Annotated in this window: 55 protein-coding genes (2 of these 55 running past the window's edge); 36 read left to right on the plus strand and 19 right to left on the minus strand. The window is 51.8% G+C overall.

From position 1 onward, the window contains the following. The 10 genes from J3P34_RS03680 to J3P34_RS03725 form a co-directional block, all read left to right on the plus strand. Positions 1-1,721 carry the 3' portion of a M1 family metallopeptidase gene (locus J3P34_RS03680; protein ID WP_210486471.1) on the plus strand. It extends 1,219 nt beyond the left edge of the window, so 1,721 of the gene's 2,940 nt are visible here — the last part of the coding sequence; its start codon lies beyond the left edge, outside the window; the stop codon is at positions 1,719-1,721. Between the two features lie 161 nt (positions 1,722-1,882). After that, entirely contained in the window at positions 1,883-2,488 is a 606-nt protein-coding gene (locus tag J3P34_RS03685; RefSeq protein ID WP_210486472.1) for an inorganic diphosphatase, read from the plus strand. Positions 2,489-2,640: 152 nt separating this feature from the next. After that, a complete protein-coding gene (gene pgi / locus J3P34_RS03690) occupies positions 2,641-4,293 on the plus strand; it encodes a glucose-6-phosphate isomerase (RefSeq protein WP_210486473.1) in 1,653 nt (550 codons plus the stop codon). A gap of 118 nt (positions 4,294-4,411) precedes the next feature. Continuing rightward, complete coding sequence (locus J3P34_RS03695; protein ID WP_210486474.1) at positions 4,412-5,056, plus strand: hypothetical protein; 645 nt, start codon at positions 4,412-4,414, stop codon at positions 5,054-5,056. Between the two features lie 163 nt (positions 5,057-5,219). Beyond that, positions 5,220-5,783, plus strand: a complete 564-nt coding sequence (locus J3P34_RS03700; RefSeq protein WP_210486475.1) for a Crp/Fnr family transcriptional regulator — start codon at positions 5,220-5,222, stop codon at positions 5,781-5,783. Between the two features lie 80 nt (positions 5,784-5,863). Next, positions 5,864-6,286: an inner membrane protein YiaA gene (gene yiaA / locus J3P34_RS03705; protein ID WP_210486476.1), complete on the plus strand. Its 423-nt coding sequence runs from the start codon at positions 5,864-5,866 to the stop codon at positions 6,284-6,286. Between the two features lie 32 nt (positions 6,287-6,318). Further along, positions 6,319-6,825: a hypothetical protein gene (locus J3P34_RS03710; RefSeq protein WP_210486478.1), complete on the plus strand. Its 507-nt coding sequence runs from the start codon at positions 6,319-6,321 to the stop codon at positions 6,823-6,825. Positions 6,826-6,912: 87 nt separating this feature from the next. Beyond that, positions 6,913-7,428 (plus strand): YdeI/OmpD-associated family protein, encoded by a 516-nt coding sequence (locus tag J3P34_RS03715; protein WP_210486479.1) that lies wholly within the window; start codon positions 6,913-6,915, stop codon positions 7,426-7,428. A gap of 331 nt (positions 7,429-7,759) precedes the next feature. Next, positions 7,760-8,590 carry a Cof-type HAD-IIB family hydrolase gene (locus tag J3P34_RS03720; protein WP_210486480.1) on the plus strand — a complete coding sequence of 277 codons (831 nt, stop codon included), beginning with the start codon at positions 7,760-7,762 and terminating at the stop codon, positions 8,588-8,590. Between the two features lie 81 nt (positions 8,591-8,671). Next, entirely contained in the window at positions 8,672-9,526 is an 855-nt protein-coding gene (locus J3P34_RS03725; protein ID WP_210486481.1) for a pirin family protein, read from the plus strand. A gap of 92 nt (positions 9,527-9,618) precedes the next feature. Here the strand turns inward: J3P34_RS03725 and J3P34_RS03730 are convergent, their stop codons facing one another. Together J3P34_RS03730 and J3P34_RS03735 are read right to left on the minus strand one after the other, a co-directional pair. After that, complete coding sequence (locus J3P34_RS03730; protein ID WP_282597066.1) at positions 9,619-10,539, minus strand: bestrophin family protein; 921 nt, start codon at positions 10,537-10,539, stop codon at positions 9,619-9,621. 272 nt (positions 10,540-10,811) lie between these two features. After that, the gene (locus J3P34_RS03735) at positions 10,812-11,570 is read right to left on the minus strand and encodes a DNA repair ATPase (RefSeq protein WP_210486483.1); all 759 of its coding nucleotides are present in this window, start codon (positions 11,568-11,570) and stop codon (positions 10,812-10,814) included. A 143-nt stretch (positions 11,571-11,713) separates the two neighbouring features. On the opposite strand from J3P34_RS03735, the gene J3P34_RS03740 reads away from it, so the two are divergent. From J3P34_RS03740 to J3P34_RS03750, 3 genes are all read left to right on the plus strand, one after another. Further along, positions 11,714-12,121, plus strand: coding sequence for a 6-pyruvoyl trahydropterin synthase family protein (locus J3P34_RS03740; RefSeq protein WP_210466455.1), 408 nt, complete (start codon positions 11,714-11,716; stop codon positions 12,119-12,121). After that, positions 12,114-12,779 carry a GTP cyclohydrolase I FolE gene (gene folE / locus J3P34_RS03745; RefSeq protein WP_210466456.1) on the plus strand — a complete coding sequence of 222 codons (666 nt, stop codon included), beginning with the start codon at positions 12,114-12,116 and terminating at the stop codon, positions 12,777-12,779. Before J3P34_RS03740 ends, folE begins: the two co-directional genes overlap by 8 nt. A 142-nt stretch (positions 12,780-12,921) precedes the next feature. Beyond that, a complete protein-coding gene (locus tag J3P34_RS03750) occupies positions 12,922-13,836 on the plus strand; it encodes a TIGR01777 family oxidoreductase (protein ID WP_210466457.1) in 915 nt (304 codons plus the stop codon). 219 nt (positions 13,837-14,055) lie between these two features. Here J3P34_RS03750 and J3P34_RS03755 read toward each other — a convergent pair whose 3' ends face one another. The 3 genes from J3P34_RS03755 to J3P34_RS03765 form a co-directional block, all read right to left on the minus strand. Beyond that, a complete protein-coding gene (locus tag J3P34_RS03755; protein WP_210486484.1) occupies positions 14,056-17,454 on the minus strand; it encodes a T9SS type A sorting domain-containing protein in 3,399 nt (1,132 codons plus the stop codon). A gap of 1,292 nt (positions 17,455-18,746) precedes the next feature. Then, complete coding sequence (locus J3P34_RS03760) at positions 18,747-21,074, minus strand: penicillin-binding protein 1A (RefSeq protein ID WP_210486485.1); 2,328 nt, start codon at positions 21,072-21,074, stop codon at positions 18,747-18,749. A 420-nt stretch (positions 21,075-21,494) separates the two neighbouring features. Further along, positions 21,495-22,460, minus strand: coding sequence for an N-acetylmuramoyl-L-alanine amidase (locus J3P34_RS03765; protein ID WP_246853520.1), 966 nt, complete (start codon positions 22,458-22,460; stop codon positions 21,495-21,497). Between the two features lie 256 nt (positions 22,461-22,716). Here J3P34_RS03765 and J3P34_RS03770 point away from each other — a divergent pair, with 256 nt between their 5' ends. From J3P34_RS03770 to J3P34_RS03785, 4 genes are all read left to right on the plus strand, one after another. Then, the gene (locus J3P34_RS03770) at positions 22,717-23,343 is read left to right on the plus strand and encodes a DJ-1/PfpI family protein (RefSeq protein ID WP_210486486.1); all 627 of its coding nucleotides are present in this window, start codon (positions 22,717-22,719) and stop codon (positions 23,341-23,343) included. 546 nt (positions 23,344-23,889) lie between these two features. Beyond that, a complete protein-coding gene (locus J3P34_RS03775; RefSeq protein ID WP_210486487.1) occupies positions 23,890-24,489 on the plus strand; it encodes a hypothetical protein in 600 nt (199 codons plus the stop codon). A 79-nt stretch (positions 24,490-24,568) separates the two neighbouring features. Continuing rightward, complete coding sequence (locus tag J3P34_RS03780) at positions 24,569-25,084, plus strand: nuclear transport factor 2 family protein (RefSeq protein ID WP_210486488.1); 516 nt, start codon at positions 24,569-24,571, stop codon at positions 25,082-25,084. 180 nt (positions 25,085-25,264) lie between these two features. Continuing rightward, the gene (locus tag J3P34_RS03785) at positions 25,265-26,353 is read left to right on the plus strand and encodes a mechanosensitive ion channel family protein (protein WP_210466463.1); all 1,089 of its coding nucleotides are present in this window, start codon (positions 25,265-25,267) and stop codon (positions 26,351-26,353) included. A gap of 63 nt (positions 26,354-26,416) precedes the next feature. Here J3P34_RS03785 and J3P34_RS03790 read toward each other — a convergent pair whose 3' ends face one another. Beyond that, positions 26,417-26,842: a hypothetical protein gene (locus J3P34_RS03790; protein ID WP_210486489.1), complete on the minus strand. Its 426-nt coding sequence runs from the start codon at positions 26,840-26,842 to the stop codon at positions 26,417-26,419. A gap of 199 nt (positions 26,843-27,041) precedes the next feature. Between J3P34_RS03790 and J3P34_RS03795 the strand changes: the two genes are divergently transcribed. The 3 genes from J3P34_RS03795 (at position 27,042) to J3P34_RS03805 (ending at position 28,478) form a co-directional block, all read left to right on the plus strand. After that, positions 27,042-27,269, plus strand: coding sequence for a hypothetical protein (locus J3P34_RS03795; RefSeq protein WP_210486926.1), 228 nt, complete (start codon positions 27,042-27,044; stop codon positions 27,267-27,269). After that, positions 27,187-27,981 carry a class D beta-lactamase gene (gene blaOXA / locus J3P34_RS03800; protein WP_210486490.1) on the plus strand — a complete coding sequence of 265 codons (795 nt, stop codon included), beginning with the start codon at positions 27,187-27,189 and terminating at the stop codon, positions 27,979-27,981. Before J3P34_RS03795 ends, blaOXA begins: the two co-directional genes overlap by 83 nt. Before the next feature lie 71 nt (positions 27,982-28,052). Further along, positions 28,053-28,478, plus strand: a complete 426-nt coding sequence (locus J3P34_RS03805) for a VOC family protein (protein WP_246853522.1) — start codon at positions 28,053-28,055, stop codon at positions 28,476-28,478. Between the two features lie 46 nt (positions 28,479-28,524). On the opposite strand, the gene J3P34_RS22330 is transcribed toward J3P34_RS03805, so the two are convergent. From J3P34_RS22330 to cmoA, 8 genes are all read right to left on the minus strand, one after another. Then, the gene (locus J3P34_RS22330; RefSeq protein ID WP_345890331.1) at positions 28,525-28,623 is read right to left on the minus strand and encodes a PhnA domain-containing protein; all 99 of its coding nucleotides are present in this window, start codon (positions 28,621-28,623) and stop codon (positions 28,525-28,527) included. Next, positions 28,623-28,736, minus strand: coding sequence for a PhnA domain-containing protein (locus J3P34_RS22335; RefSeq protein WP_345890332.1), 114 nt, complete (start codon positions 28,734-28,736; stop codon positions 28,623-28,625). The genes J3P34_RS22330 and J3P34_RS22335 overlap by 1 nt, the downstream gene beginning before the upstream one ends. Positions 28,737-28,893: 157 nt before the next feature. Further along, entirely contained in the window at positions 28,894-29,775 is an 882-nt protein-coding gene (locus J3P34_RS03815; protein ID WP_210486491.1) for an aldose 1-epimerase family protein, read from the minus strand. Positions 29,776-29,789: 14 nt separating this feature from the next. After that, positions 29,790-30,305 carry an AAA family ATPase gene (locus J3P34_RS03820; RefSeq protein ID WP_210486492.1) on the minus strand — a complete coding sequence of 172 codons (516 nt, stop codon included), beginning with the start codon at positions 30,303-30,305 and terminating at the stop codon, positions 29,790-29,792. 183 nt (positions 30,306-30,488) lie between these two features. Then, positions 30,489-31,241, minus strand: coding sequence for a DUF2490 domain-containing protein (locus tag J3P34_RS03825; protein WP_210486493.1), 753 nt, complete (start codon positions 31,239-31,241; stop codon positions 30,489-30,491). A 232-nt stretch (positions 31,242-31,473) separates the two neighbouring features. After that, a complete protein-coding gene (locus J3P34_RS03830; RefSeq protein WP_210466469.1) occupies positions 31,474-32,340 on the minus strand; it encodes a phosphatase PAP2 family protein in 867 nt (288 codons plus the stop codon). 200 nt (positions 32,341-32,540) lie between these two features. Continuing rightward, positions 32,541-33,200 (minus strand): methyltransferase family protein, encoded by a 660-nt coding sequence (locus tag J3P34_RS03835; RefSeq protein WP_246853524.1) that lies wholly within the window; start codon positions 33,198-33,200, stop codon positions 32,541-32,543. A 66-nt stretch (positions 33,201-33,266) separates the two neighbouring features. Then, a complete protein-coding gene (gene cmoA / locus J3P34_RS03840) occupies positions 33,267-34,025 on the minus strand; it encodes a carboxy-S-adenosyl-L-methionine synthase CmoA (RefSeq protein WP_210466471.1) in 759 nt (252 codons plus the stop codon). Between the two features lie 418 nt (positions 34,026-34,443). On the opposite strand from cmoA, the gene J3P34_RS03845 reads away from it, so the two are divergent. Then, on the plus strand, positions 34,444-35,121 hold the full coding sequence (locus J3P34_RS03845) for a response regulator transcription factor (RefSeq protein ID WP_210466472.1): 678 nt from the start codon (positions 34,444-34,446) through the stop codon (positions 35,119-35,121). Continuing rightward, positions 35,118-36,380, plus strand: a complete 1,263-nt coding sequence (locus J3P34_RS03850; RefSeq protein WP_210486495.1) for a sensor histidine kinase — start codon at positions 35,118-35,120, stop codon at positions 36,378-36,380. Before J3P34_RS03845 ends, J3P34_RS03850 begins: the two co-directional genes overlap by 4 nt. A gap of 867 nt (positions 36,381-37,247) precedes the next feature. Here J3P34_RS03850 and J3P34_RS03855 read toward each other — a convergent pair. After that, positions 37,248-37,628, minus strand: coding sequence for a hypothetical protein (locus J3P34_RS03855; RefSeq protein WP_210486496.1), 381 nt, complete (start codon positions 37,626-37,628; stop codon positions 37,248-37,250). 109 nt (positions 37,629-37,737) lie between these two features. Beyond that, positions 37,738-38,364: a nicotinamide riboside transporter PnuC gene (gene pnuC, locus J3P34_RS03860; RefSeq protein ID WP_210486497.1), complete on the minus strand. Its 627-nt coding sequence runs from the start codon at positions 38,362-38,364 to the stop codon at positions 37,738-37,740. Between the two features lie 162 nt (positions 38,365-38,526). Between pnuC and J3P34_RS03865 the strand changes: the two genes are divergently transcribed. From J3P34_RS03865 to J3P34_RS03905, 9 genes are all read left to right on the plus strand, one after another. After that, entirely contained in the window at positions 38,527-38,847 is a 321-nt protein-coding gene (locus J3P34_RS03865) for a rhodanese-like domain-containing protein (protein WP_210486498.1), read from the plus strand. Positions 38,848-38,984: 137 nt separating this feature from the next. Beyond that, positions 38,985-40,454, plus strand: coding sequence for an IMP dehydrogenase (guaB, locus tag J3P34_RS03870; RefSeq protein ID WP_210466477.1), 1,470 nt, complete (start codon positions 38,985-38,987; stop codon positions 40,452-40,454). 755 nt (positions 40,455-41,209) lie between these two features. After that, complete coding sequence (locus tag J3P34_RS03875; protein WP_210486499.1) at positions 41,210-43,288, plus strand: PP2C family protein-serine/threonine phosphatase; 2,079 nt, start codon at positions 41,210-41,212, stop codon at positions 43,286-43,288. Between the two features lie 20 nt (positions 43,289-43,308). Next, positions 43,309-43,647 carry an STAS domain-containing protein gene (locus tag J3P34_RS03880; protein ID WP_062544051.1) on the plus strand — a complete coding sequence of 113 codons (339 nt, stop codon included), beginning with the start codon at positions 43,309-43,311 and terminating at the stop codon, positions 43,645-43,647. After that, a complete protein-coding gene (locus tag J3P34_RS03885) occupies positions 43,640-44,050 on the plus strand; it encodes an ATP-binding protein (RefSeq protein ID WP_210466479.1) in 411 nt (136 codons plus the stop codon). The genes J3P34_RS03880 and J3P34_RS03885 overlap by 8 nt, the downstream gene beginning before the upstream one ends. Positions 44,051-44,262: 212 nt before the next feature. Then, positions 44,263-46,548: a peptidylprolyl isomerase gene (locus J3P34_RS03890; RefSeq protein WP_210486500.1), complete on the plus strand. Its 2,286-nt coding sequence runs from the start codon at positions 44,263-44,265 to the stop codon at positions 46,546-46,548. Between the two features lie 112 nt (positions 46,549-46,660). Further along, positions 46,661-48,013 (plus strand): peptidylprolyl isomerase, encoded by a 1,353-nt coding sequence (locus tag J3P34_RS03895; RefSeq protein WP_210486501.1) that lies wholly within the window; start codon positions 46,661-46,663, stop codon positions 48,011-48,013. A 10-nt stretch (positions 48,014-48,023) separates the two neighbouring features. Continuing rightward, positions 48,024-48,989: an AAA family ATPase gene (locus J3P34_RS03900; protein WP_210486502.1), complete on the plus strand. Its 966-nt coding sequence runs from the start codon at positions 48,024-48,026 to the stop codon at positions 48,987-48,989. A 261-nt stretch (positions 48,990-49,250) separates the two neighbouring features. Continuing rightward, entirely contained in the window at positions 49,251-49,679 is a 429-nt protein-coding gene (locus J3P34_RS03905; RefSeq protein ID WP_210486503.1) for a hypothetical protein, read from the plus strand. Between the two features lie 87 nt (positions 49,680-49,766). Here the strand turns inward: J3P34_RS03905 and J3P34_RS03910 are convergent, their stop codons facing one another. Together J3P34_RS03910 and J3P34_RS03915 are read right to left on the minus strand one after the other, a co-directional pair. After that, on the minus strand, positions 49,767-50,144 hold the full coding sequence (locus J3P34_RS03910) for a hypothetical protein (RefSeq protein ID WP_210486504.1): 378 nt from the start codon (positions 50,142-50,144) through the stop codon (positions 49,767-49,769). A 12-nt stretch (positions 50,145-50,156) separates the two neighbouring features. After that, positions 50,157-51,041 (minus strand): DUF2391 family protein, encoded by an 885-nt coding sequence (locus J3P34_RS03915; protein WP_210486505.1) that lies wholly within the window; start codon positions 51,039-51,041, stop codon positions 50,157-50,159. Positions 51,042-51,377: 336 nt separating this feature from the next. On the opposite strand from J3P34_RS03915, the gene J3P34_RS03920 reads away from it, so the two are divergent. Continuing rightward, positions 51,378-51,983: a GNAT family N-acetyltransferase gene (locus J3P34_RS03920; RefSeq protein ID WP_210486506.1), complete on the plus strand. Its 606-nt coding sequence runs from the start codon at positions 51,378-51,380 to the stop codon at positions 51,981-51,983. Between the two features lie 34 nt (positions 51,984-52,017). Here J3P34_RS03920 and J3P34_RS03925 read toward each other — a convergent pair whose 3' ends face one another. Further along, complete coding sequence (locus J3P34_RS03925) at positions 52,018-53,187, minus strand: hypothetical protein (RefSeq protein ID WP_246853525.1); 1,170 nt, start codon at positions 53,185-53,187, stop codon at positions 52,018-52,020. 549 nt (positions 53,188-53,736) lie between these two features. Here J3P34_RS03925 and recA point away from each other — a divergent pair. The 4 genes from recA to J3P34_RS03945 all read left to right on the plus strand — a co-directional run. After that, positions 53,737-54,771 carry a recombinase RecA gene (gene recA / locus J3P34_RS03930; protein WP_210466487.1) on the plus strand — a complete coding sequence of 345 codons (1,035 nt, stop codon included), beginning with the start codon at positions 53,737-53,739 and terminating at the stop codon, positions 54,769-54,771. Positions 54,772-54,925: 154 nt separating this feature from the next. Continuing rightward, positions 54,926-55,735 (plus strand): DUF3108 domain-containing protein, encoded by an 810-nt coding sequence (locus tag J3P34_RS03935; RefSeq protein ID WP_210466488.1) that lies wholly within the window; start codon positions 54,926-54,928, stop codon positions 55,733-55,735. A 361-nt stretch (positions 55,736-56,096) separates the two neighbouring features. Further along, positions 56,097-56,789: a response regulator transcription factor gene (locus tag J3P34_RS03940; RefSeq protein WP_210486507.1), complete on the plus strand. Its 693-nt coding sequence runs from the start codon at positions 56,097-56,099 to the stop codon at positions 56,787-56,789. After that, positions 56,764-57,275, plus strand: the 5' end (the start) of a protein-coding gene (locus J3P34_RS03945) for a sensor histidine kinase (RefSeq protein WP_246853526.1). Its footprint extends 595 nt past the window's final position; 512 of the gene's 1,107 nt are visible here — the first part of the coding sequence; its start codon is at positions 56,764-56,766; its stop codon lies off the right edge, out of view. The genes J3P34_RS03940 and J3P34_RS03945 overlap by 26 nt, the downstream gene beginning before the upstream one ends.

Raw genomic sequence — 57,275 nt, forward strand, 5'->3', positions numbered from 1 at the left:
AGAATGCCTTCGGGAAGTTTTTCGGGGTGGATGATCTGCCGCCGGCCGCCATTGACAACCCAGCCTATTTATCATCGGCCAGCCGCGGCTTGGACCAACCGGTAACCGCCCCTGCCATTCAATTCAGGACCCTAAATTACGGCACCGGCGTGTACCTCAAAACGGCCCAGTTGTTCCTGTACCTGGAAAAGTACCTGGGCACCGCTCGCCTGGATAGCGCTATGCACACCTATTACCGCCAGTGGCAATTCAAGCACCCCTACCCCGAGGACCTGCAAGCCGTGCTGGAGAAATCCACGGGCGAAAAGCTGGATTGGTTTTTCAGGGACCTGCTGCCTTCCACCACCCTACCAGATGCGCATCTGGAGACCGTTTTTACCTCGGGCGGCGCCACGCAGGCGGTAGTGCGGCAGACGGGGAAACTGACCTTGCCGGTACAAGTGGCCGCATTAAGCGCCGAGGGGAAAGTACTGGAATCTCACTGGACCAAACCAGGTGAAAAAGAACAGACTGTTACCTTCACCGCAACTGGCATTGACCGTATCGTGTTGGACCCTGAGTATGTGTTCCCGGAGCTAGACCGAAGAGACAACCAATACCGTTTAGGGGCCCTTTTTCCTAAAACCGAGCCATTGAGCCTGCACCCGCTGGTGGGCGTAGACCGAGTAGATAGGAAGCAGCTTTTCGTAGCGCCGGCTTTGGGGTACAACACGCTTGACAAGTTTCAAGCAGGAGTGTTGTTCTATAACTCGTTTCTTACGGAGCATAAACTCAATTACGTGGTCATCCCGATGTACGGGTTTGGGAGCAGCAGCCTGACGGGCCTGGCCGATGTCAAGTTCAGGATTCCGGCGCAAGGCTTTCTGCGGAAGGTGGAACTGGGTGTGCTGGGCCAGCGGTTTGCTAACTTCCACAGCATCGCGCCTAGTTTAACGTTTTACAACCGGTTGCACGGCCCCAGCACATTCCGCCAGCAGCTTTCCCTGAGCTGGCATTTTGTGCAGGATGACTTGTTTCCCGATTTCCAGGCACCGCGAGTAGCCTATCAACTCTCTACCAAAAATGCGGTGAGCGGTACCCGGGTAAACCTGGATGCCACCCTATTCCAATACCAAGCTGTTTCCACCTCGCCTATTTCCTTAACAGACGAGGGGCGCACGACTTTCCGGCCGCTTAGGCTCAGGCTTTCTCTGGAGAACTGGCACAAGTACCGGCCCGATAAAGAAATCAGGCTACGGGCTTTTGCGGGGTTCATAACCAACAACGACCAATTGAACAGCCCGTTCTACTTGGGTCTGGCCGGCAGCCCTGATTTCCTGAAGCAGACGCCGTTCTTTAACCGCAGCGAGATGTTCACCACCTTACCGGGCGGCCCCGCGGCCATCCGGCAGACCAATCGGCAGGACGGTGGTTTCCGCAACGGGGTGCCCGTAGTGAGCCAGGAATGGCTGACCGCCCTCAACCTCACCGCCGATTTACCGGTGTCGCCCTTCGCCGTGTACCTGGACCTGGGCCGCGTGCAAGAGCAGGACAAACTGTTCTACGGCACGGGTCTGCAGCTTTCCTTTTTCCGGAACGCCCTCCAGATTTACTTCCCGGTGGCGGGTAGCAACTACGCAGATGACCTCCCCAAAAACCTCAAGGATTTCCGAAACAACATGCGATACTCGCTGAATCTACAAGCCTTGAACCCCTTCCGATTGCTGGAAGAGCTGCAGTAATAAATGAGTGAATGAGTGGGTGAAAGATTGAGTGAATGAGTGGTTGGGAGAATGGGCAGGAGAGTCTGGAAAGGGAGATTTCTGGTTCTGCTGGAAAGAATCTGTTTTTTAGCTATCTTACAGAAAACAGGCTTATAACGCCGCCACTTCCTGCTACCACCATGCCCTTTACCATAACTACTTATTGGCCGCTCCCGCTGCTTCTCCTGGCAATTCTCTGCCTCAGTTGTAAACCCAATTACCGTGAACTCCCGGCCATCACCGAGACCAAGCACTGGCAGGCGGTGGTGGAAACGCCCTCAGGCTCCACCATGCCGCAGGTGTATGATGCGCAGGAGAAAAAGTTTGTGCCGCAACTGGAGGCCGGCCAGCCCCGCAAGCTGGAGTTTCTGCCCTACCCCGGCAACGAGGGTTTTATTCCGTCCACACTGATTGATTCCGTGGATGGCAAGCAGGCTGGTCCGCTGCCGGTGGTGATTCTATGCAACCAGAAAGAACCAGGTACGGTGCTGGAGATTCTGCCGGTGGGCGTGATGATCCTGGAAAGCGAAGGCGAACTGAGGAGCCTGGTGGTGGCGGTGCCGGCGCGGCCCAGTGAGCAGACCATCTCGCCCAACTCCTTCAGTGATTTCTCGGCCCGTTACCCAGCGGTCAAGAAGATTCTAGAGCAATGGTACCTCAACGTGAATCCGCGGCAACCTACCCGCTTATCGGCTTGGAAAGACGAGGCCTTCGCCGATAGGCTCATCCAACAGGGGGTGCAGTAACGCTCTCTGTTTTGGGCCTTGTTTTGGAAAATCGGGCTTAAAACAACTTTGGGCCGCTTTGGTCTGCCGGGGTGCTTTTGCAAAACGCATTTTCCTAAAGTCGTCACAATTCCTAACTTCGCTCTCTATAGAGTTGTACTAAAGACACACGCATGTTTCCATCCATAGATCCTACTACCACCCAGGCTTGGGCAAAACTGACGCAGCATTACGCGCAAACCAAAGACAACCACCTGAAAGATGCCTTTGCGCAGGACCCGCAGCGGTTTGAGAAGTTCAGCGTCACTTTTGAGGACATTCTGCTAGACTACTCCAAAAACAGAATCACGGAGGAAACCCGGGCACTGCTGGTAGAACTGGCACAGGAGTGCGGCCTTCCCAATGCCATTGAGGCCATGTTCACGGGCGAGAAAATCAACTTCACCGAGAACCGCTCAGTGCTGCACGTGGCCCTGCGCAACCTGTCTAACACACCTATTCTGGAGGATGGCAAAGATGTGATGCCTGAGGTGAACCGCGTGCTGGCGCAGGTAGAGAAATTCTCCAACGAGGTCATCAGCGGCGCCTGGAAAGGCTATACCGGCCAGCCGATTGACACCATCGTGAACATAGGCATTGGCGGCTCTGACCTGGGCCCGGTGATGGTGACCGAGGCACTGAAAGCCTACCAGAAACCCAATATTACTACGTATTTTGTTTCTAACGTAGACGGCACGCATATCGCCGAGACGCTGAAAAAAATAAACCCGGAGACCACGCTCTTCATGATCGCGTCCAAGACGTTCACCACCCAGGAGACCATGACCAACGCCCACAGCGCGCGCAACTGGTTCCTGGAGAACGCCAAAGACGAGGAGCACATCAAGAAGCATTTCGTGGCGCTGTCTACCAATGCCAAAGCTGTTTCTGAGTTCGGGATTGACACGCAGAACATGTTTGGGTTCTGGGATTGGGTAGGCGGCCGTTACTCTTTGTGGTCGGCCATTGGTCTGTCCATTGCCTGCACCGTAGGGTACGAGAACTTCCTGGAGTTGCTGGCCGGCGCGCATGCCATGGACAACCACTTCCGCAAAGCGCCACTAGACCAGAACCTACCCGTGATCCTGGCTTTGCTGGGCATCTGGTACAACAACTTCTTTGACGCCCAGTCGCACGCGCTGCTGCCGTATGACCAGTACATGCACCGTTTCGCGGCGTATTTCCAGCAGGGCGATATGGAGAGTAACGGTAAGTATGTAGACCGCAACGGCCAGCCAGTAAGTTACCAGACGGGTCCTATCATCTGGGGCGAGCCCGGCACCAACGGCCAGCACGCGTTCTACCAACTCATTCACCAGGGCACCAAGTTGATTCCTTGTGATTTCCTGGCCCCGGCCATCAGCCACAACCCCATCGGCGACCACCATCCTAAACTCATGGCCAACTTCTTCGCGCAGACCGAGGCCCTGATGAACGGCAAGGACGAGGCGCAGGTCATTGACGAGATGCACCGCCTGAGCTGCTCTGAAGAAGAGATCCAAACCCTGAAGGCGTTCAAGGTTTTTGAAGGCAACCGGCCTACCAACTCCATCCTGTTCAAGCAACTGGACCCCAGAACCCTGGGCAGCCTCCTGGCCATGTACGAGCACAAGATCTTCGTGCAGGGCGTGATTTGGAACGTCTACAGCTTCGACCAATGGGGCGTGGAACTAGGCAAGCAATTGGCCAAGCAGATTCTGCCGGAACTAACCTCTGCTGAGGAAGTAACCTCACATGACAGCTCCACCAACGGCCTGATCAAGCAGTTCAAAGCGTTTAGGAAGTAGGCGTTAAAATTTGTGAAGCTTTCTTGAATTCATTCTGGTTATTTATTCTTTTGAACGGGTAATCGGAATGAATTTCTTTTTATATTCTTGTTATAGATAATCATAGGCTACAAATCAAATGATAAAATATTTTATCATAATAATCATCTTTATTTCGACACTTCCTTCATTAGGACAATCTAAAAAAGACAACTCGGCTAGCAGACTTACTATTAATCCATCAATAAAGGCGGAAGTTGAAAAGAATATAAGTCCTTCTCAATTCGGAGCCGGGCAAGACAAATTTTTGATTTATAACAACCGTATGTTGCTTGACTTCTATGAGAATGACACATTAAATATATCTCTTAAAGAACAAGACAATAAAAGCACAGTTTTTAAATCATTTTACTATTGGAAGGGCGACACCTTGGGCATAGATGGTGCTTATGGTCTTTTCGGTGGGGCAGGTTTCTCAATAAAATTTATCAAAGGCCAAGCATCCCTTTATCATATGCTTGCTTCGGACGAATTTACCACATACGCCTATAAAGAGAACGACAGTTTAATATTTAGACTTGAAGTGCCATGTACAGACACTAAAATTGTGTTGTCAGAAGTTCCTGACCCTACTACAAAGCAAGTCATCTATGGATTTGTTGAATTTAAAAGCGCAGACTATTATACAATGAGCGGTTCAGCCGATGGGCAGGAACTTCTGCCTAGGAAAAAGCAGAGAGCTAACATGAGAATCTATTTTAAAAGCGCTAAACTTGATTTGTAACAAGTGACAAGAAAGGACTACTATAATACTGCATAAACTTCATGCTTCGGCTGACGGTCTTGCACGCCTTATGCACTAGACGTTGGATACATTGAAAGATTAATTTATCCTTTTTCTAAATAATCAATTCTAACTCCTTGGTTATAGTAAGAATGCTTAAAATATGAATGCGTTATTTAACTGCATCTCAAAATATCACCCCATTTCTTTAGATGCGTGGGAGGCTCTTTCCCAATCATTGACGCAGGTAGAGATACCAAGGAATTCTTTTCTTGTACAAGAAGGCATGGTGTGCAATAATTTATACTTTCTTGAAAAAGGTTGTTTGCGCGGATTTTACAACCTTGATGGGAAGGAAATTACCTATTGGTTCGGCTTTGAAAATAATTTCATTACTTCCTTTTATAGCTTTATCTCCCGAAAGCCGGGCGTAGAAAACATACAAAGCTTAGAAGACTCCACCTTGTGGGGTATTAGCTTTGATGCTTTAAACCGGTTGTTTGATTTACATAAAGATCTTGAGCGCCTTGTACGGATTATCAATGAGCAATATTATATAAGACTGGAAGAGCGGTTAATGGCCATGCAATTCAAAACGGCGCGGGAGCGGTATGAACAGCTGATGGAAACCTCACCACATATTCTCCAAAGAGTCTCGCTCGGACAAATTGCGTCTTACCTTGGGATTAGTCAGGAAACGCTGAGCAGAATACGGAGCCACGCTTGATATTCTTCTTTTTGATAATTGTCAAAAGAAAGATTGCGGTCATAGTATACTTTTGATTCATCACCTAACAAAAGACAGAAATGAATCAGAAACCATCAAATGCGTTTGTTGCGGCCTCTTGGGCTACTTTACTTACTGGCGTTACAGCTTACATCATTGGGTTGTGGAATGCCGAAATGCTGCTGAACGAAAAGGGTTATTATTTCACCATCTTAATGTATGGTTTGTTCTCAGCTATTTCTCTCCAGAAAAGTGTGCGCGATCAACTGGATGGTATACCCGTTACCAACATCTATTATGGACTTAGCTGGTTTTCTACCATTCTGGCGGTGGTGTTGCTGACAGTGGGACTTTGGAACGCCAATTTGCTCCTTAGTGAAAAAGGGTTTTATGCTATGTCATTCTTACTTAGTCTTTTTGCTGCTATTGCAGTCCAGAAAAACACCAGAGACAGTTTTGGGAATGAAGTGCCTGCTAGGAATAATGCTGAGACATTACTCTAATTGGTAGTCAGTCATCATGTAAAATGAATTAAATGGAAATACTGTTAAGAGCTAAGAATTGGCAAATATTTATCCTTCTCATGATAGGAATAGCTCTATCAAACACTACCATTCAAGGCAACCCTATGACTACACTTATTTTGAATCTGGTAGGTTTATTGGCGTACTACATTTACCCACTCATTATCGGATACTCCTTGCAGGACTTTCTCCCGAAAAAAGTAGAGCTTAACAACACCTTCTTCCTAATAAATACATTTGCGTGGATTGGCGGTTATTTGGCAATTTCAATAATCTCTGATGAACACGGCATGTCATTCAGCGGACTTGCCGCTCTTCCTTTCTTCTATCTGATGTTCGCCTTTCTCTATTCTCAAGCGTTCCCAGCTAAAACCCTGAAGTCATTGGAAATGAAAACGGAAGCGAGCCTGGGGGACTACTTCGGTGACTTCATGCTAATTCTGTTCTTGCCAATAGGTATCTGGTTTCTACAACCTAGAATTAATAGAGTAATAGAAAAGGAGAAAGTCGCAGCATAAAAAGACTAACAGAAGACCCTGGTATTACCAACGCAAAGCCATTATAATTTCATTTTTTTCAATTCCCCAAATCCAACTTCTCCAACCATGCCTCCCATCCACTTCAACACCCACATCGGCAAACTAGAGTACCTCATGGGCACGCATTACCTGGAGATTCCGGCGGAGGTGGTGCAGGAACTGGGCGGCAAGTTCAACGTGCGTCTGCTGGTAACGGTAAACAACGGGCTTACCTACCAGGGCGGCCTAGTGGCGCTGGGTCAGGGCCGAGGCTACATTACATTGACCAAACAGCGTTTGATACAACTGGGCCTGAAGGAAGGCAGTCAGGTCACCGTAACTTTGGAGAAGGACGAAAGCCAGTACGGCACGCCCGTGCCAGAGGAACTCACCGAACTGTTCCACCAGGATGACGAAGGAAAAGCCCAGTTTGATCAACTAAAACCCGGCATGCAGCGCTACATCATCCAGCACGTTGCGGCGGTGAAAAGCTCTCAGCTCCGCATTGACCGGTCCATCACCCTTATTGAAAACCTGAAGCGCTTAAAACCCGGTAAAGAAACATTTAGAGAGATTCTGGGGCTGGAGAAACGGGAGGCATAAAAGGGAGTCCTGAGTTCTGAGTCTTGAGTCCAGAGTTGAGGTGGCATTAGGAAGGTGTTTAGGGGCTATTTTCCTGAAAACAGGTCTGAAACGTAGACCCACCCCTACCCCCCTTAAGAGGGGATTTTCTTCTAATGTGCTAAAGAACAATGTTGGTTAATTTTGTAGAGACAAGGCATGCCTTGTCTTTTGCACGCATTTCCTCTTTTCCACCATCTCCTTTTTTCTGCCCAATTTTCTGAAAACAGACCCAAAACGATTCAGAAAACTTTCCTCCTTTCCCCGTTGACTGCCGTACCTTTGGAGGAACAAACAACCGCATTCCTTACGCATGAACATCCGCGCCATTTGCTCCGATATTGACGGCACGCTGCTTAACAGTGACCGTGAGCTTTCCCAAAGAACCATTGACACCATTCAACGCTTAGATAAAAACCTGCCCTTTATCATGGCCTCGGCTAGAATGCCCAGCGCTGTGCGCCATCTGCAGGAACAACTGGGCATTCTGCACCACCCCATGATCTGCTTCAACGGCGGTTACGTGCTGCTCTACGATGACTCCACCCAGGAGCCCCGCGTGCTGGACACCGTGCAGATTCCGGCCTCGGTGTGCCTGGAGATTGCCCAGTTGGCCCAGGGCACCAGCATCAACGTGAGTCTGTACCAGAACGATGACTGGCACGCGCCGCAGGATGACCATTGGACCCAGCGCGAGATCAAGCACACCAAAGTGACGCCAACCATCTCCTCCACCCAGGAAGTTCTGCAGGCCTGGCAAGCCGAGTCAACCGGGGCGCATAAGGTCATGTGCATGGGCGCCGCCGAGGAAATCCAAACGCTTTGGGAAGCCTTAAACCCAAGATTCGGGGAGCAGCTGCACATCTACCGCTCCAATGACCGCTACCTGGAAATCGCCCCGAAGACCATTTCCAAGGCCACCGCTTTGGAGCTGCTTTTGAAAAAACACTATGATTTCGGGCTGGAGTCAGTCATGGCGTTCGGGGACAATTACAACGATGTGGAGATGCTGGGCGCCGTGGGCCTGGGCATTGCCGTAGGAAACGCCCGCCCAGAAGCCAAAGCCGCCGCCAAAGAGGTGACCGCCCCCAGCATTGAAGACGGCGTGGCCCTGGCCATTGAAAAACATCTGTTGCAGGCCTAGGCTGCTTTCCCGCAGGTAAGCGGCAATCCGGGCCTTATCCCAAGCGGTTTGCGTATATAGCAGGAAATTGAAGGAACCCACATGAGAAGCATCAAGAGAATCCATAAAGCCGAGTACTCGCCCATCGCGGATCTGGTCACGTACTCGCCCCTGCCCTCCCGCAGCGTGCAGCAGATAGATCCGTTCCTGTTTCTGAACCACCACGGGCACCAGGTGTACAAGCCCAATAACCGCGGATTGCCGTTCGGGCCGCACCCGCACCGGGGTATGGAAACCGTCACGTTCATCCTGGAGGGCGACATCATGCACAAAGACTCGGGCGGGCACGAGAGCGTGATCACCGCGGGCGGCGTGCAGTGGATGACCGCCGGCAAGGGCCTCATCCACGCCGAGGTCTCTTCCTCAGATTTCAAGAAAACGGGCGGCCCGCTGGAGATCCTGCAGCTGTGGGTGAACCTGCCGGCAAAACACAAAATGACCGAGCCCCGCTACGAAGGCCTGCAGCAGGAGAGCATCCCCTCCTTCACCCTGGACGAAGGCAAAGTAACCGTAAACCTGGTCTCGGGTAGCTGGGACGGGCATAAAGGCGCTTTTGAAACCTTATCAGACATCGTGCTGAGCACCGTGTACTTCCAGCCGGGCGGCAAACTGAGCCTGCAGGTACCCGCCGAGCGGAACATCTTCTTCTACATCATCAAAGGAACCCTCACCGTGAATGGCCAAGAAGTACCGTTCAGAAACCTGGTAGAATTCAATAACGATGACCCGGAACTGACCATAGAAGCCTCTGCGGACAGCATCCTGCTCTTCGGGCATGCCGTGCCGTTCAATGAACCGGTAGTGGCGCAGGGTCCGTTTGTGATGAATACCCAGGCCGAAATCCACCAGGCGTACGCCGATTACCAGGCCGGCAAATTCGGTTCCTGGAACCATTAAGAGATTCCTAAAGCAAAGCTCTCGTTTTAAGCCCGTTTTCTTAAAAACGGGCTTAAAACGAGAGCTTTGCTTTAGCCGAAAACTTCTGAAATTCAATCCAGGATAAACTTCTTTTTCGGTTTCAATCCTTTGGGCACCTCCTGACCGGCCATTTCCAGGAGCGAAGCCTCAATGGTCTGGCTGATGGTGTTCAGGGCAAGATCGTTGGGCTCGGTGCCGAAGGGTTCCTCAATCTCGGTGACAATGGATTCCAGGGCCATGAAGGTGTAGCCCACAAACACCACCATGAGCGGCGTCATCCACCCGATGCTGTCTACCAGCCCAAACGGCAGCAGGAAACAGTACAGGTAAACGGTGCGGTGCAGCAGCACGCTGTAGGTGTACGGAATGGGCGTACTGGCAATGCGCTCGCAGCCACCCACAATGTTGGAGAGCTGGTTCAGGTTATGGTCAATGGCGGCCTGCGTGATGGAGTCTATGCGCCCGGCCTCTTTTCCTGCCTGCACCCACTGGCCCATTTCCCTCAGGAGTAAAATAGGTTTGAAACGGGCTTTCGCCAGCTTCTGCACCAACTCTTGCGGGAGTAGCCGCTCAAAATCTTCAGTAGGATCTGTCTTGCGCAGCTGGTGTTTGAGCGCGTAGGTGAAGGCGATGAGCAGGCGCACAAAGGAAAGCACCTCGGGCGAATCTGCCGGGAGGCCGGTCATGGTGAGGGCCTGGCGGGTGAGTGAGCGGGTGTCAATGAGCAGGGCACCCCAGAGCTTGCGGCCTTCCCAGAAACGCTCGTAGCTGGCGTTGTTCCGGAAACCCAGGAAAATGGCCAGCGCCACCCCCAGCAAAGTAAACGCCGCCGGGTTCAGCGGGATCTTGTACTCAAACAGCCGTCCCTGCACAAACACCACCGCCACCGAGATAAGCAGCAACAGTCCCAAACGGGGCAGAATGGCCGGTAAAACGGAGCCCTTCCAGACGAAGAGCATCTTAAACCAATTTTCTCTTTCTCTTACAATCATAACGCAATGCCCGGCCGGTCTCCTCCTGTTCGCTTGTGTATGGCACGCAAAGGTACAGACCCAGGTTACAAATCTCTTCTTCGGCTTAGGTCCGCACCGGATTCAGAGGCCTTTTTAATGTGACCATTACCGCCAGTTTCAAGGCCGGACAAGAAGTATCGTGCTGAGAAGGGCAGTCGTTTTGAGGCCGTTTTCGCAAAAACGGACCTAAAACGGCCGGGCCCGAGGCAGTGTTTACCTCGGGCCCGGCTGTTTATTTCAACATGCTCTGGTTAGTCAATCTTGTCCATTTTGGCTTTGACAATCTCCACGGCGTGGCGCATGTTCTCCAGTTCTTTCTTGTTCGTTTCCTGCTGTTTCAGGTTGTTCTGCACGTCTTTCTGCAGTTGCTCCAGTTCTTTGGCAGTGGCGGACAGGGCGGCTTCCAGTTCCAGTTTCCGCTGCTGGTTTTTGGTGATCCGGGTCTGGATCTCGTTCGCTTCGCGAACCACCAGATCGGCCTTGGCCTGGGTGTTGACCACTACTTTCTCGGCATCGTGGATCTGCGTCTGGATGTCCTGCTTGTAGAGGTTCCGGGCAAATTGCTGCAGAATGGCAGCACCGTTCGTCCACTCTCTGGGGGTTTCCTTCTTGCCCAGGTACGCGTTACCCATGTCCAGCGACCACCACAGCAGGGTACCTTTTTCACCTGCTTCCACTTTGGAGACAATGCGCAGCGGGTTGCGGCTGATGGAGTCTAGCTGGGCTTTTTCCACGGCATAGATTCCTTTGCCGGCCTGCGCTTTGGCCGTGGGCAGAATGGAAGGCCCTTTCACCACCCCTCCGGATTTTTCCTTTAAAAAAGTAGCCCAGGCTTTCTCCACCACTTTGCTGTCCAGTTGGATCATGATACGCTGCCCTTTCCGGCTGATGCCGTTCACCTCCACCTCGGTTTCCTCTACCGCTGAGCGCTGCGCCCAGGCCGCGGTGGCCATTCCCCAAAATAAGAGCAATAACACAACTGTTAATTCCCGCGTACGTTTGCCTTCCATGTTCATTATCTGCTTTAAATCGGCCGCAAAATTAATCCATTTATCCGCATTAGTCCTTAAGCCTTAGCAAATTTATACGGTGCACGTATAGTAGAAAAACCCCGAAGGAAAACTAAATTGCCTCTACTCCTGTTTCCAGCCTTATGAATGTGACCGTCTGCCGAAAAGAGAATTTCAATGCTGCCCACCGGCTCCATAACCCAAATTGGTCCGATGAGCAGAACAAAACCGTCTTCGGGCTATGCAACAACCCTAATTACCATGGCCATAACTATGACCTCATAGTAAAGCTTACCGGCCCGGTAGACCAGGACACAGGCTATGTCTATGACATGAAAAAGCTGAGTCTTCTCATAAAAGCAGAAATTTTAAATAAATTTGACCACAAAAACCTGAATCTGGACACCGAGGAGTTTCAACACCTGAATCCCACCGCCGAGAATATCGCCGTAGTCATCTGGCAGCGTCTTCGCCCCCACCTCCCGGAAAACTATGCGTTGTCCATCACTTTATTTGAAACCGAAAGAAACTTTGTTGAATACCATGGATAAAAGGGACTGGAACGAGGAAGATCCCGAGGAGGAGCATTTTGCCGGTTCTTTAGACACGCCGCTGCGCCCAGATGCGTTTGACCTCACCGATGAACAGAAAATAGACGGCATTGCCCACCACTTCAGGGAGATTATGACCCTTCTGGGCCTGGACCTGCAAGACGACAGCCTCAAAGGCACACCGCGCCGGGTAGCCAAGATGTACGTGAAGGAGATCTTTGACGGCCTTAACCCCGAGAACCGGCCCGCGGCCCGCCTGTTTGAGAACAAGTACGGCTACCGCCAGATGCTGGTAGAGCGCGACATTACCCTTTACTCCAGCTGCGAACACCACTTTGTACCCATCATTGGCAAAGCCCACGTGGCCTACATCCCCAATGAGCACGTGATTGGCTTGTCTAAACTCAACCGCATTGTACAGTACTATGGCCGCCGGCCGCAGGTGCAGGAGCGCCTTACCCGCCAGATTGCCCAGGAACTGCGCGATGTGCTCAAGTCTGAGAACGTGGCCGTACTCATTGAGGCCGATCACCTTTGCGTGATGAGCCGCGGCGTGAATGACGTGAGCAGTAGCACCATCACCTCTGAGTATTCTGGTTTGTTTGAGCAGGATGTCTACCGGCTGGAGTTTCTGCAGGCCATCCGCAGCCAGAAATAGCGGTCTGCAGAAGAAAGGAAAGATGAATTTTTCAGGCCTGCGCTTTGTTTCCAAGTGACTATTCTTGTATTAGTATGAGCCCTACCTATTTAGGCAATTTACCGTATAAGTTGGTCTGGGCGTAGACCGTAGATATCGCAACATGTCAGATAAGATATTGATTGCCGGGGGCACCGGTTTATTGGGAACACGGCTGTCAGAAATGTTGATTGACAGCGGTTATGAAGTGGCTCACCTTAGCCGCACCCCAAATAAATATGCCCGCTACAAGACCTTTAAGTGGGATGTGCAGAAAGGCTATATTGATGAGAACGCCATCCGGTACGCTGACTACGTAATCAACCTGGCCGGTACCAGCGTTTCTGGGGAGAAATGGACAATGGCCCGCAAAAAGGAAATCCTCAACAGCCGCATCCAATCCACTAATCTGCTCTGCCAGTACCTGGAAAAAACCCAGCACCACGTAAAAGGGTATCTGGGCTCCTCGGCGGTAGGGATTTACGGTGACTCCGGTGACCGTTTGATGATGGAGGAAAGCAGCTATGGATCAGACTTCCTGGCAGAGGTTTGCAAACAGTGGGAGCACGCTTCCTGGCAAGTCCATAACCTAGGCATCAGGACCGTTATCTTCCGGATTGGGATCGTGCTCAGCAACAAGGGCGGGGCGCTCCCGCAGATAGCCAAACCCGTGAAGATGCTGGCTGGCGCCCCACTGGGCTCTGGTAAGCAGTACATGTCCTGGATCCATATTGATGACCTGTGCCGCCTGTGCATCAAAGCCATTGAAGACCGCCAGATGGAAGGGGTTTACAATGCTGTGGCGCCCAACCCTGCCACCAATGAGCAATTAACCCGTAACCTGGCCAAGGTTATGCATAAGCCCATGGTGTTCCCCAATGTACCGGCTTTCGGGCTGAAACTGATGCTGGGCGAGATGAGCGAGATTGTCTTGAACAGTTCCCGCGTGAGCGCCACCAAGGTGCTGCAGACAGGCTTCACCTTTGAGTACAACAACATTCAGGAAGCCCTGGAATCGCTTTATGACAAGCACAGTTAAGTAAAAGATAACTCAAAAAAAAGAAACCCCTCAATGGCGCAAACCAGTGAGGGGTTTCTTTTTTGTAGCCTTGCCTGAAGAGTACCTTTCACCTTTCACAAGCACGAAGGTTTCTGTTTCATCTCAACTCCTGACGTTTAGCTGTTTAGAAGCCAAAAAGCGAGAAAGTCCCCTGAAAACGGATTCTCAGGGGACTTTCTCGCTTTACAACCGCTCAGGTTAGTTCATTAACAAGAGTTTCTTGGTGATGGTCTTCTTACCGGTGGTTAATCGTGCAATGTAGACACCGTTTGGCAAGCCCTGGGCGTTGAACTGCATGGCCTGCGGCACCCCGCCTTCAGCGTTTCCTACAAAGAGGTGACGCACCAGCTTACCGTGGGAATCAAAGATATCCAGCACTGCCTCACCAGACTCGGCTACCAGGAACTCAACAGTGGTGTTCTGGTTGAACGGGTTGGGGTAAACAGACAGGTTAGTCTCCAGTGTTGGCACAAGCTCAGCGGTTTTAGTCTCCTCCACAGCATTGCTGGTGGTGGTCATTACCATTGGACCTGTGGCCAGGACAAAGATTGGGGTCTCTGTTACGGTAATGGCCAGTTTGCCCTGGTTTGTCTTCACCTTTTTCACCGCAAAAGTGCTGCTTCCGATTGTAGGCGTGTAGATACTAGCTGAGTCGGTTCCCAGAGAAAGTGTGTAGTTCACTCTGCGGTCTTCATCATCAGGCACCCAGCAGGCATACATGTTCTTGCCAGAGTCGTCGCGGTACTTGTCAATGCGTGGGTCAGAACTCAGGCGGGTTACCGGCACAAAATCTCCGAATTCTGTTCCAACCTGGGCGATGTAGTCGGCGGCAGGTCTGCGCACCAGGGTGTTCCGGTCTACGTGGCCGCTGGTGGCAAATTGCGTGGTGTTGTAGATAGAGCCGCTGGCGTCATCGTAGAGCTGGTAGAAATACAGACCAGACAGACCGGCCATGGCATAATCAAGAGAGCTTCTCAGGATCCAGTCGCCCTGCACCGCAAATTTGTCTTTCGCCCCTATTACTTTCGTTCCCTGGGTTTTGCTGTTCCAGTCATAACCAGTCTCGGTGATGATGATCGGCATGTCACCGTCGCCCACCATCTCGCGGTTCATCTGGTGGAATTTGTTGATGTTAAGCGGCGCCAGGGAAAGCTCTGGGGCAACCCCTACCCTCACCCCATCGGCGTACTGCTCGCCGTCAAAGTTGTTGTTGTAGGCGTGGTAGTTGATCTCATCAAAGCAAAGGTTCACTTTCCCGTTGGGCAGGTAGCCCCTGTTCTTTTTGCACCAGTCCACAAGGCCCTGGTAGAAACCAGTCTTGGTGGTGGCGATACCTGCAGCCACTACTTTCATGTTAGGGTCAGCGTTTTTCACGCCCACGCCAGGTCCCAGGGTTCCCATGTGGCCGTCATAGAACGCGCTCAGGTAAGCGGCATACTCATCACTGTTCTGGTTAGCAGCCCGGCCTTTCCAGTTACGGTCTGGCTCGTTATTGGCCTCCATTTTAGAAATCAGGTTCATCCCGATCTTCACGGTGCTTTTGGTCTTTACCAGGGTTGGGTTCAGGCTGGTATTGGATCCGTAGCGGGCGGCAAACTGGAAGGCTAGTTTGGCGATCTTGATGTAGGAAGCAGGCTTCAGTTTATCTGCGTTGTAGTTCGCGTTGAAGTAGTTGGTGCCCGTGGTATAGGTGCTTTTGTACGGCATCGGGGCGTTTTCATGATCATCAATGGCCGATGGATACGTGGCCACCATCCAGCCGGGGATGTTCTTGATACACACCAGCACTTCTTTGCCTCTGGCTTTGTGGCGGGCGTAAATCTCATCCAGTTTCCAGCTTCCTTTCAGGGTTGGGTTAAAGCCGTAAGTCCCTTCGTAGGCTTCCAAAATCCCCCAGTCCACGTAATCTCTTACTACTTTGTAAGGCTCAATGGCGGCAATCTTCTGTACAAGTCGCTCGGCAATGGTGCTGGAGTTATCTGCCGGATAGGTGTTGACACCCAGCATTCTTTTGAGCGGATAAGCGGGCTTGGTGAAAGTAGGCGGGGTATAAGGCTTGTATTTCCCGTAGAACTTGATCTCGTCTGGCAGTCTCACGCCTTTCTTTTTCCGGAGGATAACGGCACTTACCTTGAGGGAAGTGGTTAGGGTATGGTCAACCCAGACATTGTACTTGCTGCCGTTATAGACAGGGCCCAGAATCTCTTTGCCGGTGCCTCTTTCCACGTAAATGGTCTGGATCTCAGATCCTGCAGCAATGGTATTGCTACCGTCATAGAAGCTGATTCTTTGCAGTTCCACCTCCATCTGATCCGGGAAGTTCAGGACAACGTCTGCCACAGGCATCATTTCCCCGTTACCCATGCTCACGGTTTCATTCACCACGCCGTTGAACAGCTTGTCAATGTATTGGGTGCTTTTGTCTTTATGGTAACCCCAGTAGCCTTTATAAGGAATGTTGCCGGTTACCGGGGTTGTGGTGGTAGTGGTAGTAGTGGTTGTACTGCTGGTACCTACTACCAGGGAGCGGGTCACATTGGCGGCCGCGGAATAGTTGCCACCCGCTACCTGCGAGGCAGTGATGTTGGCGGTACCGGCTCCTACTATCGTTGCTTTCCAACCCTCGGTAGTCTTTGCCACCGTGGCTACGGCTGGGTTTGAAGACGTGAAGGTTATAGGTGTGGTGGTATTGGTGCTGGTAGCGCTGATAGTGAAAGGCGCATCGCCCACTTTTTTGGAAGGCAGAGCATTGAAGGTGATGATTGCCGGAACGGTAGAGACACTTAAAGTCCGGCTCACGTTAGTGGCGGCGGCGTATCCGTTACCGGCCGGCTGTGAGGCCGTGATGGTGGCAGAACCGGCTTTCAGGATGGTGGCCTTCCAACCCTCGGTGGTATTAGCCACGGTTACTACTGCGGTATTGGATGAGGTAAAGTTGATAGGAGTAACCGTGTTGGTACTGGTGGCTTGCAGCAGGAAAGGTGCGTCACCGTATTTCTTGGCAGGAAGCGAGTTGAAAGTGATCACTGAGGCCACCGTAGTAGACTGGGTGGTGTTGGTGACGCTACCTACGGGCTGACCGTAGATTCTTACTTTCTGCGGAATGTTGTTCGCGTACTTCCGGACGATGATGGCATCTGCCTCGGTAAGGGTGCTGGGTTTGATATCTACCCACTGCAGGAACATTCTTCCGTCAAAAGTGGCGAGGAGTTGCCGCTCGGTGCCTTTTAAGGCGTAGATGTAGGCTGGGTTGGTGGTGAAGGTTCCCTGGTAATCATACAGAGAAACTCTTGAGATAGTACTCCGGCTTTCCAGATTCAGGACAACGTCTATGTACTGCTTGTTGATGGCTGTCCAGTTATTCTGAACCAATTTACTGAGGTCATCCAGCAGCCAGGGAGCATAATCTGTACCGGTATTCAGGGATGGTTCAATGGAAGTTACTTTAAGGTTTACCTCAGTGGGTGTCTGGGCATTAGAACTTCTGGGAATTAAACAGGAGAGAAAGAAAGATAAGCTTAAAAGAATGGGTTTAATAGGGTTCATGGGCGCGTGGTAGGTAGAAAAATCAGGTAGAATCCATGAAGGGGGGAGCATGAAGACTTAATACAATTCAGACGCGGCTTTAAACCTCTAATTATGAATTAATTAGGCTTATTAGAGGTAAATAAAGTGAAGTGAGAGCCCTCGCATTACCTGCGATGTGAAATACAGGGCTATTTCCACAAAATGGATTTATTCAATACATAAAACAATTCTACTAGTATGCAAGCCTAATACTAAGCTATAGTAAAATTTGATTTAGATAGAAAAAACACAATTGCAAGTTTAACCTCTGCATCCCTCAACCTAGCTTTTGTATCAATAACCTCGTTATTTCCATTTTTAGCCAGGATTAAATAGGGTTTATATCAAGTAGTTATCGTATATACCGCATAAGAGTTAAGTGGAACCATCATAAAGAGTACAATTCTCTCTACTTTTAGATAATCCAAAATTATGCACTGAAACAAAACCACGCAACAAGCAAAATATAACTTTTCAAACAAAAGCTAAATCTTATATAAAGAAGTTAAACCTTATTTATTCTATTCTCGTAGGGGCGCCACTAATTTTCCGGGAAATTTGGATTTTAAAAGCACCTTTTCAGGCAGGCTAATACTTTGAAGATGAGACCTCTCTATTACCATAAAGGCGCTTTATAATTTTATTCAGAATTATATTATTTTAATATATAGACTAATTATATATATAAAGTATTGACAATAAGAAACATAGGCCTAAAAGCAGCTTTTTACAAGGGTTTGCAGACTACAGCCCAAGGACGCAGAATCAAAAATTATGTATTTTAAAGACTTTTAATAAGGTTAAACCAACACCTTTTCGCAGGCCTTTTTAGCTTCTGTATCAGAAAACAAAAAGGCTTGACGGCTTGAGGAAGGATAAAGGCTAACTCGTTTGGGAGAGGTGGATGGAATAGGAGTCGGGCTACAAACCAGCGCGTGAAGAGACCTACAGAATTCACTATCCCAGAAGACGAGGCTAAAAGCGTTTTCAAGCTGAAATAACAAAAACAAGGCAAAAACGACTTATGGCTTTACTGCTCCTGCCTTTAGCTTGATTCTCATCTGACCAGTCGCAGGTAATTTTTTCCTCCCACCCGTACTTTGGTAATGGCTGCCGCGGATAGTAGAAAACAGCATCGCTTACGATCAGAAGCATTTGCCTAAGCACCAGCACACAACTTTTTGACACCATAGAAGAAACAAAGCTTTTACAGACACCAAACCTGCCTTAAAGCCGAAAGCCCCACAGGAAAGTGCATTATCTTTCCTGTGGGGCTTTCGGCCTTCTATCCTTAAGTCTTCTAAAGCCTAAGCCAGGGCCGCTTAAAACTGAGAGGAGATACTATCATTCAACTGCTCCAGCATGGTGTCTACGGCAGTGGTATCTACCACTTTTGGTCTGCGGGGAGGCGCTGGCGTGATGCAGTTATAAGTCTTGTTGATTTTCACTTTAGGTTTAGGGAAAGTCCCCAGCTTAATTCCTAGGTTAGAATCACGGTACACCTTCTCCATGAACCGCCCAAAGATGGGCAGCGCGGTTTTAGAGCCTTCGCCCGTAGCCGAGGTCCGGAAGTGGATACTGCGGTCTTCCCCTCCTACCCAAACGCCTGTCACCAGGTCTTTGGTCACGCCCATGTACCATCCGTCTGAGTGGTTAGAGGTGGTTCCGGTTTTACCGCCAATCTGGTTTCCTTTTTTCCAGAGGTCGTACTCCCAAAGGGCCTGTGAGGTACCGCCCGGTTCTTCCATGGTACCTTTGAGCATGTGCACCATCAGAAAAGCGGTCTCTTCTGAGATCACCCGCTTCTGCTGCGGATTGAACTGCTCCACCACATTGCCGTTGCGGTCTTCTATGCGCATCACCAGCATGGGTTTGTTCAGGAAGCCGTTGTTCACAAAAGTGCTGTAGGCGTTCACCATTTCATAGATGCTCACGTCTGATGAACCCAAACCAATGGAAGGCACCGCTTCAAGCGGACTCGTGATTCCCAGCTGCCGGGCAAACCTGCGGACGGTCTCCCAGCCAATGGCCTCGGTCAGCTGGGCAGTCACCGTATTGATGGAACGGCCCATGGCATGGCGCAGAGTCATGTTCTGCCCGGAAATGGAGTAGCTGGCGTTATGCGGGGTCCACTCCATGGGTTTGCCGTTCTCCACGTATTTAATGGTCACCCGCTTGTCTTGAATCCTGTCGCAGGGTGAGTAACCTCCGTCAATGGCGGCCGCGTACACAAACGGCTTAAACGTGGAACCCGGCTGGCGCTTGGCCTGCTTTACGTGATCGTATTTAAAGTTCTCATAGTCAATACCGCCCACCCAGGCCTTGATGTGCCCGGTGAAAGGATCCATGGTCATCATGCCGGCCCGCAGAAAACGCTTGTAATACCGCAGCGAGTCCATAGAACTCATAGTCATCTCTTTAGGCCCTTTCCAGCTGAAGACCGTCATTTTCTTGGGCGTATTCAGTTCCCGGTTAATAGAAACGGTATCGTCTTCGTATTTGGCTTTCAAAGACGCGTACACGCCTGTGCGCTTGATGGCATTCTCAATAAAGCCCGGGATCTCGTTGTTCTGGTCATCTACCCACGGGTTTTTCCCGCGCCAGTGACCTTCAAACCGGTTCTGCAAAGTCTTCATCTTCTCCTGCAGGGCTTCCTCGGCCAGGCGCTGCATGCGTGAGTCAATGGTGAGGTAGATCTTGAGGCCATCAGCGTAGATGTCCAGTTCCTTTTCCTCGGCCCAGTTGCGCACAAACTCGTTCACCGCCTGCCGGTAATAGGCCGGAACTCCGTCCAGGTGCTGTTCCACGTGGTATTTCAGCTCAATTGGAAGCTGGGACAGGGAATCTGCCTCGGCCTGGGTGATTACCTGGTTACGAGCCATCTGCTGCAGCACCACATTGCGGCGGGCCACTGCGTTCTTGGGGTTGAACCGCGGGTTGTAGGTAGTGGGCGCTTTCAGCACACCCACCAGCATGGCGGCTTCCTCGGGTTTCAGCTTGTCTGGCGTGGTTGAGAAGAAGGTCTTGGCGGCCACCTTGATCCCGAAGGCGTTGCTCCCGAAATCAACGGTATTCAAGTACATGCCCAGGATCTCGTCTTTGGTGTAGCGCTGCTCTAATTTAATAGAGGTATTCCACTCCTTCGTTTTGGCCACCACCGTAGACACCAGCGGCACGTGCCCCAAAATGCCTTTGGTATTCTTGGTACGTGTTTTATAGAGGTTTTTGGCTAACTGCTGGGTAAGTGTGGAAGCCCCGCGGGAATCACCTTTGAGGTTGTCTTTCACAGCCGCCAGCACCGAGATAGGGTCAATGCCCTGGTGCTCATAGAAACGCTCATCCTCAGTAGCCACCAGCGCCTTCACCATCACGGGTGCGATGCTGTCATACGGCACTAGGTCGCGGTTCTCCCGGAAATACCGGCCCACCAGCAAACCATCTGACGTATAGATCTCAGAAGGCAGGTTGTTTCTTGGGTTCTCCAGGTCGTCCAGCCCCGGTGATTCCCCAAACAGGTACAACAGGTTCAGGTCAACGGCAACAAAGTAAAGGACGATGAACAATACCCCGAAGACGAAGGTCTTCCAGAGGGTTCTGATCCATTTATGGTATTTGGTACGCGGGGGTTTTATCTTCTTTATTTCTGGCATGCGGCTATTCACGGGCGCAAAACCCGCTTTCTCAAAAACGCCCAAAGTTACGGGAAAGTGTTGGCTTTCCCGAAGTTGTGCACTTGTTTAGGCGCTCTTTTCTGAGAAACAGGCCAAAAACGGCAACTCCATGAGTCACAGAACCAAATCTACGCGTTGAAATCCGGAACTCCTTCGCAATACCCAGATACACAGGCATTCTGCTCCCTTCTTTCCCTTTGGCCTTTACCCTCTCTCCTTGGTATGCCCCCAGACAGACCAATCCAGCAAAGCTGGTCCTAAGGTTTACCTTCCGGTCTGTCTGAGAAAAGACCGAGGAGACTCTTTAAGATAGGATAATTCTGCATTACCTCTTTACAAGTATCAGAGGAATAAAAACCGACTTAATTCTCGGACCTATTCCAACTTAGGCTAAGGCTTTTACTCCAGGCTCTTTTTATAGAGATGGTACAGCACCTTTTTGTCATCGTCGGTGAGGATGCCGTTCACTTCCTTCTGCACGAAATGCAGCTTAAAAGCCTTGATGGCCGCGTCCAGGTTCTTAACATCGTAACCAATGATGCGGAGGGCGTCTTTGGGCTGGAAGGAAAGCGGAATAGTGTCTACCACCACTACTGGTCCGGGAGGAGCTATGGTGACAGGCACGGCGGTGGTGTCTTTAGGCAGGGCCGTACTGTCTGCGGTTACGGCCGTGGAATCCTGGTAAGGCGGGATAATGGATTCAAATACCGAGTTGCGCACCTTCTCCTCATCGTACCACATCCCAAAACCGGCCTCGGCGAGCTTCTTCCAGGGGAAAGTTGGATTGGGATCTACCTTGCGGCTGGGCGCGATGTCTGAGTGCCCGATGAAGTTGGCAGCCGGAATACCGTGGGTTTTCTTCAGGATGGCCAGCACCTGCAAGAGGCTGTTGATCTGTGCCTCGGCAAAGGGCTCAGAACCGTTGTTGTCCAGCTCAATCCCGATGGAGGAAGAGTTGAGGTCTGAGTTGTTACCCCACTTGCCCGCGCCGCCGTGCCAGGCCCGCAGATAGTCACTGAGCATGTGGTACACCTTGCCGTCGCGGCCAATCACGTAATGTGCGCTCACCTGGGTTCTGGCTAAAGTAAAGGTCTTCAGCGTCTGCTCCGTAGAGTTCTGCGCCGTATGGTGAATCACCACGAAGTTGGGTTTCCGGAGGTTGAAGTTGGTGGTACCCACCCACTGGTCACCCTGCATGAGGCTATCCTCGCCGGGATTGGTGACCGGCGTGGCGCGCAGGGCTTTGGCAAAGGCTTTCGCCTGCTTCTTATAGACCTTGTTGGTAGCGGCGTAGGGATTACTGGAGCAACCGGCCAAAGCCATCGACAGAAAAACAGGGAAGCAAAGCAGGGCAGTACGTTTCATAGAACAGGTCATTTACCAGGCCAAAGATGCTAAAATTTCCCTTCGCCCGGAAAGGGAGGAGCCATTCATCTGCAGGCTAAGAAGGATCACATCTTAACCCGGAACCTCTGAAAACGCCATCAAACCCATATAACTTATTGACTATTAACCTAATTCTCCGCAACTTCATAAGAGCAAGCCGCTGGTAGAAGCACCAATTGACTGGCCGGTTAACAGAACCGGCAATGTTTTTCTTTTATCCTTAACGCATCATCCTATGGAAAACAAAAAGAAAATCCTGTTCCTCACCGGCGATTTCGCCGAGGATTACGAGACCATGGTTCCCTTCCAGATGTTGCTCATGGTGGGGTATGACGTACACGCCGTGTGCCCCGGCAAAAAGAAAGGCGACACCATCAAAACCGCCATCCATGATTTTGAGGGCGACCAGACCTACACCGAGAAACCCGGCCATAACTTCCAGCTCAACTACGCTTTCGCGGATGTCAACCCTGAGGACTACGCCGGACTGGTGATTGCCGGAGGCCGCGCGCCCGAGTACCTGCGCCTGAACCAGCGCGTGCTGGAGGTGGTGCAGCATTTCATGGAGAAAGACAAACCGTTGGCCGCAGTTTGCCACGGCATCCAGATCCTGACCGCTGCCCGCGTGGTGGAAGGACGCCGCCTCACCGCCTATCCGGCCGTTGGGCCAGAAGTGAGTCTGGCCGGCGGCACCTTTGTTCCGGTAGACGCCACCGAAGCCGTGGTAGACGGCAACCTGGTCACCTCCCCTGCCTGGCCCGGCCATCCCGCCTTTATCCGGGAGTTCCTCAAAGTAATGGGTGTCACCATTGACCTTAATGCCGGTTCCCGCGCCACCACTTCCGTAGAATACCTGACTTAAGGAGTACCTGGCTTAAGCAGAATTGCAAAACCTGTTTCGAGGCTGATTTCCGATTATTAGCCCCGAAACAGGTTTCCCTTTAGCACAAAGCGATCTTTTTGTCCTTCCTTATTTCAGGCTGTTTCATTCTGTCTGTAGTTCCCTGATCATTGATTCCCCTGGTTCAAGTATTTTTCTGATTAAGTTTTGCCCTGATTCAAGTCTTTGGTTTCCTGACCAAAATTTTTGGTTTCTCTGGTTTAAGTTTTCAACTTGGACTTACCATGGGCTGAAGTTTTCAACTTCAGTGAGGCGCGAGCCTCAAACTGGCTTTGCAGACGTGAACACTATGGCCCCTTTTTTCAGTCGCTCCTCTTGATTCTTTCAGGCTTTTCTTCCAGCTGCCAATAAGCATACCAGCACCAATCGTCCTTCTATATAAACCCTTAGCCAATGCTCATTTCGGGCCCAGTTTCTGAAAAACACCTTAAAAACAGCCTCCCAGTGTTTACCCCAAACCCTTAAAAGAGTATCTTAGGCGGGTCAACCGCGCTTATCTTTCCTGTTATGGATTTACCTTCTATTCAATTAACCCACGAATTTGAGCCCATTCCGCCCGATTTCCACTGCGGAGCATCGGGGCAGCCGTTCCAGACCTGCATCGCCTGCGAGCGCCACCTGCTGCAAGACGGCGTGAGTTACCTGGTAGAAAAAGCAGTGCGCTTTTATCCCCAGGACGGCATGTTGGATACTGTGCTGGAATATGCCATGTGCGTGCCTTGTGCCCAGCAGATGCGGGAGGAGCTGTCTGTAGAGTCCAGAAGTAAGATTGACGCCTATTTTTCTGAGCATGTAGACCTGGTGGCCCGCCGCGAGGCCCTGCTTTCTTTACCCAACCCCTTACAACTGGAAAACTGGCTCTCGCACTGCATCGTGACGGGTACGCCCCGCGAAGCCTGCAAAGAATACCAGATCTACGCCCAGTGCGAAGGCAAGGACCTCTTATACACTTACATGCCGTACATGATCAGCGGCGAGGCGATGGAGGAGATTCAGCGGCTGATCTCGCCGCATACCCGCCAAATCCTGGATGACTTCATGGACACGCACTTCGGGCTGCCACCCGAGCTCAGGGCCCTGCTCCAGGACCGGTTGATCCTTATATAAAAAGAAAAACGTATTTTGCTCTGGCCTTCTCAAGGCCTTTGCTTTTATAAACAGAGCCTACTATAACCACAGACCCACTATGCGCGCCCTCCTTTTGCTTTCTTTCTGCCTCCTGCTCAGCGGGTCGGCTTTTGCCCAGACTAAAAAAGCCACGCCTGCTAAGCTCTCAGCCGATGCGAAAGCTGTAGAGGCAGCCGTGGTGCGTTTCTTTGACGGCATGCGGGCCGGCGACAGCACCATGTCCCGCTCGGTATTGGCGCCCAATGCCCGGCTGTTCTCAGTAGGCGCCGGCAAAGACGGCAAGGTCCTGCCCCGCGAGACACCCATGGACAAGTTTGTGCAGATGATTGCGCAGCCCCATCCGCAGGTGTTGGATGAGCGCATCTGGGATGTGAAAGTGAACATTGACGGAGACCTGGCTACCCTTTGGTGCGAGTATGCTTTTTATGCCGGAGACACCTTCAGCCACTGCGGCGTGGATGCCTTCCAACTATACCGCTCTCCCGAAGGCTGGAAAATCTTCACCATCACAGATACCCGCCGCAAAGAAAACTGCGACCTCAAAGCTGCTCAGGCTGCCAAAACCAAACCGTAATCTGTTTCTTTTCTGAGATCGCACGGCGCTCCATTCCCAAGTCTTCTGGAGATGGAATGCCTCAGCGCGTTCATGGTCCTAGTATAACTACTGTCCGAGGGTTGCACGTATACCCTGGTTATTGTTTTACTATCTGCGGCCTGGCGTAAGTTGGGCGGCCGTGCACCCCCAGCTGAAGAAATGAACAGATTATTAAACCAGACCTACTACCACAACAGCGTTTTTGATTATCTCTTCGCTTTAGGAGTCATCATTATCGGGTTGCTGCTCCTCAGGTCCGTGAAGCACATCTTTTTCCGGAAAATCAGGAAATGGGTCAAAGGCACCAGAACCCACCTGGACGATCTGCTGGTGGAAGGTGTGGACCGATTCCTGCTCCCGGCCCTCTACTTTGCCGTTATCCACGCCGGCATCAGCTATCTTACCTTATCAGAGAAAGCCCAGAACGTGCTGGGAGTGGTGACCACCATGGTGATCACTTTCCTGTTTGTGCGCCTGATCTCCACCACTATTCTCATGCTGCTCAGGTCTTATGTAAGAAAGCAAGAGCGCGGCGAGGAGAAGGTTAAGCAGTTGGGAGGCCTCATGCTCATCATCAACGCGGTGATCTGGATGGTGGGCCTGCTCTTCCTGTTTGACAACATGGGCTATAACGTGACCACCATTATCACAGGTCTGGGGATTGGGGGTATCGCCATCGCGCTGGCCGCGCAGAACATTCTGGGTGACGTGTTCAACTACTTCGTGATTTTCTTTGACCGCCCCTTTGAAACCGGCGACTTCATTGTGATTGACGATAAGAGCGGCACCGTGGATTATATAGGTATCAAAACCACGCGGGTGAAAAGCCTTTCGGGGGAGCTGCTGGTATTTGCCAACAGTGACTTGACCAAATCACGCATCCATAACTACAAACAGATGCTTAGGCGACGCGTGGTGTTCAAGCTTGGAATCACCTACCAGACCTCGCTGGAGACCATGAAAATCATTCCCGGGTTGCTGGAAGACATTGTGAAAGCACAGGACCCCGTTGAGTTTGACCGCGCCCACTTTATGAGTTACGGTGACTCTAGCCTGGACTATGAGGTGGTTTACTATGTCCTAAGCGATTCCTACAACAAGTACATGGACATTCAGCAGAACATCAACTTCAGGATCTATGAGGAGTTCCAGAACCGGGGCATTGAGTTTGCCTACCCTACCCGCACACTCTTCCTGGTGAACGAAGAAACCGAGACGGCAGATGCGCCCATGGCCCGGCAGCGGTAAGCGTGTTTATGTTTAGGCTCTGTTTTCTAAAAAACGCAGGCAAAAACGCTAGGGCTAAACGGCTTAGTTGCTCTCTTTTAGCTGACAGGCTTTAAGCCAGGCCAGCGCCTCCGGACGGGAGTTGAAGGCACAGAACTCCAGTTGGCGCCCTATTTTGCTCACCTGCATAACCTGACCAGCGGTTTCACCATAAGAATGCTCGTGGGCTACGTGGGCCAGATAACGGAGTCCGGCTTGCATGGCCCGGGGCAACCAATCCTTTTCCAACCAGGCTACGGCATCGGCCCAGGGACCGGTCAGCTCACTGTTGTCGTTCAGTTTGTAGGGGCATTTGGTTTGCTCCAGCAACTCAAGCCCAATTTCGCAGGCCTTGCGCAGGTCATTCTGAGAGGCATACCCGTACCATTTGGTGTCTATGATGTTCAGCTCAGGGTTGTGCTCTATTACGTAGTAGACTCTGTCAAATGAGTTTTTAGCTTCACGCTGCATGGCACTGGGGTTGGGAACCAAAAAAGAGGGAAAGGAAGACATCTGCAATATTTAAACAAAAGTAAGTTTTTATTTACGATTTTCAAGAAAGCCCAGCACTTAGCCCACCTGCCCCTCCCCGCAAGAATTTCTATTCTCTGGCTTTTTACCCTGTTTACCCTGAGAACCTGCTGCCGTGCCAATTGTTTTCTGCAAACTCATGAAAAGGAGAAAGCTGCCGGCAGACAACTTTCTAAGCTTAGGCCTAGGCAAGGCATTGCCAGAAGAAAAGGAAGCCCAATCTACCCGGAACCAGATATTTAAAGTAAACTTGGCAGGAAAATCTGAACTGCCAAGTTTACTTTATGAAGCATCTGTTTGCCTTTGGTCTGTATTTTCTTTTTCTACCCTTCTTAGGTTTTGGTCAGAACCTGCAGCAGCCGTTTAAAGATTGCGGCCTGGAAGGTAGTTTTACCTTGTATGACCTCATACAGAACCGCTGGACTTACAGCCACCCAAAGGATGCGCAACGGGCCACCCTACCGGCTTCCACCTTCAAAATCCTGAATTCTCTTATTCTGCTGGAGGAGAAAGCGGTACGGGATGAAAATGAAGTATTGAAATGGGATGGTCAGCAGCGGAGCGTGCCGGCCTGGAACGCCGATACGGACATGAAGCACGCCTTCACCAACTCAACGGTCTGGTTCTATGTGCGCCTGGCCCAGCAGATTGGCCTTGACAAATACCGCAACCATCTAGAGCGCTGCGGCTACGGCAACGGCAAGTTCTCCGGCGCCCAAGGCGCCGATTTCTGGAACTACGGTGATTTTGCCATCTCACCCAAGGCACAAATCCAGTTCCTGCAGAAGCTTTACCAGGAGAGGCTGCCTTTCTCCAGGGAGAACATCCAGAAAGTGAAGCAGATGATGGTGGCAGAAGAAACACCGGCATACACCCTCAGAGCCAAAACCGGCCTGACCAGCCACAACGGAAGAAACATTGGCTGGTATGTGGGCTACGTGGAGACCAAAGGCAACGTCTACTTCTTCGCCACCCGGCTGCACAAAGACGTGCAGACCCAAAACGAGGATTTCGCCACCTGCCGGAAGACTGTCACCCGGAAACTCCTGCAGCAACTGGGCATCTTACCCGCTTCCTGATTTAAGCGTGTTTTGGTTAAAACAGCCCGTAAACGATCCTTTCCTATATATCAATAAACCCTTTTATACAGATGCAACCCAGAATCACCCTGATCACCTTAGGTGTATCCAGCGTGGCGGCGGCCACCCAGTTCTATGAATCCGTTTTCGGGTGGGAACGCACCCCTGCCAGCCAGGAAGGCATCACGTTTTTCCAGCTCAATGGTTTGCAATTGGCGCTTTTCCCCACGGAGGAGCTGGCCAAAGACGCCCATGTTCCTGCTGAAGGAACCGGCTTTAAAGGGTTCAGCCTGGCGCATAACCTACGCAGCGAAGAGGAGGTAGATGCGCTTTTCCAGGAACTGCAATCCAAAAACGTCACGATTGTAAAACACCCCGAGAAGGTGTTCTGGGGCGGCTACAGCGGCTATTTCTCTGACCCAGACGGGCACCTTTGGGAAGTAGCCTATAACCCGTTTCTCCCGCTGGATGAGCAGGGCAACGTAGCGCCGCAATAAGCTTTTGAAACAGAAAAGGCGCCCATGGGCGCCTTTTCTGTTTCTTCTATACTTTCTTCAGGAAGCACGTTTTCAAGACCATAACGGTTCGCTCCACCCGGCCCTCAATCTCTTCGACATCATCGGTGAGCCTGATTTTTTTCACTACCGTGCCTCTTTTGATGGTGGTGGAAGAGCCCCTTTCACCTTCAGGTCTTTGATTACTGTGACAGAATCGCCCTCGTTGAGCAGGGTGCCGTTGCTATCTTTTACTTCCATTTTGCTTTGCCTTTGAATAAAACCGGGCCGCTTTCTGTTGGGCAGCCGGCCAGGCACAAAGCTACCTGCATTTCCAGCCGTTTCCAACCTTTCAAAATCGCGAAGCAGGGCTTCCAGCGTTTCAAGCCTATTCTGAGAAAAACAGCCCTGGAACAGACTAGCCTACGCTGATGGTATAGGAAGCTTCAAAGGTTTCGTTCGTACCCAAAGACTGCATGCCTTCTTTTTCGCTGAGTTCAATAGGCTCCCCGGCTGTGCCTGCAATGCCGTACCAGGGCTCAATGCACAGGAATGGCGCGCCCACGCGTTTGGTCCAGATGCCCAGGTAAGGGAAATTGGCGAACTGCATCTGCACGAAGTGTGGGTGACGGTCGGTTTTGAGGGTCACGCGCTCAGACTTGAACGCTTTGAACACCATGGCGTCTTTCTCATAGTGCTCGTAGCGGAGCGGCAACACGGCCATGTTGTCCAGCACGGGCTCGGTCTGGCCGTTCTGCAGCCCGGTACCATCTTCCAGCAGGTAACGCGATAATAACTCAGGTTGGGAGAACTCCAGGTAATAATCTTCAAAGGCGCCTCCCTCCTGCATGGGCACGTTGAAAGCCGGGTGCGCCCCAATGGAGAACAGCATCTCGCCCTCACCAGCGTGGTGCACCTGCCAGGTCACCTCCACGGTCTGGTCCTGCAGGGTGTAAAGGATGCGCAACACAAAGTCAAAGGGGTAAACTTTCCGGCTTTCTTCCGAGGCTTTCAGCTCATACACCAACCTATCCTGCCCCTCCTCTACCAACTCAAACACCTGGTCTCTGGCGAACCCGTGCTGAGGCAAACTGTAGGTTTTACCCTGGTGCAGGTACTGGTCTTGCGGCAGGCGGCCCACAATTGGGAAAAGCACCGGCGCGTGGCGGTTCCAGAAAGAAGCATTGGCTTGCCAGATGTACTCGCGGTTTCCGTCTTTCTTTACCAGGCTGCATAGCTCGGCACCTGCGGTTTTCACGCCCACGCGCACGTATTCGTTTTCCAGGAAGGTAGTTTTCATAGTGAGGATTGGGGTTAGGGATGAAGCACCTTGTCTACCGCCTTTATGGCATTTTGGAGGCGCTCCTCGGCGGAGCCGGATATCTCTACGTAAGGCACGCCCATCTGGTCCAGCTCGCGTTTGTACCAATCATGGAAAAACTGGCGCAGGTGCGGATGCTCGCGTTGCGGATCTGGCGTCCAGGGCAGGTCTATATCCAGGAGCAGGTACAGGTCTACGTTCTGCCGCCGCAGGTTCTCCAGGATGAAGGAAGAGCAGATGTCATAAGAATGCTCAGACCAGATCTTGAGCACCAGCAACTCGGTGTCCAGGAAAAGCAGCTCCGGATTTTTGGCTTCCTCGGCTTGCCAGAGCGCCAGCTGCCCGCGGGCGATGGCCTCCAGGTCGGGGGCGGTGTAGGGCCTTTCCAATTGGTCCAGGTAAGTGCGGGCATACTCGGGCACCCAAGGCGCGTTGTAGTGCTGCGCCAGTTGCGCCGACAAGGTTGACTTTCCGGTGCTCTCCGGGCCGGTGATCGCGATCTTTACCAAACTGTTGCGTTTTAGGGTAAACAGTTTCGGGACCGGTTTTCAGAAATCGGCCCCGAAACAGAAAGTTTTTCAAATGAATGCACAGAATATATACGCTTGCCTACCCTTCTCTGGTTAAACCCTCTTCATTTCAGGAAAGGGATACTCACGATGGAGCCGGGTTGGCAGCGATAAGATGATGGTTTATTGGGCGGCAGTAGTCTGTTTCCGGAAATCTAGGTTATAGGTAAGGCCTACCTGCAGGGTGTGGTTATTTTCAAACCATACGCCGTTGCGCTGGGCCACGTGCTGGTGCATGTAACCAACCTCCAGCGTGGCGTCTTTATGGAAACGGTAACCCAGGGCGGCGTACGCGCGGTTTTGGTCAAAGATGTTGTTGGTCACGTTGGGCCCGAAATTCACAAACACCTCGTCATACAAGCCCAGGTAGAATTCCTTGTCTTCCAGCGTTGGGCCCGCCAGTGGAATATTGGTGCGGAACTGGTACCGCACGCGGTTCATGTAGGTGTAGTCTTCGGCACCGGCAAACTTGATCCAGCGCTGCTCTAACCTAAAACGGTGCTGCAAACCAAAAATGCCCTGCTGGTCTTTCAACTGCAATTGCTGATACGTGCGGTGCTCAGGGAAGTCATCGGCGGCGGGGTTGTCACCGTACGGATAGGTGTGTACGTAGGCGTACCCGGCCGCTACGGAGGCGCGATCAGACAGATTGTACACCATGGCTACGCGGGGCATCACCTGCTGCGGATCTGAGACCACGTGGTAGCGCCGCAACTGGAACTCGGTGTGCAGGCTCCATTTATCGGTGAGCTTGTGCGTGCCGTAATACATAAACCAGCCGTTGTAATTGGTATCATGGCGGCGGTTGTTCTGCGCGGTAACCTCTGAAAGGCTGAGCGTGAGCAGGAGCAGAAGTACAGGGAATAATTTTTTCATGGGGATATTGGGGATGTTGGGGATTGCCGGGCTAACCCGGATGATTTATTTAGATAAGGGTGCAAATCAAAAACTAAAATCTGATTACGCCCAATCAGCCTAGTTGTTTTCGGGTTATTTTCCAGAAATGAGGTTAAAAACAAAGCAGGTGATGCTGAAAAACAGAAAACCCACTGCAAAAACAGCGGGTTTTCTGGACTAGGATTTTGAAATTTAATTCTGGACGAGCCCGCTAATTGATTAGGGCCTGATATTGTTGGTCTCTTTTCCGGTTTTTATAATCGTCCAGGTTCATGGAGAAAGCGAAGCCCGGCACCCCGTAAATATAGGTAGGCGACAACTGCACAATGGAAGGTTTCCGGCCCCAACGGTTCCGGTGAGACAGGTACGCTAAGTGGGAGGACAGCATGCCTATACCCGCCCCCACAAACACATCAGACTGCCAGTGCTTGTTGTTAAGCATCCGGAAAGCGCCCACGCTGGTGGCAATGGTGTAGGCCCCAATTCCGTACCACGGGCTCTTATGCTTGAGCTCTGAGTTGAGGATAGAAGCCGCCAAAAAGGCCTGGGCCGTGTGGCCCGAGGGCATTGATTGGTCGTTTTCCCCGTTAGGCCGCACCTGGTTGGTGGTTTGCTTGAGCGTGAAAACGGTGAGCCCGAAGATCGCCTCGGCCTTCAGGATCAGGATGCTGGTGTTCAGAAAATCGTTGTTAGACTTTATGTTGAAGAGGTTGGCTGCCGCCAATTCTACATAAGGCGCAATGAGCAAGGGGTTGTCAATGGTGGTATGGAAATTTGGAAAATGCTTCTGAATATCGCGTTTTGCATCCATGCTACTGTAGATACCCCGGTCTCCTATGGTGCTTATGCCATACGCTATAAGAATAGAAGGTATGATAGTGGCTCTGAAAGCCTTAGATTTGAAAAAGGGCTTCTTCTCTGGTGTAGCCACCGAGTCTTGGTACTTTTTCAAGGTATCTTGCGCAACTACCGGAGTCTGGTACTTCTTAAGGGAATCTGCTTCCTGCGCCATCAGCTCATGACTAGTCAGGCCGAAGCACATGGTGAGGGCAAGCCAAATACGTACTATGTTTTTCATATACGGTTCACGGTTGGGATGAGAAATTAACCTACTGCATATCGTTAGAAAAAAGCAAAGGGTTGCCCTGAACTGCACTTTTTTCTTTAATTCATGATTTCAGGCTAAAAAAAGGCACCAAGCAACCGCGGCGCCCCGCACCTGCCAGATTCTTTTCAAGCCTGATAACCGTCCCTTCAAAGTCAGTTGAGAAGGCATATTCAATCAGCTACCCACCGGCCAGATTTCTTGAGGTAACGCACCGTAAAGTACACGGTCGCCAACCCCAGAACAATGAAAGCCAATAGCATATTTCTGAGTTGCGGGTTAAAGTCCGTAAGCTGTGGGTAGTACAGCAGCAGAATGAGCGTGATGCCCAGAAGCCAGACAAACTGGGTGTTGTATTCTTTCAAAAGCCAGCGTTTGGGCTTGAACTCCATGCTATGGAACGTTTCTCCCAGTCCGTTGGGATTGATGAGCCAGCGGTTCACCCGGGCACAGTACGCGTTGAACGCTGCCCCAAACTTGCCGCGCAGGAAATTCTCCTCGGCCAGCACAATGGCCTGGTAAATGAACAGAAACAGCGGGATGAGCACCGCCATGTACAGCAAAGAATTGGAGAGAATGCCCACACCCACCAGCATGAGGATGTTGCCCACGTACAAAGGGTTGCGGCAATGGTTGAAAATACCCTGGGTCACCAGTTCCTCAGCGTACACTTTCTTGTCTCTCCCGCCCCTGATAATGTACGCCAACCCAATGGTGGCGCCCCTGATGGCCTGTCCGGCTACAGTCACTACCAGCCCCAGACTAATGGGCCAGAGGTAATAATACTCCCCAAAATGCTCCCGCCTGAAAATATCCGGTGAGGGAATAAACAAGGCCAAATACAGAAAAATAAATAGCACATTTCTGTACTTGAAAAAGAAATTACCAATAGAAACCATTTACTTCTTGATTGCGATGAGTCCGGAGAAATTGTACCACTTGAAAAACACCTCGCATTGGGCAAAGCCGGCTTCGCGCAGCATCATGATGTTCTCGCTGAGTTTGTAGGGAATGAGCACGTTTTCCAGTGCCTCGCGCTTCTGCGAGATCTCCATCTCACTGTAGTGGTTGCGCCGTTTGTAGTTGTAGTAGTACTTGATGAAATCACGGTTGTACATGCTGTCCTCGGTGAGGATTTTCTCTACCAGAAGGAGCACGCCGCCGGGCACCAGTCCGTCATAGATTTTCTTCACCAACTTGTCACGGTGGATGGGCCTGATGAACTGCAGCGTAAGGCAGAGCACCACCACTGAGGCGTTCCTGATCTCCAAATTTTCCTGCAGATTGGCCAGTTCCAGACTGTAGGGCCGCACCACGCCCATCTCTTTCAGTTTGGCATCGCACTTGGCCAGCATATCTACAGAATCGTCCACGCCCACAAACCTGATGTCCGGGGCCATCATGGCATCCATGCCTATCATGGTGGTACCCGTGGAGCAGCCCAGGTCATAGACATTGGTATTTTCCTGGGCGTGGTCGGCGGCCAGTTCGGCAATCATGCGCTGTATCTCGCCGTAGAACGGCACAGATCGGCTTACCATGTCATCAAACACCTTGGCCACCTTTGAGCTGAAAGTAAAGTCTGCGGCTTCCTTGATGTCATCTTTGAAAACCTCGTCGCGGGTTTCCTCCTGGCTTTGTGCTTCTAAATTATCCATTTTACCTACTTTTCTCTTTAAAGCAAATGCTCCTACCACTGCCCGTTCTGGTCGCTGAGGCAAGAAAATGGCCCCAAACAAAACAGGCGCCCAAGCCCTTCCGTTGATTCTTAAAGGAAGCAAGAGAATCTGTAGGAATCCTGTTTTTGAGGTGCCAAAAGAAAATAATATCAGCCCTTTACCACCATCTCTGCAACATTCTATGTCTTAAACAATTGCAACAGGAAATTGATTGAAATTTGGAATACTGGAGCCAGAATAACACCATCTCATCTGAACCTCAGACTTCTGAAAGTCCTTATTTTGCCTTAACCTTATATTTCTTTGCCAGAATTAGGAAATCGGCCAGAAAACGGCCGCGCCACTGGCTTCAGAATCTCTTCAGAATTGGGTTGTAGCTTGATGTTTTGATCTGAAAATGAAAATACTTCTTGTAGAAGACGAGGCCAACCTGCTCAACACCACTTCCAGTTATCTTCAGAAAGAAGGTTTCGTGTGCGAGGAGGCCCCCACTTTTTCTGCCGCCGAGGAGAAACTGATGCTCTACCAGTATGACCTGCTCATCCTGGACATCACCCTCCCCGACGGCAACGGCCTGTACCTGGTGCCCAAGCTCAAGAAAATGCAGCCAGACACCGGCATCCTCATCATCTCAGCCAAGAACTCCTTAGACGATAAACTTAACGGCCTGGACCTAGGCGCGGACGACTACCTCACCAAGCCTTTTTTCCTGGCCGAGCTCAACTCCCGGATCAACGCTATCCTGCGGCGGCGCAAGTTCAGCGGCTCCACTTCAGTGGTGTTCAACGAGATTGAGGTGGTGCCCAATGCCATGGTGGCCCGGGTACACGGCCAGGCGCTGGACCTCACCAAAAAGGAGTATGATCTGTTGCTTTATTTCCTCACGAACAAGCAGCGCGTGCTCTCCCGCGAGAACATAGCCGAGCACATCTGGGGGGACCTCTCCGGCTCCGCCGATAACTTTGACTTTATCTACACCCACATCAAGAACCTACGCCGCAAAATAGTGCAGGCCGGGGGCACAGATTACCTACAGACAGTGTACGGGGTGGGCTACAAATTCGCGGCTCCATGAGGCTCCTGCAGAAGTTAAACCGCACCTACATTTTCTTCTCCTCACTGTTGTTTCTGGTGGCGGGCATCCTGCTGTACTTCTTCCTGACGGCTAACATAGATTATGAAGCCGAAGAGCAGCTCCTGAACACCGAGCGGCGCATTGCCCGGCAACTGACCCGTGGCCAGACGCCCACCAAATTGTTTCCGGTGCTGGAGGTAACCCAACTTGCGGCACACCAGCCCCAACGCCTCACTATCACAGACACCACTATGTTTGACCAGGTGGAAGGCGAGGAAGAAACCTTTAGACAAGTACGCTCCGTCCGGAATATCAACGGGCACTCCTACGCCATTGTGCTCCGGCAGATGGTGGTGCAGCATTCAGAGTACATCATGACCATTGGCTGCATTCTGGTGCTGGTAATGGGATTGTTGCTGGTGTGCCTAACCATGATGAACCGCAGCATTCACCGCACGGTATGGCAGTCTTTCTATAATACGCTGGAAACGGTGAAGAGCTTCTCGGTACACCAACCCGGCCCGCTGCAGCTACAAGAATCGGCTATCCAGGAGTTCCAGGAAATGCATACCGCGCTGGCCCGGCTCACGGAGAAGGCCCGCCTGGATTACCTGGCCCTAAAAGAATTCTCTGAGAACGCCTCGCATGAGATGCAGACCCCACTGGCCGTTTTGCAGAACAAGCTGGACGAACTGCTGCAGGACCCTGCCTTAAGTGAACTGCAGGCGCGTCACATCCAGACTGCTGGCGCGGCCGTGCAGAAACTCTCCAAACTAAACCAGACGCTGCTGCTGCTCACCAAAATTGAGAACCGACAGTTCATCCACACCGAGGCCATCTGCGTGACTGCTTTCCTGCGCCGGCAACTTGACTTGCTGGAAGACTTTATCCTGGAAAAAGAGCTGCAGGTGACTTTGGAAGAAGTGGCTGCCCTCAGGGTCTCGGCCAACCCTGCGCTGGTAGACGTCCTGCTCTCCAACCTGCTCAGCAACGCCATTAAGCACAACAACCCGCAAGGTTTCATCTCCATTGAGGTGCAGAAGAACAGGCTACTAATCTCCAACTCCGGCAAGCCGCTGCCCTACGCGCCGTCACTGCTGTTTGAGCGGTTCAGCAAAGCAGACGCCTCCTCTTCCTCCTTGGGTTTGGGCCTGGCCATTGTGCGCACCATTTGCCATCTCTACGCCTGGGATGTAAAATACCACGTGCAGAAAGACCGCCATTCCCTGGAGATCACCTTCCCAGAAACATTAGCCTAAGCAGCCGTTCTCCTTTTCCCTTTTTTAGGGTATTTTCTTTAAAACACCTTTTAACTGGAAAGCCGCCGCCCTGAGCCAAAAAGAAAACCCGAGGCCAATGGCCCCGGGTTTTCTGCAGATACTATCTAAATAGCCGCCTTTTCCCCGGCGGCAAGGGTAAAACTTTTAAGCCCAGCTTTAGGCCCGATTGCAGAAAACAGCCGCAAAACTGCTGCTTCCAATGCAACTCCTGCCACTGCACCTTAACGAATTTGGGCCTTCTGGTATCCAGATCTATCCTTCTGCAGGTGCTGGGACTTACGCCCTGAAAAAGCAAGCGAAAACAGTCTGGCCTCATGAAGAAGATACCATGACAGACTTAACTAGTTCTCCTCTCATGGACCTGGCTCTGTTTCCGCGTGCTTTCTTTTCTGGCAGCGGGGCTTAGTTCATGAGAGGTTAGCGGGGCAGATGACATTGCACCTGCGGGAGTATCCCCATAGCTCCGGCTCCCACCAACCTCTGTTTCTTTCCGTATAAGACCTGCTTTTCGCAAAACAGGCCCTAAACGATAAATGCTTAATGATGAAAATCCTTCCTTAACCGCTAAAACTGTTGCAGTGCTGGTGATGGCTGCCTTCTGGATGTTGAGTGCGGTTCGCCTGCGGATTAAAGGTTTATTTACATGAGCTCAGGACTGCTTTCAGAGGAAATGAAATCTAGCACAGAAACTCTCATGGGAGCGCAAGCGGTAAAGGCATTTAACCTAAATTACACCGACCTCAGATGGGTAAACCCAAAGAAAACAGATTAACCTGGATATAATTTTTCCGGGCAGAGCTCTTTAGAAGCACGCAACGGGTATCAGTAAAAAGAAAGGATTTTGGCCTATAGCCTGTAACTGTGGTACCGCATGTAGAGCGGCAGATGCGCTGCCGTAGCAACCGCTGAACCATACTCCCGGTCCGAAGCCGATGGCCACTGCGTAAAAGATAAACCAGAGAAGAAGGCTGAGGCTGGTTCGCCCACTGGAGAATCAAACCCGGGTGCATGCGTAACTGTCTCTTCCTCAGAAAAAGACTCATTCACTACCGCCTGTTTAAAGACGAAAAGCAGTTCCTCAGAAGCAGCAGCCCGAAGGCAAGCTTCAAAATGCTGGGAGGGGCTTTCTACCACTGCTTCGCCCATTGATGCGGCACACGCCTGCCCACCTACTACCGGAAGGGTAGCGATAAGCACAAACAGGTACCGGATAAATAATTGCATCATGGGGACTCAGATGATAGATAGACCAAATGTAGGAGGAAAAAACTTACATAAGCAAATGAAAATGTGATTTTTTTGCTATTCAGGCAAAATAACCTTAGAAACCGTCCGCTCACCCCATGAACGGCGAGGGCACCTTCTCCTCCTGAGTCCGCTGCAGGTCTTTCTTCCAGTCTACGTAGCCCCACCACGCCAGCGCCAGGTACAGGAAGTACAACACGGCCGTTGGGTAGAGTTCTTTGTACAGATAGATGGGCACGTACACGGCGTCCACCACAAGCCAGATAAGCCAGTTCTCCAGTTTCTTCCGGCTCATGAGCCACTGGGCACCCAGGCTCACCGCCGTGGTGGCGGCATCCCAGTAAGCCAGGTCGGCGTCGGTGTTGGTGTGCAGGTAGGTGCCTAAGCCCAGGGTGAACAAGGGCACAAACAGCAACAGCCACATCCACTGCCGGGAGGTCATGCGGGAGACCGGCCGCTCCTCACGTTGGTTTCCTTTGTACAGCCACATGTACCAGCCGTAGAAGTTGAGCCCCGCAAACATCACCTGCAAGCCCATATCGGCGTAGAGCCGGGCCTCATAGAAAATCACGATGTACAGCATTACACTGATGAGCGCTATGGGGAAGGTCCAGATGTTCTGCCGGGCGGCCAGCCAAACGCACAGCAAACCCGTGATCACGCCCACAATCTCGGTAACAGTTGCCAAATCCCATTGGCTTGGGGAGAGAAGTTCCATAAAGAGTCTTTGCCATCGTCACCGTTTAAGGCCTGCTTTCCGGGAAATGAGCCTTAAACGCGGACGGTCTTTAATGTAAAGTGCACAAAAATAGAAGCCTTCCGGTTGGTTTACGTGCCGGGCGGATATTATTGCCAAATTATTTAGCCCTATCTTTGACGCATGCTCCCAGAGATTACGCCCCAGCAACTGAAAGAACGTTTAGACCGCCAGGAACCGTTACAGCTCATTGATGTGCGCGAACCGGCAGAATGGGCCATCTGCAATCTGGGTGGCGAACTGATCCCGCTCGCTGACATTCCCAAAGCCGCCCCTACCCTGGACAAAGAGATTCCCACGGTGCTCATTTGCCACCATGGTTTCCGGAGTGCCCAGGCCCTTATGTTCCTTCAGCAGCGTCACGGCTTCACCAACCTGCTGAATCTTAAAGGCGGTGTGCATGCCTGGGCTGAGGAAGTAGACCCGGCTTTTCCGGTATACTAAACCATACCGCTTTTGGCCTCTTTTCAGGGAATAAGGCACAAAACGGCCCCTGCCTGAAAGAAAGTTTTCCGTCACACACTAGGATATTCAACTTTTCCCTTAATTTTACGTGGCAAATACCATATACGCTATTTGCCATGCAGTTTCACGCTCCCAATCTGTTGTTCGAAGCCCTGACTTACGACGACGTTCTGCTATTACCCGCCTACTCAGAGGTACTCCCAAAAGATACTAATACTTCCACCCAGCTTACCCGCAACATCCGGGTGAACATTCCTATTGTGTCGGCGGCCATGGATACCGTGACCGAGGCAGACATGGCCATTGCCATGGCGCAGGAAGGCGGAATAGGCTTCATCCACAAAAACATGAGCATCAAACAGCAAGCCGAGCAGGTGCGCAAGGTGAAACGCTCTGAAAGCGGCATGATCCTGGACCCGGTAACGCTGGATGAGCACGCCACTTTGGGTGAGGCTGTTCAGATCATGAAGGAGCACCGCATAGGAGGTATTCCCATTGTGTCTGAAGACAAGAAACTGGTGGGCATCATCACCAACCGCGACCTCCGGTTCGAGAAGAACTACTCCGTGAAGGTTTCCGAGATCATGACCAAAGACCGTCTGGTCACCGCCCCCAGAGGCATTGAACTGGACAAGGCCGAGGACATCCTCCAGGAATATAAAATAGAGAAACTGCCGGTCATTGACGAAAAAGGCGTGTTAGTGGGCCTCATCACCTACAAAGACATCCTCAAGAGAAAGCATCGCCCCTACGCCTGCAAAGACGAGTTCGGCCGGTTGCGCGTAGGCGCTGCCGTTGGGGTTACCCCAGACGTACTGGACCGCGTAGGCGCCCTAGTGGAAGCCGGCGTAGACGTCATCAGCGTAGACACCGCCCACGGCCACTCCAAAGGCGTGATGGACGCGGTGCGCAGAATCAAAGACGCTTTCCCTAATGTGGACCTCATTGCCGGCAACGTGGCTACCGCCGAAGGTGCCCGCGCCCTGGCAGACTCCGGCGCCGATGCCGTGAAAGTGGGCGTTGGCCCTGGCTCCATCTGTACCACCCGCATCATCGCCGGGATTGGCGTTCCGCAGCTTTCCGCCGTGATTGAGGCGGTGAAAGGCCTGGAGGGAACCGGCGTACCGGTCATCGCCGATGGCGGGATCAAGTTCTCCGGCGACCTAGTGAAAGCCATCGCCGGTGGCGCCAGTACCATCATGATAGGTTCCTTACTAGCCGGCACCGAGGAAGCTCCCGGCGACATGCAGATCTACGAAGGTCGTAAGTTCAAGACCTACCGCGGCATGGGCTCCATTGAGGCCATGGGCGAAGGCTCCAAAGACCGCTATTTCCAGGATGCCGAGGACGACGTGAAGAAACTGGTGCCTGAAGGTATTGTGGGCCGCGTGCCGTACAAAGGCCTGGCTGGTGAGGTGCTGTACCAACTGGTGGGCGGCCTCAAAGCCGGGATGGGCTACTGCGGCGCCCCGGACATTGACACCCTTAAGAAAGCAAAGATGGTGAAGATCACCGGCGCCGGTCTCCGCGAAAGCCATCCGCATGACGTTCAGATCACCCGCGAGGCTCCTAACTACAGCCGTTAACCTGTAGAAAAGCCTCTCCGGCAATTAATACATCTTTTCTGTTTTGCTCTGTCCATTCGTTTGGGCAGAGCAAAATTCGTTTAGGGAGGACGGGTTACACATGAAAAGAGTAATTCTGTTTACGGCCTGTTTTTAAGAGCCCCCCTTAAAACAGATTTTCCCTTGAAGTTGAAAGCCTGTCCATTGGCGCAAGTGCATTATCTACCAAGACGCGCTTCTTCCCTCTTACCAATCACTATCTGCTGCTGCAAAACTTGCATTGTGCAGTTTAGGATTTGAGCTCTCGTTAAAAGGGATGATATACGCAGAATGGAAAAGTCCATAAACCAATCAAAGGCTTTACCCCTCCGGCAATCTTTAGCTTATTCCAGAGACTAGCTTGCCTTCCTCCTCTCCGGAAGCTTTCCCGGCTCCTGTTTTTCCAATATTCTCTTCACCAGACTTTTCGAGCAATCGCTTAAAAATCAATATTTTATACCCAAATAACAAAATAGGCAGTCATAAACCTTTCATCCTGCCGTCTTCTGGTGAATCATTGTCTTAGATTTAGCGTTTCCTATATAGATTTACTCTATGCTGAATTATCTATTTCCTTTATTCAAAGGCAACCTTTTGTCTTTCAGCCGGATGCATTCACCCCGGAAATATGGCAAAAGTGCTGCATGAAGAACATAAGTTTTTTTTAGTTACTTTTAAGAAATTCTCGTATTCACCCACAGCCATCACATAACCATCACCCGCAGGCAATCTCTCCAATGCCCCAAGACAAAACCATTAAACAGTTGTGCTTTTTAACCGGAAGTGTAAGCTGGGTCTTGCTATTGGTGAATGTGTTGTTTTTGGCCCGGCAAGGGTTTATGGGCGAAGCCAACGCGGCTACCCCGTACCTGAACAACGTGCTGTCGGTGGTGTTCATCCTTTCCGTTTTCCTGCACCAGCGCACGCACGTGCCAATCCAGCGGAGCGCCGAGTTCACTTCTCCGCTTTGGGGCCTGTTTGTGAAAGGCGGCCTGGGCGCGTACGTCTGCCTGCTCCTCCACATAGGGTACCCAGGGCTGAACCAATATTGGGTGAACAGCCCTTACCTGCTGGATATCTTCTACCAGGTTTTCTTTGGGTTTCTGGTGTATTTTCTGGGCAAGGCTTTCTACACCTGGCGGCAGTTCATCCTCTACCACAAAACCAAGGATGTCCAGAGCCAGTGGAAGTGGTTTGAGATTTTGGTCTATCTCAGCCTTTTGGTGCCCCTGCTCAACGTGCAGTACATGAGCCACGTTTTCCTTATCCTGGACCTGGGCCTTTTGCTTGCCTACAGCCTGTACATGAGCGTGCACCAGCGCTGGGTGGCTTTCCTCACCCTTGACAAGAAATGGAGCTGTATTTTCCTGCTCACGGCGGTGCTGGCCTCTGGGGTGCTGTTCGCCAACTTCCTGTTCGTCTACGCCGATTCCCCAGAGCTGGAAGTGGACTATACAGACAACCCGTTCATCCTGCTGACCCTGGCTTTCGCGTTTCTGTACGCCCTGGTGTCTTTGCTGGTGGCCCTGTTCAGTTTACCCACGTCCCGGGTTTTTGAGCAGAGAAACGCCGACTTACTAAGCTTCCAGCGCCTGAGCCATACCATTCAGCAGGGCCAGAGCGAGGATGAGGTGTACAAAATGCTGTTTGAGAGTGCCGTGAAAGCCACCGGGGCAGATGCCGCCTGGCTGGAAATAAACGAGACCACCCACGTTGACACCTCTGAATTTACCGGCAACCCCATTGACACCCAGGTGCAGGAGGCAGTAAAGGCCTTGATGGAAAACGTGCAGGAGCAGGATAGTTCAACCCCTGACAGCGTGTACGTGAACGGCGACCTGAACCTGCTGCCCGAGTTCAAAAGCCTGCCCAACCTTTACAACTCCCTACTGGTGGTGCCGCTAGTGTCGGCCAAACGGCGCTACGGCGTGCTATACTTGCTGCTGGAAGTAGAACAGGGCTTTGACCCAGACTCCATCAGTGTGGTGCAGTCGTTCGCGAACCAGACGGTATTGACCATTGAGAACCTGCGGCTCATGCAGGAATCCTTGCAGAATGAGCGCTACAAAGAGGAGCTCAAGATCGCGAGCCTGGTGCAGGACCGCCTCAACCCCAAGAAATTCCCCACCGATACCTGGTTTGAGATCAGCACCTATGCTCAGGCGGCAAAGGAAGTGGGCGGCGACTTCTATGATTACCTGCAACTGAGCAAATCCCGCATCGCCATCATCATAGGCGACGTATCTGGGAAAGGGATCTCGGCGGCCTTCCACATGGCGCAGATGAAAGGCATTTTCCACGGCCTCATGCAGCAGGACTTGCTGCCGGATGAGTTTATGATCCAGGCCAACAGCGCCCTGAGCCGCTGCCTGGAACGCACCTCCTTTATCACGTCATCTCTGTATATCATTGATTATGAGATGCAAGGCGTTTCATTTGCCCGGGCGGGCCATTGCCATACCCTTTACTACAACTCTATGATAGAAGATACGTTCTATTTCCAGACAGAGGGATTGGGTTTGGGCATTATCAGGGACGCCTCTTACGCCAAGCGCATCCACCGGCTGCACTATGACTATAACCCCGGCGATGTGATGGTGATTTACACCGATGGCATTGTGGAGGCCCGTAACTCCCGCCAGGAGGAGTACGGCGAGGAGCGCCTGAAATACATGCTTTCCCAGACATATCATTTAGAGGCCGAGGACATCAAAAGCGCTATCATCAACGATGTCAGCGACTTCAGCAATGATATCCTCTATGATGACCAAACCCTGCTTGTGATCAAGTTCAAACCGCGTCAACCTATTAATTAGATGATTCGTAAAGAAGCACGATGAAAATAAAACATACTATCACAGACAACACCATCACCATCAGTTTAGATGGTGAGTTAGACGCCAGCTCCTCCGTGTTATTGGACGAAGAGCTCTCCAATCCCAGCATCATGATGTTTGGCAAGATCCTGGTGGACTGCAAAAACCTCAACTACATTTCCTCGGCCGGTTTAGGCGTGTTCATCTCGCACTTGCAGCGTTTTGAAGATGCTCAGATCAAGCTTATTTTCTTCAACATGCAGGAGAAAGTACGTAACGTGTTCGAGATTTTGGGGCTGGACCTGCTCATGACCATCGTCTCTTCCTATGAAGAAGCCGTGACCATTGCCAATGACTAATAAGATCCGGGTCAGTTGTGACAGGAAGAACCTTAAAATTATCCGCACCTTTGTGACGGATACCCTCTCTCCTGTCCACTTGTCTGAGATCACGTTAAACCAGATCATCCTGGCCGTAGACGAGATCTGCGCCAACCTGATCATCCACTCCAACAAGGAAGACAGCCAGAAGAATCTCTGCCTCACCATCAGGTATGATGACCGGGAGATTGTTTTTGAGCTGGAAGACAACGGCACCCCCTTTGTGCAGGCCAACTACAAAGCGCCTAACATCCATGACAACATAAAGGCGGGTAAAAAGGGGGGCGTGGGCGTGGCCTTGGTGAACCGGATCATGGACAAGGTAGAATACAGTGTGAAGGGGTCAACCAATATCTGCCGCATGCACAAACTCCTGGTGTAGGCACAGGTCTATATTTTTCCCAAGCCGCACAATAAAAACCGTTTTTGGCCTGTTTTAAGCAAAATATGCCAAAAACGGAGGTGGTTTTCTTCCAGCCCGCCTCCAGGGCACTATGTTTTTCAATAGTAGCCTGTTCTCTCCAAAAAAATGAGTAAAATTGCATAATGTAAGGGAAGTCTATAGCCTACACATCCTGCATTTTGCTGACACCTATGCGAGTTACTTCTTTGTATGTGGGCCTGAGTGCCCTGCTCCTATTCCAGTGTACCTCCCCTAAAAAGGCCGCGGAACCTGTTTTGCTCACCATTGGCCCAGAGAAAGTACCGGTCTCTGAGTTCGCTTACGTTTATGAGAAAAACAACAGCGCCGCAGACAGTGCTTTTTCCAGCGCCAGCGTAAACGAGTACCTGAACCTGTACACCAATTTCAAGCTGAAAGTAGCGGAGGCCAAGAGCCGCGGTCTGGACACCACCCAGGCGTTTAAAACAGAGCTGGGCGGTTACAAAGAACAGCTGGCGCAACCTTTCCTCACGGAGAAGAGCGTGACCGACCAACTAGTACGCGAAGCCTACGAGCGCCTCAAGAAAGAAGTAAACGCCACCCACATCCTGGTTTCCGTGGACATGGAGGCCGATCCCAAAGACACGCTGGCCGCATACCAAAAGATCATGGATTTGCGGAACCAGGCGGTAAACGGTACCCCGTTTGAGCAACTGGCCCAGCGTTTCTCTGAAGACCCGTCTGCCCGTGAGAATAACGGCAACCTGGGTTACTTCACTGCCCTGCAGATGGTGTACCCATTTGAGAACGCCGCCTTCAACACGCCGGCAGGTCAAATCTCTCAGCCGGTGAGAACCCGTTTTGGGTACCATATCATCAAAGTAAACGAAGTACGTCCGGCGCAGGGCGAGATCAAAGTGGCGCACATCATGGTGCGCGCGCAGCAAGGCCTGCCCAAAGCAGATTCCCTGGCTGCCAAGAAGAAGATTGACGAGATCTACAGCCGCGTCCTGCGCAAGGAAGACTGGAACAAACTCACCTCGCAATTCTCAGAAGACGCCGCCTCGGCGGATAACGGCGGGGAGTTGCCCTGGTTTGGCACCGGCCGCATGATTCCTTCCTTTGAGGAGGCTGCCTTCGCCCTGGCGCAGCCGGGGGCCATCACGCCGCCCGTGCAAACGGTGTACGGCTGGCACATTATCAAGCTACTGGAGCGCAAAGAGCTGCCTTCTTATGAAGAGATGGAGACCTCGCTGCGGAACCGCATTGCCAAAGACTCTCGCTCTGAGCTGAACAAAGCCGCATTCCTGCGCCGTATCAAAGCCGAGAACAAGTTCCAGGAGAACCAGGCCATTAAAACGGCTACCCTCAAACTGGCAGATTCGACTCTTGTAACAGGAAAATGGAAATTCAGCGTGCCCGCTGAGCCCAAGAACCTACCTACCGCTACACTGTTCACCATTGCCGGCAAACCTTTCACCGTGGGCAACTTTGCCACTTATATTGAGGCGAACCAGCGCGCCCGCCAGAACGTGTCTCCTTCCCATGCCATGAACCTGCTCTATGACAAGTTTGTGGAAACCAGCCTGCTGGATTACGAGCGTGAGCACCTGGAGGAAAAACACCAGGATTACAAGATGCTGGTGAACGAGTACCATGACGGCATTCTGCTGTTCCAGCTTATGGAGGAGAAGGTATGGGCCAAAGCAGTGGAAGACACCGTAGGCCTGAAAGCTTTCTTTGAGGCAAACAAAGCCAACTACATGTGGGGCGAGCGGGCCCAGGCTACCATCCTCAGCGCCGCCAATTCTGCCGTGATGAACCAGGCCAAAGCCCTGTTGGCTGCGGGTCGGTTCCCGTCTTCCAGACACAAGCAAATTGACCTGCTCTTTACCACCGGCGCAAACAAACTTTCCAATGCAGCCACGGCCCAGCTGGATCAGCTGGCTTCTACCATGCAGGCAGACTCTGCCCTCAGCCTGGATGTGACCGGTTACATTGACGCCCGCGAAAGCGCAAACCAGAGAAACTCAACCCTGGGCGCCCGCCGGGCCACTGCGGTGAAGAACTACCTGCAGCAGAAAGGTATTAAAGGAGAGCGCATTAAGATTGTGCCTTCTACGGCCCAATTAGCCGGAACCCGCCGCGTGGCCGTAACAGTGTACACCTCAGATCTGCAAGCCATGGCCGAACAGTTAAACCAAAGCAACCCGCTGGCCCTGCAGGTTACTTCGCGCAAGTTCCAGCGCGGCGAGAACAAGGTGCTGGATGCGGTTACCTGGAAGCCGGGCACCTACAACCTCACCCAGGATGGCCGCATTCTCTGGATCAAGATTGACCAGGTAGATCCGCCTACCCCTAAGAAACTGAACGAGACCCGTGGCGTAGTGATCTCAGATTACCAGAATTACCTGGAGCAGGAATGGATCAAAGAACTGCGCCAGAAATACCCGGTAAGCATCAACCAGCCAGAGGTGCAGAAGCTTATTAAGCACTAAGCCCTCCGGAAGTTTCTTTAAGTGAAGGCGTTTGCCTAGCTTTGTTTGTTTACCACTATACTAATTTGCACGAGAAGCGGTTCTATAGCTAGAGACCGCTATACAGAATACCATGAAAATCAGAATTTCTTATTCTTCTTTCCTTAAAAGCCTCCTTCTACTGATTACCCTGGGCACTTTGACGCAAAACGCAGAGGCTCAGCAAGCTGCCCTGATAGATAACATTGTGGCCAAAGTAGGAGGGCATATCGTGTTACGGTCAGAGCTGGAGTTCCAGCACGCCAACGCGGTAAGCCAGGGCTATAAATCCCCTAACCTGCGTTGCGAGATCCTGCGCTCACTTGTCCAGAATAAACTATTGCTGGCCCGTGCCGAGGTGGACTCTGTTATTGTAGAGGAAAACACCATCAATGCCGAGCTGGAAGGCCGCCTGAACCAGTTCATTGCCCAGATTGGGAGCCAGGAGAAACTGGAGGCGTACTACAACAAGCCCATGAGCGAGATCCGCAGTGACTTGCGCCGCAGCCTTAAAGAGCAGATGACCGTTCAGAAAATGGAGCGCGAGATTGCCGGTAAAATGAAAGTGACGCCCAAAGAGGTGCAGCAGTATTTCAACCGTATTCCCAAAGACAGCTTGCCTTATTTCTCCACCGAGGTAGAAGTAGGCCAGATTGTGAAGATTGCGCAGATCGGGACCGCCCAGAAACAGGCAGCCCGCGAGCAGTTGGAAGGCATCAGAAAACGGATTCTTGCTGGTGAGGACTTCGCCACGCTGGCCCGCCAGTTTTCACAGGACCCGGGTTCCGGGGCTGCCGGCGGAGAACTGGGCTTCTTCAAGAAACGCGAGTTGGTACCTGAATACGAAGCAGCCGCCCTTAAACTGCAGCCCGGCGAGACTTCTCCCGTGATTGAGTCCATGTTCGGGTTCCACATCATTCAGTTGATTGAGCGCCGCGGCGAGGAGTTCAACACCCGCCACATCCTCATCAAGCCGGCTACGGCTCAGGTAGACATGCAGCAAACCGCCCGTCTGCTGGACAGCATCAGAACCCGGATCATGTCTGACAGCCTCACTTTCGCCAAAGCGGCCAAAGAGTTCTCAGATGACATGTCTTCCAAAGGGAATGGCGGTATGATCACCCTGCCCAACAGCCCTACCACTTACATTCCGGTGGATAAAGTGGACCCGTCTATCTTCTTTGTGATTGATACCATGCAGGTAGGTTCCATCAGCGGACCGCTTCCGTACCGTACCGAAGACGGGAAAGAGGCCATGCGCATTCTGTATCTGAAATCAAAGGCTGCCCCGCACCAGGCCAACATGCGTGACGATTACCAGAAGATTGCCGCTGCGGCCCTGGCCGACAAACGCAACAAAGCCATTAGTGAGTGGTTTGAGAAAAACAAAGAAACGGTGTTCGTAGACATCGCCCCAGATTTCAAAACCTGTAGTTTAGACGAATAAACTCCCCTCTATGCCTCCCTTTGCCTCTGACAAAGAAGCCGCAGATGCGCTTCACCATGCCTACCAGCGGCTGACCGCTGAGATTTCCCACACCATTATTGGTCAGGAGGAAGTAGTAAAACTGGTGCTGACTGCTGTCTTTTGTCAGGGGCATTGTCTTTTGGTGGGGGTGCCGGGTCTGGCCAAAACGCTCCTGATCCAGACCATCTCCAACTCCCTGGATCTGTCTTTCAACCGGGTGCAGTTCACCCCAGATTTGATGCCTTCTGACATTCTGGGCTCCGAAACGCTGGACCAGAACCGTCATTTCCAGTTTGTGAAGGGCCCCGTTTTCGCCAATATCGTGCTGGCAGATGAGATCAACCGTACGCCGCCTAAGACCCAGGCCGCGCTGCTGGAGGCCATGCAGGAATACTCCGTGACCGTGGCGGGCCACCATTACAACCTGCCGCGCCCGTTCTTTGTGCTGGCCACCCAGAACCCCATTGAGCAGGAAGGAACCTATCCCCTGCCCGAGGCGCAGCTAGACCGCTTTATGTTTCACGTGGCGCTGGAGTACCCCAGCTACGAGGCCGAGCTGCAGATTGTGAAGAACACCACCGGTGACCGCAAACACACGCCCAACGTGGTACTGCACGCCGAGGAGATCACCGCCTTCCAGCAACTGGTGCGCCGCGTACCGGTCACTGACAACGTGGTGGAATACGCCGTAAAGCTGGTGCATGCCACTCGCCCCAACACCCAACTAGCCAGTTCGCAGACAAACCAATATCTTGAATGGGGTGCCGGACCACGGGCCTCGCAGCACCTGATCATGGGCGCCAAATGCAATGCCCTCATCCGAGGCAAATACTCCCCAGACATTGAAGACGTGCAGGCCGTGGCCGTGCCCATTCTGCGTCACCGCCTGGTCCGCAACTTCAAAGCCGAGGCAGAGGGCATTACTGTAGAGCAAATCATCAAAGGTCTCTTATAACCCGTTTTGGGCCTACTTTTCAGAAATCAGGCTTAAAAAGGATAACGCCCCGCTGGACTAAAAAGCCTTTCTGCCTGAACCTTCTTTTGGGAAACAGGCAGCAGCTCGCAGCTCATGGAACCCTCATGGCCTGTTTTCAGCCCGATTTTTAGAAAACGATCCCAAAATTAAAATTCGCCTTTACCTGCAGGCAACCGCAGGTGGTGCAAAAGAGTAACGCATTGTGTACTTTTGCCCCCGATTCTTTTAACCCGAACTTGCATGGAAGCAGCAGCTCTTTACGAACGCTTTGAAAATAACCTGGAAACCATCTTCTCTTACATCAACAGAGGCCTGGATGTGCGCACCACACCTTACAACATCTCCATGGCCTTGGAACTAAACCTGCTGTGCGATGTACTTACCTCCGCAGGCTTTCCCTGCCAGGTAACCAAAGACGGTTTTGATGCCTTGGTGGAGTTCCACGCGGTGTACATGCAGGAAGGCAAGCGCGTGTCTGACGTGATGCACCGGATTCTGGAAGACAAACGCGCGTACCTGCGCACCCCTGAGGGCACCGTGCTGTTGAAAGAGCAGTTGATCCGTCGCCTGGAGTATTTCAACGAGATTGCCCACTCCATGGAAGTCATCGCCCGCCAGCAGCAACTAGGCAGTCCCTTGCAGTACAACTATCCTTTCCTGAATAAATAACCAGCGAACGCCCTGAACACAGGGTTTAGCTTTACGCTATAGAAAAGAGCTGGGCTACTCAACACTTATTGAGTAGCCCAGCTCTTTTTATGGTTTATTGTAGCCCAATATGTGAACCGACATTTTCTGGTCTGCCTGCTTGGGTGTCTTGAAAGTGATCCAGGCTTCCTGCACGCTTTCCTTAGGCGCCAGCGGGAACCGCAGTTCGGCTTTGTCTACCTCCCTACCCTGCTGCAAGAGGGAAATCTCCACAATCACGTTTTCGGCGGTCTGCTCTCCCATGTTCACCAGCTCCACTCTATGGATGTTCTGCCCGGGCCGGTCCTTTTCCGGGAGTATTTTGATTTTAAGATCCGGCGGCGTGTGTTCGTAGTGAAAGGCTTTCACCGTCAGGTAGCCCAGCAGGGTAATGATGAGCAGGACACTCGCCCCAAACACGAACCACTCCAGCGGATTTTTCTTCATACAACTTTCCTTTTATTTATACTCCTGGTCAAACAAAAACCGTCCCGCCGAAGCTCCAAGTGCCGAGACCAGGCCCAGCACTACCGTAGCCTCAATACAAGCCTGCAACCCCACTCCCTCAAAGCGACCGAAGAACCACAGCGCTCCCGCCGAAGTGCAGAACGCGGCGGCATAGGTGATGCTCAGGCCATACACCACCTCCAGGAAAGTAGGAGCCTCATTGGCCGGGGTTTCATAAGACCCTCTGAACCCCACGTAAAAAAGAATGGCACTGCTCAAGGCCAGAGACACCAGAAAGACCAGAAGCAACTGCAGCGGGGTGGCATCGGCGGAGATCTTCATGACTTCCTCTGTGGGGGCGATGCTCGCGCCAAAGATCAGGCTGGCGCAGGTGGCCAGCATGATCTGCTCCAGGGTAGAGGCTGGTCCGGCGTCCTGCTTGGCCAGGATACTTTCCTGGGGCTTCTTTTCCTCAGACTCGTCGTCCTCTTTCTCGGAGGTACCTAACTGGGCCGTGCCAATAGAGACGCCAATGGCAATGGGCATGGCTTCCACCACCGTCATGTACACCATGCGCTCCAGCGACATATCCGTGGGTTGGATCACTCCCAAAAGCCAGAGAAAAAGGAAACCAAGTACCAGCCCCAGTCCCATCTCCTCTATAGAGTCCACGGCAATCTCTTTCCAGGAGGCACTGGACCGCAAACCAGCGTAGGTGTTATAGCCCAGCAGCGAGACCGAGGTTACCAGAATGTAGAGCAGCAAGAGCCTCGGCGACACGGTGAAACTGGCCCACCAGATCTCCATGGTATAGAGCATGGGCAGGCTGAACAGCAAGCCGCCAATAACGCCTCGGCCGTACTCCTGCAAAGACTGAAGGATGCTCTTTTCGTGCATGGTTTTCTGAAAACAGGTGAAAACAAGCTGCTTTAACGCCTAAACCACTACCCAGGCGCAAAAGCAATGAATATGCTTGCCGGTACTTTCATTACCCTGCCAGGGCTTGCTCTTATCTTTCGCCATAAAAAGGAACAGGCGCCCTGATGCCGGAACCAGCCGGCGGCATTCTTCCAGACCAAAGAGTGGCCAGGCCTGCCTTCCCTTTGAAGAAAAATGGGGCAGAAGACAAAAAGACAGTACCTTCCTTAACGGCCTCTTGGCAGAAATTGTTAGTTTTTTGGCATCTACGGGTTGGCAGGGCCGTACACCCAAAAAGATTATCTTTTCCCGCCTATGCAGCCAACTGTTACCTCCCCAGCCTATCAAGTAGAGATTTCCACCGAAAGGCTATGGTTGCTTCCGTATACGGTAGAGCATGCGCCTGCTTTCTGGGAACTGCTGCACCAGAACCGCGCCCGCCTGCTCCCCGACTTCCCGGACCGCACCTCGGCGGTACTCACCTTACCAGATGCGCAGCACCGGATTAAGGTTTTCATCTCGCAGCACAAAGCCGGGGACCTGTACAGTTTCGGGATCTGGCGGAAAGAGTTTGATGATTACGTAGGCGATATTACTCTGCGGCGGCTGGCCCGCGGCAAACCCTACTCTGAAGTAGGCTACTACCTGGGAAATCAAGTCGAGGGGAAAGGCTACGCCACGGAGGCCCTCAAGGGCCTGGCCCGGTACGCCTTCCAGGACCTGCGCATGGAATGCATCAATCTGCGCTGCGCCGTGACCAATGACAAAAGCCAGCGCGTGGCCGAGCGCAGCGGTTTCACGCACCTCAAGACCTATACGCCCGTAGCACCCGAGAACGGCACCGGCACGCCCCAACCCATCCACGTGTACCGCCTCAAGAAAGACGATGCCAACGCGCAGCTGCTGTGGAAAGGGTTCTAAGCCTGTTTTCCTGAAATCAGCCCTAAAACAAAGGTTATCTTTTCTTCAGGCGGGCCAGAAAGAAATCTGAGTTAAAATTGAGGTACAGGCTATTGGAGAACTCCAGTTGGGGATTATCGAAGTCAATGAAAGGCTCTACCCGCAAAGTCAGGCTCAAACCTTCCATGAGTTCCACGTCATGCATAAAGCGCACGATGAGAATCTGCCGGTTTTTGTCGGTGAAATCTGGGGTTTTGAAGTTAGAGGAGACTGATGGGTACAACTTGCCGCCCAACTCTGAATAGTACCCGTTACCGCGCCAGTAGCTCAGCATCACGTTCTGGTACTTGGTATCAATACCGGCGTTGAGGTACAGACCGCCGCCTTGCTTGAAAGCCAGGTTCTTCTCATTGGAGAAATCCTTCCAGCCCACCACGTACGGCTGAAAATGCAGGGCCTTCAAGAATTTCTTGTCATAGCTTTTCCTGATCACCAGCCCCGCCGCGGCATTGGTCAAGGTCACCAGGGGCAGATCCGTGACGTCAATCTGGCCGCCCCGGTGCTGGGCCGTGAACTGCAGCGGTAAGCCGATGTAGGTTTCCGTTGGGGGGGTGTTTTCTTCAGAATCAAGCGAAACCGGCGTGCGGTAGAGCGTTAACTCAGCGGAGGCCCCACCGGCAACCTCTTCCTGGAACGGATCCAGACGCCGGAGGTAACGCTGCCAGTCAATCCAGACATCCAGCCTTACGTTGGGCTTATCCAGGAGGTATTGGAGGCCGTTCTCCAGCCGGTTTGTGATCACGCGCTCAAAATCGTAGAGGGGCTCAATGTAACCGTGGTTCAGGTGCCCTTGCAGTGTCCCGAAAAGCAGCGCCATGTCATCCTTCTCGTAGCGGATGGTGAAGGTGGGCTGCATCAGCGAGTACCGCTTAGATCCGAAGTCTTTCTGCACCTGCACGCCGGCGTCTATGCGCACGTGCGGCGAGGCGAAGTAAATGAGGCGCGGGTTCAGGTGATAGCCAAACAGGGTGTAGCCCTCGGCGATGTCATTGAAGTACTCATTGTTCTTCTGGTACCCGAAGGCGTTGAGGCCCAGCTGCAGCTCTCCGGCCTGCTCGGGCTTTACCGGCTGCCGGGTCTCGAAGGCTTTGTTGTTTAACTGCGCGAAGGCCACCTGACCTGTAAAAAACGCCACCAGGGCGGGCAGAAGCCACTTTTTAGACATAGCAAATTGTAAACATCCCGGTTTGCCACGGGAAATGGTAAAAAGAAAAAGGAAAGATCCCTGCTATCAGCCCCTGCCGCACCCTCCCCCGAAAGGTAGTTAAAGACGGCTAGAAAAGAAACGGAAGCCCTAGGCGGCTAACTCTTGCACTTCCTGCTTCTTGGCCGTTTTCCAGAAATTTGGCCTAAAACAGCGGTCTTAACCGGCTTACGTTTCCTGAGCCTTCTCCGTTAAAATACCCACCCGCTCTGTAACTTATTTGCCCCTGTTTTTGTTGAGAAGAAGCAAGGAGAGAAACCCTGAGCCCTCTCCCGCGCTATAACTGAATGGTTATTTGGCAGTTGCTGTTTTGCTATTTTAAATAGCATAAGATCAGAAAAAATAACTAAAAAAAATAGTAAATCAGGGGACAAATCCGGTACTTTGGGTGTTTCATTTTTACGCCTCCGGAAAGAGTCTGGCAAGCACCACAAACGCCGCGGCTAGCGTTTGCAGATTGGCTCAGGAAGTTGTAAATTCAACAAATAATTAAGCAAAGAAAACACAGACATGAGTGTAAACAGCGAAAAATTGAAAGCGCTCCAACTCACCATCGACAAGCTGGACAAGACCTACGGCAAAGGTACGGTCATGAAGCTGAACGATACGCAGGTGGAGGACATCCCGGCCATTTCTACCGGCTCCCTGGGCTTAGACATCGCCTTGGGTATTGGAGGTCTTCCGCGTGGCCGTGTGGTGGAGATCTACGGACCAGAATCTTCCGGTAAAACCACGCTTACCATGCACTGCATTGCAGAGGCACAGAAGAAAGGTGGCCTTGCCGCGTTCATTGATGCCGAGCACGCTTTCGACAAAGCATACGCTGAGAAACTAGGCATTGATACGGAGAACCTCCTGATCTCGCAGCCAGACAATGGTGAGCAGGCCTTGGAGATCGCCGACCATCTGATCCGTTCCGGTGCTATTGATATTATTGTGATTGACTCCGTGGCCGCCCTGGTGCCAAAAGGCGAACTGGAAGGCGACATGGGTGAGAGCAAAATGGGTCTTCAGGCACGTTTGATGTCTCAGGCCCTGAGAAAACTTACCGGTACCATCAACAAAACCGGCTGCTGCTGTATCTTCATCAACCAGTTGCGTGAGAAGATTGGGGTGATGTTCGGTAACCCAGAGACCACTACCGGTGGTAACGCCCTTAAGTTCTACGCTTCTGTGCGTCTGGATATCCGTCGTATCGGGCAGATTAAAGAAGGTCCGGACAGCATCACCGGTAACCGCACCAAAGTGAAAGTGGTGAAAAACAAAGTGGCGCCTCCGTTCAAAGTGGTGGAATTTGACATCATGTACGGTGAGGGTATCTCCAAAGTAGGTGAGATCCTTGACCTGGGTGTTGAACTGGGCGTGGTACAGAAATCAGGTTCCTGGTTCTCTTACAACGGCGACCGTTTAGGCCAGGGCCGCGACGCCGTGAAGCAGTTCCTGCTGGACAATGAAGAGCTGATGCAGGAAATTGAGAATAAGATCCGGGCCATTGTGAAAGGCGAGCCAGAGAAAGTGGCCGCTGCCCTGGAAGACAACGAATAATTTCTTAGCTTTTTTCACAAAACGGCACCTTTTTAGGTGCCGTTTCTGTTTAAGTTGAGTTCCACCTGAAAACCTATAACTTTGTATACGGTCCTGATCTGGCAGGAATTGGTACGACATTTGAATAGCCCAGGCATATAGGCAAGAATAACTTATGCGTGTAAAACATCATCTACTTTTTATTGTACCGCTGTTAGGATTAGTATTGAGTGGCTTCGCGTTCAATGACACGCTGCGCACCGTGAAGAACGACTCATTTGCCCCCGGCGAGGTGCTACAATACAAAGTGCATTACGGAATCATCAACGCCGGCGAGGCCACCATTAATGTGGCCCCTAACCTGCACCGGATCAATAACCGCCCCTGCTACCAGACCACGGTAACCGGCAAGACCATTGGGTCTTTTGACTTCTTCCACCGCGTGCGCGATACCTGGACCTCTTTCATAGACACCTCTTCTATGCTGCCGCTGCGCTTCCACCGCAACATTGAAGAAGGCAAATACCGCCGCAAGGAAACCACCGATTTTGACCACTTCAAGAACACCGTGGTGGTGAATGACAGCCGTGACGAGAAAAAGAACCAGGTCTTCAAGGTGCCAGACAATGCCCAGGACATGGTGAGTGGCTTCTATTACCTGCGCACCCTGGATCTGGACAGTTACAAGCCGGGCCAAACCATCAGAATGCAAGGCTTCCTGGGCGATGAGGTTTTTGACATGACGGTTACCTACCGCGGCAAGACCGTGGTGGAGACCAAAGCCGGCAAGATCAGGGCGCACCGTCTGGTACCCAGAATGCCTAAGAACAAGCTGTTCAGCGGCGAAGACGCCATCACGGTGTATTTCTCTGACGACGTAAACAAAATCCCGGTGATGTTCCAGGCCGAGATGTTCGTGGGTTCCGTGAAAGTGGACCTGTACAAATACAATGGTTTACAGAGCAGACTTGCTATAGTGAAATAGCCTTACTAGTTATTAGTGATTCGTGCCTAGTGATTAGTGATTAGATGACCCTAAAACAGGTGAGCCGCCGGATTCTTCTCCGGCGGCTCACCTGTTTTAGGGTCATCTCCAGGAAATCGGCCCTAAAGCAGACAAGGCCCGCATTGTCATCTACACCACTTTCTCCAAATGGGCAGCTAATCACTAAGGGCAAAACACCAACAACTAAACTGGGTAACAATTTCTTAATACAACTTTACGGCAGACTATTCCTTATCTTTATCCTGAAATTCAGAGACCCGCTTTTCTCACCGCGTAGTTTCATCCTGGCTTTCAAGGAGATTGCCAGTAGTGTATTGCTCTTTCAAGTAAAACGCATTCTATGCAAACGCCGGCCAAATACAAGATTCTGGTAGTAGACGATGACCCAGACATTGTGGAACTCTTACAGTACAACCTGGAGAAAGAAGGCTACGAAGTGGCACATGCCCAGAACGGCCAGGTGGCCCTGGATGTGGCCAAGAAATTCCTCCCCGATATCATCCTTCTGGACGTGATGATGCCCGTCATGGACGGCATCACGGCTTGCCGCCAACTGCGCGAGAAGCCCAAGTTCAGAGACACCCACATCCTGTTCCTGACCGCCCGCTCAGAGGAGTTCTCTGAAGTGGCCGCCTTTGACGCCGGCGCAGATGACTTCATCGTGAAGCCTATCAAGCCCCGCGCCCTCATTAGTCGGTTGGCTGCCTACAAGCGTCGTGACACGGTTCAAAGTCCCGAGCAGACCCAGGTCATAGAGATAGGTGGGCTGCGCATTGATCGCACCAGCTTTATCGTGCACAAAGGCGAGCAGAAAATCACCCTACCCAAAAAGGAGTTTGAACTGCTGTCCTTCCTGGCCACCACGCCAAATAAAGTATTCTCCCGTGATGAGCTCCTGAACAATGTGTGGGGGAACGATGTTTTTGTAATTGCCCGTACCGTGGATGTGCACATCAGAAAGGTGCGGGAGAAAATAGGCGAAGACCAAATAAAGACCATTAAAGGCGTTGGCTACAAATTCAACACCGACTAAACCTGTCCCTCCTACCCCAGCCACTCCTCCCAGAGGAATAAAGCTGAGTTCGCAGAGAATTGCCATCCTCATCTCGGTGCTGGTGGCGCTGATTATTGCCATTTACCTGGGCATCTCGCCGTACCTGGAGTTCAGGCAGCGGGTTTTGGCCCTGGCGCTCACGTTCTCCTCCTGCTTTCTGCTGGTGTACTTCTCCTATGAGGCTTTGATCTTCAGGGAAATCAACAACATCTACGCCGGGCTGGAAAAATTCAAGCGGAAGGAGTTCAAACAGATGAGCACCAAATTCCTGTTCCGGCCAGATCCCCTGCAGCGCATCAAAGACGAGATTTATCTCCTGGCCGAGCGAAACCAGAAGGAGATTGAAGAACTTAAACGCCTGCAGGCCATGCGCCGCGAGTTCCTCGCCGATGTCTCTCATGAGCTTAAAACCCCCATCTTCGCAGCCCAGGGCTTTATCCACACGCTTCTGGACGGCGCCATGGA

The organism is Rufibacter aurantiacus (assembly GCF_017916345.1).
Taxonomy (GTDB): domain Bacteria; phylum Bacteroidota; class Bacteroidia; order Cytophagales; family Hymenobacteraceae; genus Nibribacter; species Nibribacter roseolus.

What these genes read in the sequence shown, in the direction of transcription:
- J3P34_RS03885 (WP_210466479.1), top strand. Translation starts at nt 43,640, where the DNA reads ATGACTAATAAGATCCGGGTCAGTTGTGACAGGAAGAACCTTAAAATT.
- pnuC (WP_210486497.1), bottom strand. Translation starts at nt 38,364, where the DNA reads ATGGAACTTCTCTCCCCAAGCCAATGGGATTTGGCAACTGTTACCGAG.
- J3P34_RS03725 (WP_210486481.1), top strand. Translation starts at nt 8,672, where the DNA reads ATGAGAAGCATCAAGAGAATCCATAAAGCCGAGTACTCGCCCATCGCG.
- yiaA (WP_210486476.1), top strand. Translation starts at nt 5,864, where the DNA reads ATGAATCAGAAACCATCAAATGCGTTTGTTGCGGCCTCTTGGGCTACT.
- J3P34_RS03765 (WP_246853520.1), bottom strand. Translation starts at nt 22,460, where the DNA reads ATGAAACGTACTGCCCTGCTTTGCTTCCCTGTTTTTCTGTCGATGGCT.
- J3P34_RS03890 (WP_210486500.1), top strand. Translation starts at nt 44,263, where the DNA reads ATGCGAGTTACTTCTTTGTATGTGGGCCTGAGTGCCCTGCTCCTATTC.
- J3P34_RS03685 (WP_210486472.1), top strand. Translation starts at nt 1,883, where the DNA reads ATGCCCTTTACCATAACTACTTATTGGCCGCTCCCGCTGCTTCTCCTG.
- J3P34_RS03830 (WP_210466469.1), bottom strand. Translation starts at nt 32,340, where the DNA reads ATGAAAAACATAGTACGTATTTGGCTTGCCCTCACCATGTGCTTCGGC.
- J3P34_RS03710 (WP_210486478.1), top strand. Translation starts at nt 6,319, where the DNA reads ATGGAAATACTGTTAAGAGCTAAGAATTGGCAAATATTTATCCTTCTC.
- J3P34_RS03740 (WP_210466455.1), top strand. Translation starts at nt 11,714, where the DNA reads ATGAATGTGACCGTCTGCCGAAAAGAGAATTTCAATGCTGCCCACCGG.
- J3P34_RS03750 (WP_210466457.1), top strand. Translation starts at nt 12,922, where the DNA reads ATGTCAGATAAGATATTGATTGCCGGGGGCACCGGTTTATTGGGAACA.
- J3P34_RS03925 (WP_246853525.1), bottom strand. Translation starts at nt 53,187, where the DNA reads ATGTCTAAAAAGTGGCTTCTGCCCGCCCTGGTGGCGTTTTTTACAGGT.
- J3P34_RS03790 (WP_210486489.1), bottom strand. Translation starts at nt 26,842, where the DNA reads ATGCAGCGTGAAGCTAAAAACTCATTTGACAGAGTCTACTACGTAATA.
- J3P34_RS03920 (WP_210486506.1), top strand. Translation starts at nt 51,378, where the DNA reads ATGCAGCCAACTGTTACCTCCCCAGCCTATCAAGTAGAGATTTCCACC.
- J3P34_RS03805 (WP_246853522.1), top strand. Translation starts at nt 28,053, where the DNA reads ATGCAACCCAGAATCACCCTGATCACCTTAGGTGTATCCAGCGTGGCG.
- J3P34_RS03910 (WP_210486504.1), bottom strand. Translation starts at nt 50,144, where the DNA reads ATGAAGAAAAATCCGCTGGAGTGGTTCGTGTTTGGGGCGAGTGTCCTG.
- J3P34_RS03895 (WP_210486501.1), top strand. Translation starts at nt 46,661, where the DNA reads ATGAAAATCAGAATTTCTTATTCTTCTTTCCTTAAAAGCCTCCTTCTA.
- J3P34_RS03900 (WP_210486502.1), top strand. Translation starts at nt 48,024, where the DNA reads ATGCCTCCCTTTGCCTCTGACAAAGAAGCCGCAGATGCGCTTCACCAT.
- J3P34_RS03915 (WP_210486505.1), bottom strand. Translation starts at nt 51,041, where the DNA reads ATGCACGAAAAGAGCATCCTTCAGTCTTTGCAGGAGTACGGCCGAGGC.
- J3P34_RS03865 (WP_210486498.1), top strand. Translation starts at nt 38,527, where the DNA reads ATGCTCCCAGAGATTACGCCCCAGCAACTGAAAGAACGTTTAGACCGC.
- J3P34_RS03845 (WP_210466472.1), top strand. Translation starts at nt 34,444, where the DNA reads ATGAAAATACTTCTTGTAGAAGACGAGGCCAACCTGCTCAACACCACT.
- J3P34_RS03695 (WP_210486474.1), top strand. Translation starts at nt 4,412, where the DNA reads ATGATAAAATATTTTATCATAATAATCATCTTTATTTCGACACTTCCT.
- guaB (WP_210466477.1), top strand. Translation starts at nt 38,985, where the DNA reads ATGCAGTTTCACGCTCCCAATCTGTTGTTCGAAGCCCTGACTTACGAC.
- recA (WP_210466487.1), top strand. Translation starts at nt 53,737, where the DNA reads ATGAGTGTAAACAGCGAAAAATTGAAAGCGCTCCAACTCACCATCGAC.
- J3P34_RS03880 (WP_062544051.1), top strand. Translation starts at nt 43,309, where the DNA reads ATGAAAATAAAACATACTATCACAGACAACACCATCACCATCAGTTTA.
- pgi (WP_210486473.1), top strand. Translation starts at nt 2,641, where the DNA reads ATGTTTCCATCCATAGATCCTACTACCACCCAGGCTTGGGCAAAACTG.
- cmoA (WP_210466471.1), bottom strand. Translation starts at nt 34,025, where the DNA reads ATGGATAATTTAGAAGCACAAAGCCAGGAGGAAACCCGCGACGAGGTT.
- J3P34_RS03850 (WP_210486495.1), top strand. Translation starts at nt 35,118, where the DNA reads ATGAGGCTCCTGCAGAAGTTAAACCGCACCTACATTTTCTTCTCCTCA.
- J3P34_RS03755 (WP_210486484.1), bottom strand. Translation starts at nt 17,454, where the DNA reads ATGCTCCCCCCTTCATGGATTCTACCTGATTTTTCTACCTACCACGCG.
- J3P34_RS03815 (WP_210486491.1), bottom strand. Translation starts at nt 29,775, where the DNA reads ATGAAAACTACCTTCCTGGAAAACGAATACGTGCGCGTGGGCGTGAAA.
- J3P34_RS03905 (WP_210486503.1), top strand. Translation starts at nt 49,251, where the DNA reads ATGGAAGCAGCAGCTCTTTACGAACGCTTTGAAAATAACCTGGAAACC.
- J3P34_RS03700 (WP_210486475.1), top strand. Translation starts at nt 5,220, where the DNA reads ATGAATGCGTTATTTAACTGCATCTCAAAATATCACCCCATTTCTTTA.
- blaOXA (WP_210486490.1), top strand. Translation starts at nt 27,187, where the DNA reads ATGAAGCATCTGTTTGCCTTTGGTCTGTATTTTCTTTTTCTACCCTTC.
- J3P34_RS03735 (WP_210486483.1), bottom strand. Translation starts at nt 11,570, where the DNA reads ATGGAAGGCAAACGTACGCGGGAATTAACAGTTGTGTTATTGCTCTTA.
- J3P34_RS03780 (WP_210486488.1), top strand. Translation starts at nt 24,569, where the DNA reads ATGCGCGCCCTCCTTTTGCTTTCTTTCTGCCTCCTGCTCAGCGGGTCG.
- folE (WP_210466456.1), top strand. Translation starts at nt 12,114, where the DNA reads ATGGATAAAAGGGACTGGAACGAGGAAGATCCCGAGGAGGAGCATTTT.
- J3P34_RS22335 (WP_345890332.1), bottom strand. Translation starts at nt 28,736, where the DNA reads ATGGAAGTAAAAGATAGCAACGGCACCCTGCTCAACGAGGGCGATTCT.
- J3P34_RS03770 (WP_210486486.1), top strand. Translation starts at nt 22,717, where the DNA reads ATGGAAAACAAAAAGAAAATCCTGTTCCTCACCGGCGATTTCGCCGAG.
- J3P34_RS03730 (WP_282597066.1), bottom strand. Translation starts at nt 10,539, where the DNA reads ATGATTGTAAGAGAAAGAGAAAATTGGTTTAAGATGCTCTTCGTCTGG.
- J3P34_RS03795 (WP_210486926.1), top strand. Translation starts at nt 27,042, where the DNA reads ATGAAAAGGAGAAAGCTGCCGGCAGACAACTTTCTAAGCTTAGGCCTA.
- J3P34_RS03715 (WP_210486479.1), top strand. Translation starts at nt 6,913, where the DNA reads ATGCCTCCCATCCACTTCAACACCCACATCGGCAAACTAGAGTACCTC.
- J3P34_RS03720 (WP_210486480.1), top strand. Translation starts at nt 7,760, where the DNA reads ATGAACATCCGCGCCATTTGCTCCGATATTGACGGCACGCTGCTTAAC.
- J3P34_RS03940 (WP_210486507.1), top strand. Translation starts at nt 56,097, where the DNA reads ATGCAAACGCCGGCCAAATACAAGATTCTGGTAGTAGACGATGACCCA.
- J3P34_RS03760 (WP_210486485.1), bottom strand. Translation starts at nt 21,074, where the DNA reads ATGCCAGAAATAAAGAAGATAAAACCCCCGCGTACCAAATACCATAAA.
- J3P34_RS03875 (WP_210486499.1), top strand. Translation starts at nt 41,210, where the DNA reads ATGCCCCAAGACAAAACCATTAAACAGTTGTGCTTTTTAACCGGAAGT.
- J3P34_RS03825 (WP_210486493.1), bottom strand. Translation starts at nt 31,241, where the DNA reads ATGAAAAAATTATTCCCTGTACTTCTGCTCCTGCTCACGCTCAGCCTT.
- J3P34_RS03935 (WP_210466488.1), top strand. Translation starts at nt 54,926, where the DNA reads ATGCGTGTAAAACATCATCTACTTTTTATTGTACCGCTGTTAGGATTA.
- J3P34_RS03775 (WP_210486487.1), top strand. Translation starts at nt 23,890, where the DNA reads ATGGATTTACCTTCTATTCAATTAACCCACGAATTTGAGCCCATTCCG.
- J3P34_RS03785 (WP_210466463.1), top strand. Translation starts at nt 25,265, where the DNA reads ATGAACAGATTATTAAACCAGACCTACTACCACAACAGCGTTTTTGAT.
- J3P34_RS03855 (WP_210486496.1), bottom strand. Translation starts at nt 37,628, where the DNA reads ATGATGCAATTATTTATCCGGTACCTGTTTGTGCTTATCGCTACCCTT.